At 63.2% G+C, this 47,313-nt stretch carries 41 protein-coding genes, 1 tRNA gene and 1 pseudogene; 21 read left to right on the plus strand and 22 right to left on the minus strand.

Annotated features, from left to right (window positions below; all coding sequences use genetic code 11):
• A pseudogene (locus FVD38_RS23555) lies at positions 1-207 on the plus strand (IS110 family RNA-guided transposase); the annotation flags it as partial.
• Positions 208-299: 92 nt separating this feature from the next.
• On the plus strand, positions 300-866 hold the full coding sequence (locus FVD38_RS23560; protein ID WP_147937041.1) for a DUF3617 domain-containing protein: 567 nt from the start codon (positions 300-302) through the stop codon (positions 864-866).
• Here the strand turns inward: FVD38_RS23560 and FVD38_RS23565 are convergent.
• The 3 genes from FVD38_RS23565 to FVD38_RS23575 all read right to left on the minus strand — a co-directional run bounded on the left by FVD38_RS23565 (position 863) and on the right by FVD38_RS23575 (position 3,636).
• Positions 863-1,252 (minus strand): hypothetical protein, encoded by a 390-nt coding sequence (locus FVD38_RS23565; RefSeq protein WP_147937042.1) that lies wholly within the window; start codon positions 1,250-1,252, stop codon positions 863-865. The genes FVD38_RS23560 and FVD38_RS23565 overlap by 4 nt on opposite strands.
• Before the next feature lie 34 nt (positions 1,253-1,286).
• Positions 1,287-2,423, minus strand: coding sequence for a branched-chain amino acid ABC transporter substrate-binding protein (locus FVD38_RS23570; RefSeq protein WP_147937043.1), 1,137 nt, complete (start codon positions 2,421-2,423; stop codon positions 1,287-1,289).
• 181 nt (positions 2,424-2,604) lie between these two features.
• Positions 2,605-3,636 carry a CHAD domain-containing protein gene (locus FVD38_RS23575; RefSeq protein ID WP_147937044.1) on the minus strand — a complete coding sequence of 344 codons (1,032 nt, stop codon included), beginning with the start codon at positions 3,634-3,636 and terminating at the stop codon, positions 2,605-2,607.
• 210 nt (positions 3,637-3,846) lie between these two features.
• Between FVD38_RS23575 and FVD38_RS23580 the strand changes: the two genes are divergently transcribed.
• Positions 3,847-5,028, plus strand: coding sequence for an L-dopachrome tautomerase-related protein (locus FVD38_RS23580; protein ID WP_222706963.1), 1,182 nt, complete (start codon positions 3,847-3,849; stop codon positions 5,026-5,028).
• Between the two features lie 2 nt (positions 5,029-5,030).
• Here the strand turns inward: FVD38_RS23580 and FVD38_RS23585 are convergent, their stop codons facing one another.
• The 9 genes from FVD38_RS23585 to folD all read right to left on the minus strand — a co-directional run bounded on the left by FVD38_RS23585 (position 5,031) and on the right by folD (position 13,443).
• Complete coding sequence (locus tag FVD38_RS23585) at positions 5,031-5,732, minus strand: SIMPL domain-containing protein (protein WP_147937045.1); 702 nt, start codon at positions 5,730-5,732, stop codon at positions 5,031-5,033.
• A gap of 108 nt (positions 5,733-5,840) precedes the next feature.
• Positions 5,841-6,290, minus strand: coding sequence for an FAD-dependent monooxygenase (locus FVD38_RS26985; protein ID WP_229493953.1), 450 nt, complete (start codon positions 6,288-6,290; stop codon positions 5,841-5,843).
• Positions 6,224-6,664: an FAD-dependent oxidoreductase gene (locus FVD38_RS26990; RefSeq protein WP_229493961.1), complete on the minus strand. Its 441-nt coding sequence runs from the start codon at positions 6,662-6,664 to the stop codon at positions 6,224-6,226. Before FVD38_RS26990 ends, FVD38_RS26985 begins: the two co-directional genes overlap by 67 nt.
• A 124-nt stretch (positions 6,665-6,788) precedes the next feature.
• A complete protein-coding gene (locus FVD38_RS23595) occupies positions 6,789-8,948 on the minus strand; it encodes an NHL repeat-containing protein (RefSeq protein WP_147937046.1) in 2,160 nt (719 codons plus the stop codon).
• Positions 8,949-9,042: 94 nt separating this feature from the next.
• Positions 9,043-9,375, minus strand: a complete 333-nt coding sequence (locus FVD38_RS23600; RefSeq protein ID WP_109346568.1) for an H-NS histone family protein — start codon at positions 9,373-9,375, stop codon at positions 9,043-9,045.
• Positions 9,376-9,519: 144 nt separating this feature from the next.
• Complete coding sequence (locus FVD38_RS23605; RefSeq protein WP_147937047.1) at positions 9,520-9,957, minus strand: DUF2486 family protein; 438 nt, start codon at positions 9,955-9,957, stop codon at positions 9,520-9,522.
• On the minus strand, positions 9,954-10,379 hold the full coding sequence (locus FVD38_RS23610; RefSeq protein WP_123071830.1) for a DNA polymerase III subunit chi: 426 nt from the start codon (positions 10,377-10,379) through the stop codon (positions 9,954-9,956). Before FVD38_RS23610 ends, FVD38_RS23605 begins: the two co-directional genes overlap by 4 nt.
• Before the next feature lie 65 nt (positions 10,380-10,444).
• On the minus strand, positions 10,445-12,517 hold the full coding sequence (locus FVD38_RS23615; RefSeq protein ID WP_147937048.1) for a M3 family metallopeptidase: 2,073 nt from the start codon (positions 12,515-12,517) through the stop codon (positions 10,445-10,447).
• Between the two features lie 65 nt (positions 12,518-12,582).
• Complete coding sequence (folD, locus tag FVD38_RS23620; RefSeq protein WP_147937049.1) at positions 12,583-13,443, minus strand: bifunctional methylenetetrahydrofolate dehydrogenase/methenyltetrahydrofolate cyclohydrolase FolD; 861 nt, start codon at positions 13,441-13,443, stop codon at positions 12,583-12,585.
• A 329-nt stretch (positions 13,444-13,772) separates the two neighbouring features.
• On the opposite strand from folD, the gene aceE reads away from it, so the two are divergent.
• The 3 genes from aceE to lpdA all read left to right on the plus strand — a co-directional run bounded on the left by aceE (position 13,773) and on the right by lpdA (position 20,110).
• Positions 13,773-16,481, plus strand: coding sequence for a pyruvate dehydrogenase (acetyl-transferring), homodimeric type (gene aceE, locus FVD38_RS23625; RefSeq protein WP_147937050.1), 2,709 nt, complete (start codon positions 13,773-13,775; stop codon positions 16,479-16,481).
• A 145-nt stretch (positions 16,482-16,626) separates the two neighbouring features.
• Positions 16,627-18,273, plus strand: a complete 1,647-nt coding sequence (gene aceF, locus FVD38_RS23630; protein WP_147937051.1) for a dihydrolipoyllysine-residue acetyltransferase — start codon at positions 16,627-16,629, stop codon at positions 18,271-18,273.
• 13 nt (positions 18,274-18,286) lie between these two features.
• Positions 18,287-20,110, plus strand: a complete 1,824-nt coding sequence (gene lpdA, locus FVD38_RS23635; RefSeq protein ID WP_147937052.1) for a dihydrolipoyl dehydrogenase — start codon at positions 18,287-18,289, stop codon at positions 20,108-20,110.
• Positions 20,111-20,158: 48 nt separating this feature from the next.
• Here lpdA and FVD38_RS23640 read toward each other — a convergent pair whose 3' ends face one another.
• From FVD38_RS23640 to FVD38_RS23655, 4 genes are read right to left on the minus strand one after another with little or no spacing between them, the layout of a single operon-like run.
• Positions 20,159-20,899 (minus strand): LytR/AlgR family response regulator transcription factor, encoded by a 741-nt coding sequence (locus FVD38_RS23640; protein ID WP_229493963.1) that lies wholly within the window; start codon positions 20,897-20,899, stop codon positions 20,159-20,161.
• 20 nt (positions 20,900-20,919) lie between these two features.
• On the minus strand, positions 20,920-22,077 hold the full coding sequence (locus FVD38_RS23645) for a sensor histidine kinase (RefSeq protein WP_147937054.1): 1,158 nt from the start codon (positions 22,075-22,077) through the stop codon (positions 20,920-20,922).
• On the minus strand, positions 22,074-23,558 hold the full coding sequence (locus FVD38_RS23650; protein ID WP_147937055.1) for a carotenoid oxygenase family protein: 1,485 nt from the start codon (positions 23,556-23,558) through the stop codon (positions 22,074-22,076). Before FVD38_RS23650 ends, FVD38_RS23645 begins: the two co-directional genes overlap by 4 nt.
• A gap of 8 nt (positions 23,559-23,566) precedes the next feature.
• Positions 23,567-23,968: a DUF2141 domain-containing protein gene (locus FVD38_RS23655; protein ID WP_147937056.1), complete on the minus strand. Its 402-nt coding sequence runs from the start codon at positions 23,966-23,968 to the stop codon at positions 23,567-23,569.
• 220 nt (positions 23,969-24,188) lie between these two features.
• On the opposite strand from FVD38_RS23655, the gene FVD38_RS23660 reads away from it, so the two are divergent.
• Complete coding sequence (locus tag FVD38_RS23660) at positions 24,189-24,512, plus strand: hypothetical protein (RefSeq protein WP_123070372.1); 324 nt, start codon at positions 24,189-24,191, stop codon at positions 24,510-24,512.
• 67 nt (positions 24,513-24,579) lie between these two features.
• Here FVD38_RS23660 and FVD38_RS23665 read toward each other — a convergent pair whose 3' ends face one another.
• A complete protein-coding gene (locus FVD38_RS23665) occupies positions 24,580-24,765 on the minus strand; it encodes a hypothetical protein (RefSeq protein ID WP_109346579.1) in 186 nt (61 codons plus the stop codon).
• A gap of 129 nt (positions 24,766-24,894) precedes the next feature.
• On the minus strand, positions 24,895-25,599 hold the full coding sequence (locus FVD38_RS23670; RefSeq protein WP_229493955.1) for a TetR/AcrR family transcriptional regulator: 705 nt from the start codon (positions 25,597-25,599) through the stop codon (positions 24,895-24,897).
• 71 nt (positions 25,600-25,670) lie between these two features.
• Between FVD38_RS23670 and FVD38_RS23675 the strand changes: the two genes are divergently transcribed.
• The 10 genes from FVD38_RS23675 to FVD38_RS23720 all read left to right on the plus strand — a co-directional run bounded on the left by FVD38_RS23675 (position 25,671) and on the right by FVD38_RS23720 (position 37,985).
• Positions 25,671-26,810: an HlyD family secretion protein gene (locus FVD38_RS23675; RefSeq protein WP_147937057.1), complete on the plus strand. Its 1,140-nt coding sequence runs from the start codon at positions 25,671-25,673 to the stop codon at positions 26,808-26,810.
• A 9-nt stretch (positions 26,811-26,819) separates the two neighbouring features.
• Positions 26,820-28,436, plus strand: a complete 1,617-nt coding sequence (locus FVD38_RS23680; protein ID WP_147937058.1) for a DHA2 family efflux MFS transporter permease subunit — start codon at positions 26,820-26,822, stop codon at positions 28,434-28,436.
• A gap of 26 nt (positions 28,437-28,462) precedes the next feature.
• Complete coding sequence (locus tag FVD38_RS23685; protein ID WP_147937059.1) at positions 28,463-29,896, plus strand: efflux transporter outer membrane subunit; 1,434 nt, start codon at positions 28,463-28,465, stop codon at positions 29,894-29,896.
• A 34-nt stretch (positions 29,897-29,930) separates the two neighbouring features.
• Positions 29,931-31,655 carry a DUF8614 domain-containing protein gene (locus FVD38_RS23690; protein ID WP_147937060.1) on the plus strand — a complete coding sequence of 575 codons (1,725 nt, stop codon included), beginning with the start codon at positions 29,931-29,933 and terminating at the stop codon, positions 31,653-31,655.
• A gap of 105 nt (positions 31,656-31,760) precedes the next feature.
• On the plus strand, positions 31,761-33,374 hold the full coding sequence (locus FVD38_RS23695; RefSeq protein ID WP_147937061.1) for a methyl-accepting chemotaxis protein: 1,614 nt from the start codon (positions 31,761-31,763) through the stop codon (positions 33,372-33,374).
• A 102-nt stretch (positions 33,375-33,476) separates the two neighbouring features.
• A complete protein-coding gene (locus FVD38_RS23700) occupies positions 33,477-34,169 on the plus strand; it encodes a hypothetical protein (protein WP_147937062.1) in 693 nt (230 codons plus the stop codon).
• Positions 34,170-34,307: 138 nt separating this feature from the next.
• On the plus strand, positions 34,308-34,712 hold the full coding sequence (locus tag FVD38_RS23705; protein WP_147937063.1) for a cell envelope biogenesis protein TolA: 405 nt from the start codon (positions 34,308-34,310) through the stop codon (positions 34,710-34,712).
• Between the two features lie 298 nt (positions 34,713-35,010).
• Positions 35,011-35,958, plus strand: a complete 948-nt coding sequence (locus tag FVD38_RS23710; protein WP_187271690.1) for a BON domain-containing protein — start codon at positions 35,011-35,013, stop codon at positions 35,956-35,958.
• A gap of 170 nt (positions 35,959-36,128) precedes the next feature.
• A complete protein-coding gene (locus FVD38_RS23715; protein WP_147937065.1) occupies positions 36,129-36,968 on the plus strand; it encodes an HDOD domain-containing protein in 840 nt (279 codons plus the stop codon).
• 90 nt (positions 36,969-37,058) lie between these two features.
• Positions 37,059-37,985 (plus strand): choice-of-anchor A family protein, encoded by a 927-nt coding sequence (locus tag FVD38_RS23720; RefSeq protein ID WP_147937066.1) that lies wholly within the window; start codon positions 37,059-37,061, stop codon positions 37,983-37,985.
• A gap of 56 nt (positions 37,986-38,041) precedes the next feature.
• Here the strand turns inward: FVD38_RS23720 and FVD38_RS23725 are convergent, their stop codons facing one another.
• From FVD38_RS23725 to FVD38_RS23740, 4 genes are all read right to left on the minus strand, one after another.
• Complete coding sequence (locus tag FVD38_RS23725; RefSeq protein WP_147937067.1) at positions 38,042-39,220, minus strand: MFS transporter; 1,179 nt, start codon at positions 39,218-39,220, stop codon at positions 38,042-38,044.
• Positions 39,221-39,353: 133 nt separating this feature from the next.
• Positions 39,354-39,968: an IMPACT family protein gene (locus tag FVD38_RS23730; RefSeq protein ID WP_147937068.1), complete on the minus strand. Its 615-nt coding sequence runs from the start codon at positions 39,966-39,968 to the stop codon at positions 39,354-39,356.
• Positions 39,969-40,029: 61 nt separating this feature from the next.
• Positions 40,030-40,105 (minus strand) — tRNA-Lys (locus FVD38_RS23735).
• 51 nt (positions 40,106-40,156) lie between these two features.
• The gene (locus FVD38_RS23740; RefSeq protein ID WP_229493957.1) at positions 40,157-40,831 is read right to left on the minus strand and encodes a hypothetical protein; all 675 of its coding nucleotides are present in this window, start codon (positions 40,829-40,831) and stop codon (positions 40,157-40,159) included.
• A gap of 155 nt (positions 40,832-40,986) precedes the next feature.
• On the opposite strand from FVD38_RS23740, the gene FVD38_RS23745 reads away from it, so the two are divergent.
• The 4 genes from FVD38_RS23745 to FVD38_RS23760 all read left to right on the plus strand — a co-directional run bounded on the left by FVD38_RS23745 (position 40,987) and on the right by FVD38_RS23760 (position 47,313).
• Positions 40,987-43,944, plus strand: a complete 2,958-nt coding sequence (locus FVD38_RS23745) for a type VI secretion system Vgr family protein (RefSeq protein WP_229493959.1) — start codon at positions 40,987-40,989, stop codon at positions 43,942-43,944.
• 176 nt (positions 43,945-44,120) lie between these two features.
• Positions 44,121-45,674, plus strand: a complete 1,554-nt coding sequence (locus tag FVD38_RS23750; protein WP_222706964.1) for an esterase/lipase family protein — start codon at positions 44,121-44,123, stop codon at positions 45,672-45,674.
• Positions 45,671-46,687, plus strand: coding sequence for a T6SS immunity protein Tli4 family protein (locus FVD38_RS23755; protein ID WP_147937070.1), 1,017 nt, complete (start codon positions 45,671-45,673; stop codon positions 46,685-46,687). Before FVD38_RS23750 ends, FVD38_RS23755 begins: the two co-directional genes overlap by 4 nt.
• A gap of 143 nt (positions 46,688-46,830) precedes the next feature.
• A complete protein-coding gene (locus FVD38_RS23760; RefSeq protein ID WP_147937071.1) occupies positions 46,831-47,313 on the plus strand; it encodes a hypothetical protein in 483 nt (160 codons plus the stop codon).

Raw genomic sequence — 47,313 nt, forward strand, 5'->3', positions numbered from 1 at the left:
TTCATGCCGAGCATGGTCGCACGCCGCCACAACCCTATCCTTCGTCAATTTGCCGAACGCCTTCTAGCGAACGGCATGGCCAAGCGAGCGGTGATCAGCGCCGTTACACACAAGCTGGCGCACCTGATCTATGGCGTCATTCGAACCGGCAAGCCATTTGACGCCAATTATCTTCACAAAAATCTTGCAATCCAAGACGGTATCTGACCCTAATGGGATTGGGCGCGAAAGGGGCGCGTCTGCGTGCGCGGCTGTAGAGTCAGGTCGGCTACACTGGGGGCCAACCACCAGGAGCGACTATGAGCATGATTCGAACCGCACGCATCGCAGTTAGTATCGCCACCTTGTGCGCAACGAATGCGTTTGCGCAGCAAGTCAATATCAAGCCTGGGCTGTGGCAGATCGACATGACCCTGCCTGGCCAGGGAGGGGGCAATCAGATGGCGGGCATCGCCGCGCTGATGAAGAATCAGATGGCCTCGATGTCGCCGGCTCAGCGCGCGGAGATACAGAAAAGGCTGGGCGCTAGTGGCACGGAATTCACGGACGATGGACTGCGCACCAAGCAGTGCATCACGAAAGAGGACATCGCGAAGTTCGACGTATTTGGTAAAAAAGGTCCTGATGGCTGCACCAGGAATGCGACCCCCGCCGCGGGCGGCATGAATGTCAGCATGCAGTGCACCCAGCCGCAAATGAAAATCGATGCCATCGTGAAGACCCCGAGCGAGACGGCCTATACCTTCGACTCGACTGCCACCGTGGCCGGTCCGAACGGTATGATGGTGACCCAGAAAACCAGCGGCACGGGTAAATGGCTGGGTAGCGACTGCGGCAGTGTGGCGCGGGTGTCTGGCGAGGGCTAAGTGTCTATCGCGGGCAAGGCCGTCGGCGGCACCTCGTCGGGCGAGAAGAACAGCCAGTCGTGGTTGCCCAGGCTGATGCCGATCCCGGCCACCTGGAAATGGCTGGCCAGGTCGGGCGTGAAGAAAATCTGCGGCGCGTCGTCGTAGGCGGCGCCGGCCAGCATCACCAGCAGGGTCGAGCCGCCCGCGTCGATCGTCAGCGCCATCTCGTTGAGCATGGCGATGCGTCCGCGGCCCGACTGCACCAGGCCGCCGAGCGACCTGGCATAGACGAAGCACAGCGACGTGGCCTCGTCATGCCAGGCGCGCAGGCGCGCCGCGATGTCGCCGCCGCCATGCGTGGAAGATTGTCGGACCAGTTGCTGCGGTGCGGCCAGGATGCCCATCGGTCTTCTCCACGAAAGTGTGGCGGCGTGACGATCAGCGGATCACGTCCATCCGCGTGCGCTTGCCGCCCTTGTAGGTGTACAGCGTCAGCGCCCCATCGAGGATGTCGCCCGACGGATCGAACTGGATGGTGCCGGTCACGCCCTCGTACTTGATCTTCTTGAGCTCGGGCAGGTACTTCGCCGGCTCGGCCGATTTCGCCTTCTGCATTGCCGCCGCCATCACCATCACCGAGTCATACACATACGGCGCATACAGCTGCACCTCGAGCCCTGTCTTTTGCTTGAAGCGATTGCGGAAGTCGGTCATCACCTGCTCTTGCGCGCCTTTCACGCCGCCCGCTTCGGCGCACACGACCTTGTCTTCGCCGACCGCGTCGCCGGCCAGGCGGCCCAGCGCCGTGGTGCACATGCCGTCGCCGCCCATGAAGCGGGCATTGATGCCGAGCGCCTTCATCTGCTTGAGCATCGGGCCGGCTACCGCGTCCATGCCGCCGAAGAAGACCAGGTCGGGCTTCTTGGCGCGGATGGCGGTGAGGATGGCGGTGAAGTCGGTGGCAGTGGCGCTGGTGAACTGCTTGTCGACGATGCGCACGCCCGGCCCCTTGGCGGCCTTCGCGAATTCGGCGGCCACGCCCTGGCCGTAGGTGGTGCGGTCGTCGATGACGGCGATGTTCTTGACCTTGAGCGTCTCGACCGCATACTTGCCGAGGGTGCCGCCCAGCTTGGCGTCGTTGGCGACCACGCGGAACACGCCCGGGAATTTCTGTTTGGTGAACTGGGTCGCGGTGGTGGCCGGCGACACCTGCACCAGGCCGGCGTTGTGATAGATGCGCGAGGCCGGCACGCTGGTGCCGGAGTTCAGGTGGCCGACCACGCCGTTGACCTTGGCGTCGACCAGTTTCTGCGCCACCGCCGTGCCTTGCTTCGGATCGCTGGCGTCGTCCTCGGCCAGCAGCTGCAGGGTGACCTTCTGGCCGTTGATCGTGAAGCCCTTGGCGTTGAGTTCATCGATCGCCATGCGCGCCGCATTTTCGTTGTCCTTGCCGAGGTGGGAATTGGGGCCGGAGACCGGTCCCACATGGCCGATCTTGACGATCTGCTGGGCGCCGGCGCCGGAGGCGGCGGTCAGGGCAATGGCGAACGCGATGGGCTTGCTGATGAACCGCATGGACGGGCTCCGAAGTAGGGTGGTGGACGTGGCAGATCTGAAATTGCAGAGCAACGTTACCGCAAATACCAGGCTTCGGAAAGCGATAAATACAGGGCCGCCGCGGGCCGCACCCGGGCGGTGCGGCGGCGCCGGAAGGTGGTGCGGCGGCGGCCGCCTGGCGCGCCGCCGCGGGGCAGGATCAGCGCGTGATGCGGCGCTTGGCGACGTCCGCCAGCGTCTTCGCCAGGCCCTGGGCGTCGGCCTCGCTGCTGGCGGCCATGTAGCCGCGCACGTAGGCGGCCTGCTTGGCGACCTGGCTGCTGCCGCCCTTGAGTTCCTCGAGCAGGTGGTCGGCCACCGCCATGTCGTTCAGGAGGCCAAGGCGGTCCTGCAGCTTTTCCAGGTGGCCGACATAGCGCTTGACGCGGCGCGCCGGCAGCAGGTCGCGGAAGAATTCGGCCGCGTAGCGCGCCTTCTTGGCGGCGATGCGCACCCGGTGGCGGCCCGGCGCGTCGCCGTCGTCCAGGCCATCGATGCGTTTGGCCAGGCGCTTCTCGGCCTTGCGCAGCAAGGGCAGGGCGGCCCTTGCGGCGCGCTCGGCCAGGGGCGAATCCTTGTCCAGCGTGGCCTCGGGACGCCAGCGGCGTTCGCCGAGCCATTCGTTCAGCTGCGTCATCAGCTCGACGTAGCGCGGCTCGCGCAGCACATTCAGGATGTGCGCGTGGTGCGCGTTCGCCCGTTCGTGCGCGGCCTGGCGCAGCGCCGTCGAGTCGAAGCCCTGGACCCGGTCGAGGGTGGAGTCGGCCAGCACGTCCCAGTCGCGCGCCGGTCCCAGTTCGCCGGATAGCCATTCGATGTCGGCGTGCAGGGCGACCGGCGGCGCGGCCAGGTCCTCGAACATGGCAAGCAGCGCGCGCAGGCGGCGCAGGCCGACCCGCATCTGGTGCAGGCTTTCGACGTTTTGCTTGCCCACGCCCGGCAGGTTCGCTTCGATCTGCTGGACGCAATTGAGGCCGATGGACTGGAAGGCGTCTTCCAGCGTCATGCGCCCGCGCAGGCGCACCGGTTCGGCCTTGACCGGGCGGATCGGTTCTTCCTTCGGCAAAGGTTGATCCTGCTGGGGTTCGGGTGGCGCCACCGCTGCGGCCTGCTGCGGGACTTGCTGTTCGGTCGGCGCGATGGCCACGTCTTTGCCTTGCGGCGCCAGTTTTTCTTTCTGTTGCTTACTCATGCTGGTTCCTTTCACGGTAGACAAGCGCAGCGGCAAGGTGGATCGCAAAGAGGCCTGTGTCGATTTTCACTGCAGGCGTGAAAGTGCTACCCACTCCGCTGGCTGTTTCGCTGCCACGAGAAATCCTATGCTTCTCCCGACAACGAGCTGGACAAATCGATCATACGCCGATGAACCGTCCAGCCCACCCATACATGACAGGATAATGACATGATGCATCCAAAGACCCTCGCGCGCTTGTACGCCGTTGTTGCTACCGCTACCGCGATCGCCATCGCCGTCCCGGGCGCGGCCCACGCGGCGACGGCCGCCGCACCCATCCCGACTGTCGGCCAGCTCGAACACGTGGCCGCCTTCGACGGCCCGATGCCCACCGGCGTCACGGTGGCTGAAGGCAACCGTATCTTCGTGAACTTCCCGCGCTGGGGCGATGACGTGCCCTATACGGTGGCGGAAATCCGCGACGGCAGGCCGGTTCCGTATCCCGACGCCGCCATCAACCGCGCCGACCCGGACGATCCGGCCCGCAGCCTAATCAGCGTGCAAAGCGTGGTCGCCGATGGCCAGGGACGCCTGTGGATCCTGGACACCGCCGCACCGGGCTTCGCCGCGCCGAGGCCGGGCGGCGCCAAGCTGGTGGCGGTCGACCTCAAGACCGACAAGGTGGTCAGGACGGTGGTGTTTCCGCCCGAGGTGATCCTGCCTAGCACCTACGTCAACGACGTGCGTTTCGATTTTCGCGTAGGCGCCGAGGGCGTGGCCTATGTGACCGATTCGTCGCTGAGCGGGCCGGGCGCCATCATCGTGCTCGACCTGGCCACCGACAAGGCGCAGCGCCGCCTGCAAGGGGATCGCTCCACCTCGGCCGATCCGCGCTTCGTGCCGCGCGTGGAAGGCCGTGTCTTGCAGAGCCGTGCGGCCGATGGCAAGACGGCGCCGTTCCGGGTGGCGTCGGATGGCATCGCGCTCTCGCCCGACGGTGAAACCCTGTATTTCAGCCCGCTCTCTAGCCGTCATGGCTATGCGGTGGCCACGCGCCTGTTGCGCGATCCGGCAGTCAGCGAGGAGAAGCTGGCGCGGGCCGTGCGCGACCTGGGCGAGAAGGGTGCGTCCGACGGGCTGGAGACCGATGCCGCCGGCAACCTGTACGCGACCGACTACGAGAACAATGCGATCCGCCGCCTGGAAGCCGATGGCAGCTGGCGCACCATTGCGCAAAGCCCCGAGCTGCTGTGGCCCGATACGCTGTCCGCCGGTCCGGATGGCTACCTGTACGTCACCGCCAACCAGCTGCACCGCCAGGCCGGCTTCAACGGCGGCAAGGACTTGCGCGCCAAGCCATACCGGCTGCTGCGCATGAAGATCGGGCATGGGCCGGCGCCGACGCGTTGAGGTTACTTACCTATGCGATAGATCACGTCCACGACCTGCACCAGCTTCTGCACCGTCACCAGCAGCGGATCCCCCGGCGTGGACACCGGGCTGTAACGTGGCCCGTCAGTGGCCAGTCCCATCGCGTTCGACAGGTTCTTGAGCGGCGCCAGCGCCACGCCGTTCGCCGCTCCCAGCCTGGCGCCGATGCCGCGCGCGATGTTCTGCGCCTTCAGGCGCGCCGCGCCCAGGGCCTGGCTCACCAGTTCGGCCTCGATCTTGTCGGCGTCGCTGCGGCTGAAGGCGACCGCCAGCGACTCGACGTTCGGCGTCGTCATCAGGGCCTGGATCAGCGCCGTCCACCCTTCCAGATTGCGCACCGTGGCGTGGACCGCGGCGCGGGTCTCGATCGCCTGTACCGTATCGCCTTGCTTGAGCGGACGGCGCAGCAGATCCTGCACCGAGATGTCCTCGACCGCGACGCCATGCTGCGCGAGCAGCGCGCGGCTGGCCTCGAGCCGTTCGCTGACCAGCTTCCAGGCCGCTTCCAGGTCGGGGTCCAGGCTGACGATCTCGAAATCGATCTCGCCCACGTCCGGCATCACGTGCAGGTTGGCGGCGGCGTTCACGTGGATGAAGGGATAGTTCGGCAGGTCGGCCGCTTGGGCGGGGGCGAATGCAGTGCAGGAAGCGATGGCGAATGTGGCGGCGAGTTTCTTCAGCATGACGGTCCTTGTGATGGCGGGACGGCTCCCGGTGACGGTCAGCTTAGGTTATCTAGACATTGATGTCTAGAAGTGATGATATTTCATGCCGGACGGGTAGATCGACCGTCAGTCGCAGAAGCGCCGGTAGGCGCGGTCGCGGAAGTAGTGTGCGAGGGCGTCCGGCCCGCGGCCCGGATCGCACAGCGCGATGTGGCCGTCCGGCCGCACGAGATACTGGGCGTTGCGTGCGAAGCCGGCTGCTTCATGGCGCAGGGTCCAGGCGAATTCGCGCATGGGCATGCCGTGCAGCAGGCACCAGGCGCGCAGGCCGTCGCCGGCCTCGCCATAAACCTGCACCTGCCAGTCGATCTTCTCCAGCGGCGCGTGGTTGTCCACGCCATCTGCCTCGACCCAGGGCAACCGGTCGCCGGCCTTGATGCTCCCAGCGCTGCCGGTGCTGAGCGGGCTGTCGTGGTAGCTGATCGTGATCTGCGAGACGATCTTGAAGATCAGTTCGCGCACCGCGTCGACGCCATAGGCGACCGTGGCGAACAGGGGAGCGATGCGGGTGCGCACGAAGTCGGCGGCGCCACCACATAGTCTTTACGGTCCTCGAAGGCGACCAGCTCGACCGGCCGCTGGACCTGGACCCCGGCCTGCCCGAGATGGCGCAGCAGCAGCCGCTCGTGCAGGTCTTGCGGATACACCAGCACGAAGGGGTAGGGCGTGAGCTTTTCGCCGGCGTCCTGGAGCGACAGGCGCGCGCGGCGCTTGCCGCGCACCCACATATTGAGGGCGATATTGCGCTTGCCGGCGGCGACCGTTTCGTCGGCCAGGCCGAGCTGGCGGTACAGCTCAAGGGTGCGCGCCTGGATCGCCATCGCGCGCGAGGTCGTGCCCGGCTGCGCCGCCTTATCGACGACCGCGACCTTGACGCCCTGGCGCGCCAGTCACAGGGCCAGCACCAGGCCGGTCGGCCCCGCGCCGGCGATGAGCACGTCGTACCTGTCCACGGCCCCCTCCTTCATCCGTCCTACTCAGATGCCGGCGTGGCGCAATGGTTCCATGGGCGCTCTACTCCACTTCGAAGGCCAGGTCGCGCCCCTCCTGCGCCAGATTGCCGGCGAAGTCGGCGGCGTGGATGCGCAGGGTGTAGCGGCCGGGGGCGAGCTCGCCGATGCGCCAGCTGCCGGTCTCGATCTCGCCGTCCTGCAGGCGGTTGTTGAGCGCGTAGTCGAACTGGGTCGACTTGCTGCCGTAGACCGTGATGCCGCTGGTCGGCGCATAGACGGCCTTGACGGCGTCCTGGTTGCGCGGCAGGCGGTCGAAGACCTGGGTGATGAGCGGCTGCTCGAAGCCGGCGAGCGGCGTGCCGTCGGCGCCCAGCAGCTGGTAGCCCAGCTTGTACAGGCCGAGCTTGCGGCGCGCCAGGTTGCCGTTCACCTGGTCGTAGGCGTTGACCACCACCTGGATGTCGCCCAGGCTGCGGGTCAACAGGATCGGCTGGCCCTTCTTCGCCGTGATGCGCTTGCCGGCGCCGTCGTACAGCGCGATGCGCTGGATGTAGGGCGGGACGGTGTCGGTAAAGCCCGTGAAGGGAAGTGTGAGCGGATTGACCACCGTGCCGCCCTGGTAGTAATCCAGGTGGACGTGGGCCATGGCATTGATGGTGCCGAGCGCATCGCCCACCGCGAAACGGGTACCGCGCGGCACGCGCACGCGTTCAGCTTTACCTTTGGCGTCGCGCAGGATCTGGAAGCGCGGATCGAGCGGCCGGCCCTGCGGGTCGCGGCCGACGCGCATGTGGATGTACGAGAGCGGGCCCAGGCTCAGGCCTTCGCTGAGCGTGTTGAAACCCCAGTTGGCATGCGGGTCGGTCACTTTCGACGGGAATACCGCCAGCACCTTCGCGCCGACGTCGGCGCGCACGTCCAGGCCGGCGTGGAAATGGTGGCGGCTGTCGCCGTTGTAGGCGCCGCGCACCTCGCCCATCACGCCGACGACTTCATGCACCATGTCTTGTGGGCCGACCGGCCAGGGCATCGGTTCGGTGCGCGTGACGAGCGCCGGCCGCGCCAGTACCGGCGCCGCTTCGCCCTCGCGCGGCGCCGCTTCGCCCTCGCGCGGCGGCGCCAGCCGGTGCACGCGGTGGGCACTGGCGTCGGCCACCACCAGGGTGCCGTCGCGGCCGACCGCGATGCCGCGCGGGCCGTACAGTTGCACCGTGCCGTCGCTGCCGAAGCCGTTCGGATCGAGTGGGCGGTCGACGTCCTGCAGCGGGCGCATTTCGCCTTGCGGCGTCAGTTGCAGGATGCGGCCGCCAGAACTGGCGGCGATGTACAGGTAGCCGTCGCGCGTGAGCGCCAGGCCCGCCGGGCGCCGCAGCGGTGGGCGGATCTCGCCCTCGAGCGGAATCGCCAGCGTGTCGACCGTGCCGTCGGGCTTGATGCGGCGCACCGCGTGGTTGCCGGTGTCGGCCACGTACAGCGTGCCGTCGCGGCCCGCCGCCAGCGCGCTCGGGGTGTCGAAGCCGGCGTCGAGCAGCGCGCCGTCCAGCAGGCCGGGTTTCCCATTCCCGGCCAGCGTGGTCACCGTGCCATCGGGCGCGATGCGGCGGATGCGGTCGTTGTAGGTGTCGGCCACGTAGACGATGCCGGCGTCGTCCACCGCGACGCCGACCGGGCCGTTGAACTGGGCCGCACGGCCCACGCCATCCAGGTAGCCGGGGCTGCCGCTGCCGGCCACCGTGGTCACCGTGCCGTCGGGCGCCACCTTGCGGATCGCATGATTGCCGGTGTCGGCCACGTACAGATTGCCTTCATGGTCGAGCGCCAGGGCGGACGGGGTGTGGAAGGCAGCCGCCGCGCCGATGCCGTCGGCAAAACCTTCCTTGCCGCCGGCCAGGGTCGAGACCGCGCCGTCGGGCTGGACCAGGCGGATGCGGTTGGCTTCGCCCCCGTCGGCGACGTAGACCGCGCCGCGCGGGCCGATGGCCACGCCGTACGGGTCGCTGAAGCGGCTGGCGCTGGCCGGCCCGTCGATCACGCCGTCGCGGCCGTCGCCCGCCAGCAGGCTCACGCGCGCCGGCCAGAATGGCGTGGTCTTCGCGATGGGCGGCGTCAGGATGGCCAGGGCGCCGGGGCGTTGTTCGATGGTATCGGTAAAGTAGACGGCCGTGCCGATGGCCAGGATGGCGGCGCCCACGAGCGCGGCAATGAGGGGAGTTCGTTTCACGAGACGCAGGAGAGGATGCTTAAATGCATGTGGGGTGGACGGCAGCGCCGACTACGCGCCCCGGTCCACCCCACGCGGAATGATCTGAAAAGGCTCAGATACGCAGATCGTCGAGCGACTTGCCCTTGCCCAGCGCTTCGACTACCCATTTCGGCTGGCGGCCGCGGCCGGTCCAGGTCTGGGAGTTGTCAGCCGGGTTGTGGTATTGGGGATTCACCTTGGCGCCGCTGCCCGCTTTCTTGCTTTTGCCAGTGCCCTTGGCCAGCAATTCTTCCACCGAGATTCCCATATTCTGGGCGATCTCGAGAATCTGCTCACGCGCTTTCTTGACGTCTTGCTGCTGGCGGTTTTTGATCTCCTTTTCGATATCGAATTGAAGTCCCTTCAGCTCGGCGAGGTTATAACCCGACAGATCGATGTTTGCCATTTTGTTTCATCCTTGATTAGGTGATTCGATTCGTTTCGAAGTGCCGCGCAGGGATTTTACTATTTAATCGTCAAATATGAATGACAATCGTGCGCGGGGTGATGTCGAATCAAATCCCATGGCAAATTATTAATGCATATGGGGTTATTTTCCCAGGGTCTGGAGATGGGCAATTTCTTGTGAAACGGCGCGGGTCACGACCTGGTCCAGCGATTGATGCAGGCTTGTACGAATTTCGGCCGAAAACCCCGCCATCGCTTTATCCACCGCTTCGGCGATGCCATCGCGCAGCCGCTGTTCGAGCACGAAATCAATCCGGCCCTGCAATTGCTGCAGCACGCGTTCGGTGAGTCGGCGTTCCATGACGCTCCACTGCTCGCCGCTCCAGCGGTCGGCGGCCCGCCGTTCCAGGGCTTCCGGGGTATCCGCGTCGTCGTCGCTGGCGCTCGTTTCCGTCGTGATGGCGACTGCCGCAACAGCAGCGGGAGCAGCCGACGCCACTGGCGCGGCCGGCGCCGGCGAGTCGGCGACGACCTCGGTCAATACGGGAATGCTGGTATCGAAAGCGGGATCCTGGTTCATGTCTGTCCTGCGACGAAGTGGGTCAATGGATAGGATTGCTTTTTATAAGCGACATAGCGTTTGCGTCCTTCGGCGGCATCGTCTTCATCGGTCGAAATGATTTCGAACACGCGCGCGAATTGCGCGAAATTGTTCGGCGTGCGGCGCGTGAGGTTTACCAGCATATCGTGGTGCGGCAGCGTCGCGTCTTCATTATCGGTAATCACGATCGGCGTTTGCGGCGCCAGCGGATCGTCGGCCAGCACGTGCGGAATGAAATCGGTATCCCCCACATTCCACAGCGCCGCATTCAATGCCTCGGCTTGCTCAGTGCTTTCTGCCAGCACCACGACTTTGGCGCGTGAGCCATATGCCTTGCGCGCCAGCCGGCAGGCATAGGACAGCTTATCTGGGATATTCGTGTGGAAGTCGATCCGGGTCATGGCATCACTAAAAAGAGGAGGGCTTTCGCCCTCCGGTGCAGTTTCCTGCTCAGTTTTCCAAATGATCAGGCATTCATGCCGCTATGGCGCAAGAGAGCGTCGATCGAAGGTTCGCGGCCGCGGAAGGCCTTGAACGATTCAAGCGCGGGACGCGAGCCGCCCACGGCGAGGATCTCGCGATGGAAGCGGCGGCCGGTCTCGAACAGGTCGGCCCCGCCTTCGACGGCTTCTTCGAATGCGGCATAAGCGTCGGCGGACAGCACCTCGGCCCACTTATAGCTGTAATAGCCGGCCGCATAGCCGCCCGCGAAGATATGGCTGAACGAATGCTGGAAGCGGTTGAACGACGGCGGCGTGATGACGGCGTAGTTGCGGCGGATATCGTCGACCAGGCTTTGCACTTCCTGGTTGTGCGGATCGAAATCGTAATGCAGGTGCATGTCGATCAGCGAGAACTCGACCTGGCGCAGGGTCTGCATCCCGGACTGGAAGTTCTTCGCCGCCAGCATCTTGTCGTACAGCGCGCGCGGCAGCGGCTCGCCGGTCTTGTAGTGCGCCGTCATCTGCTGCAGCTTGTCCCACTCCCAGCAGAAGTTCTCCATGAACTGCGACGGCAGCTCCACCGCATCCCATTCGACGCCCGAGATGCCGGCCACCGAAAGCTCTTCGACTTCGGTCAGCATATGGTGCAGGCCGTGGCCGAATTCGTGGAACAGCGTGGTCACTTCGTCGTGCGTGAACAGCGACGGCTGCAGCACGCCGTCCACCATCGCCGGCGGCGTGAAATTGCAGACCAGGTAGGCGACCGGCGTCTGCACCGTGCCGCCAGAGAGCAGGCGGCGGCCGCGCGCATCGTTCATCCAGGCGCCCTGCGCCTTGCCGGCGCGCGCATACGGATCGAGGTAGAACTGGCCGACCAGCCGGCCATTGCGCTCGATGCGGTAGAAGCGCACGTCCGGGTGCCACACGGGCGCGTCCTCGGGGATGACGTCGGCCTCGAACAGCTGGCGGATCACGCCGAACAGGCCTTGCACCACCTTATGTTCAGGGAAGTATTCCTTTACTTCCTGGGCCGAGAAGGCATAGCGCTTCTCGCGCAGCTTTTCGGAAGCGTAGGTGACGTCCCAGGATTGCAGTTCATCGATGCCAAGCTCGGTGCGCGCGAATTCGCGCAGCTCGGCCAGGTCTTTCTCGGCATACGGACGCGCGCGGCGCGCCAGGTCTTCGAGGAATTCGATCACGTGCTGCGGGCTCTGCGCCATCTTGGCCACCAGCGAGACGTCGGCGAAGCTGCCGTAGTCGAGCAGGCGCGCCTCTTCGTTGCGCAGCTTGAGCAGGTTGACGATGTTGGACGAGTTGTCCCACTTCTCGACTTCGGTGAACATGATGCCGGCATCCGACGCCTTGGTGGCGCTGGCGCGGTAGATCTTTTCGCGCAGCGCGCGGTTATCGGCGAATTGCAGCACCGGGAAGTAGGACGGGAAGTGCAGGGTGAACTGCCAGCCGCCCTTGCCATCGCGCTCGGCGGCGGCCTTCGCCGCTGCTTTTACATCGTCGGGCAGTCCGGCCAGTTCTTCTTCGTTCTCGACCACCAGCTTGTAGTCGTTGGTCGCGTCCAGCACGTTTTCCGAATAGCGCGTCGACAGCTGCGACTGCTGTTCCTGGATCTCGGCGAAGCGCGGCTTTTTATCTTCCGGCAGTTCGGCGCCGCCCAGGCGGAAGTCGCGCAGGGCGTTTTCGACGATGCGCTGGCGCACAGGATTGAGATTGCCCCAGTGCGGGCCGTTGCGCAGCTGCTTGTATTTGGTGAACAGCGCCTCGTTCTGGCCGATGGCGGTGGAGAACTCCACGACTTTCGGCTGGTTCTCGTTATAGGTGGCGCGCAGTTCGGGCGTGTCCACCACGTGGTTCAGGTGGCCGACCACGCCCCAGGCGCGGCCCAGGCGTTCGCTGGCGTCGTCGAGCGGGGCCAGGGTGTCCCAGGTGACGTCGTCGACCGGGGCTTCGAGTTGCGCCACCACGGCATTCGCATCCGCGATCAGCTGTTCGATGGCGGGCGTGACGTGTTCGGGCTTGATCGCGTCGAAACGCGGCAGGCCGGAAAAGTCGAGGAGGGGATTGCTGGCATCTAGCGTCATCGTATTCCTTCCAGAGATTCGTAAGTCGGTGGTGCCGCCGATCGCCCGCCTCGACGGGCCTGGGTTCAAGCCTGTTTGGCCAGTTCGCGTTCGGCCGACTCCACCGTGTTCTGCAACAGCATGGTAATCGTCATCGGGCCCACGCCACCCGGCACCGGGGTGATGTGAGCGGCTACTTCCTTCACGCCGTCGAAGTCGACGTCGCCGCACAGCTTGCCGGCGTCGTCGCGGTTCATGCCGACGTCGATCACGATCGCGCCCGGCTTGACCATGTCGGCGGTCAGGGTATTGCGGCGGCCCACGGCGGCCACGATCACGTCGGCCTGGCGGGTGTGGTAGCCCAGGTCCGCGGTCGCGCTATGGCATATGGTCACGGTGGCGTTGGCTTGCAAGAGCAACATGCCCATTGGTTTGCCAACGGTGTTGCTGCGGCCGATCACGACGGCATGTTTGCCGCGCAGGTCGATGCCGGTGGTTTCGATCAGCTTCATGCAGCCGTACGGGGTGCAGGGGCGGAAACCTTCCAGGCCGGTCATCAGCTCGCCGGCCGACAGCACCGAATAGCCGTCGACGTCCTTGGCGGTCGAGATGGCCTCGATGACTTTCGATGGGTCGATATGCTTCGGCAGCGGCATCTGCACCAGGATGCCGTGGATCGCAGGGTCCACGTTCAATGCTGCAATGCGGTCGAGCAGGGCCGCTTCGGACAAGTCGGCCTCGTATTTCTCGAGCACCGAATGGAAGCCGACGTCGCCGCAGGCCTTCACCTTGTTGCGCACATAGACCTGGCTGGCCGGGTCTTCGCCGACCAGGATCACGGCCAAGCCGGGCTGTTTGCCGGCGGCGGTGAGTTTGGCGGCGCGCGCGGCGATATCTTCGCGCAGTTGTTTGGAAAGGAGAACTCCGTCGATCAGTTGTGCAGGCATGGTGAAGGCTCGTCGCTGGGCAAAAACAGAATTATACGACTCGGGCATGCAATCTCCTCCGTTCAGCCTATAAATGGCCCGTTTTTCGCCGGACCAAAGGCGCTTCGGTATACGATGTCCGTTGATAGAAAGTTCAATGTTTCCCTATGAAAAATGTGCACTTGCAGCATACGATTTCATATAGTGAAATCGCATACCGTAATTTGAAAATGCCAAAATCCACTGGTAGAATCCATTGGTTTATCAAAAAGTTAGTTTGAAAATTCACTACTCGCCGCCAGCCTGCGCAGGGATCGGGTCGGGGCGCACCACTCTAGGAGACGCATGACATGTCAGCTCAACTCGACCAGTTGACCGCGCAAGCCGCCAATGATCCGGACGCGATCGAGACCAAGGAATGGCTCGATGCGCTGGAAGCGGTGATCGAACATGAAGGGACCGAACGCGCCCATTACCTGATGGAGCGCCTGGTGGACCTGGCGCGCCGTCGCGGCGCCCATGTTCCGTTCTCGGCCAATACCGCCTACGTGAACACCATCCCGGCCCACCTGAACCAGAATTCGCCGGGCAATCTCGAATACGAAGAGCGCCTGCGCTCGTGGATGCGCTGGAACGCGATGGCGATGGTCGTCAAGGCCAACCGCGCCGACGGCGACCTGGGCGGCCACATCTCGTCCTTCGCCTCGCTGGCGAACATGCTGGGCACCGGCTTCAACCACTTCTGGCACGCCCCGACCGAAGACCACGGCGGCGACCTGCTGTACATCCAGGGCCACTCCTCGCCCGGCATCTACGCGCGCGCCTTCCTCGAAGGCCGCCTGACCGAAGAACAGCTGCTCAACTTCCGCCGCGAAGTCGACGGCAAGGGCCTGTCCTCGTACCCGCACCCGAAACTGATGCCGGACTTCTGGCAGTTCCCGACCGTGTCGATGGGCCTGGGCCCGCTGATGGCGATCTACCAGGCGCGCTTCCTGAAGTACCTGCACGCACGCGGCATCGCCAAGACCGACAACCGCAAGGTCTGGGTCTTCTGCGGCGACGGCGAGATGGACGAGCCGGAATCGATGGGCGCGATCGGCATGGCCGCGCGCGAGCAGCTGGACAACCTGGTCATGGTCGTCAACTGCAACCTGCAGCGCCTGGACGGTCCGGTGCGCGGCAACGGCAAGATCATCCAGGAACTCGAAGCCGACTTCCGCGGCGCCGGCTGGAACGTCGTCAAGGTCATCTGGGGCTCGCAGTGGGATCCGCTGCTGGCCCAGGACAAGGACGGCATCCTGCAGCGCGTGATGATGGAATCGGTCGACGGCGAATACCAGAACTACAAGGCCAAGGACGGCGCCTACGTGCGCAAGCACTTCTTCGGCAAGCATCCAAAGCTGCTCGAGATGGTGTCGAAGATGAGCGACGACGACATCTGGCGCCTGACCCGCGGCGGCCACGACCCGCACAAGATCTACGCCGCGTTCAAGAACGCGCAAGAGAACAAGGGCACCCCGACCGTCCTGCTGGTGAAGACCGTCAAGGGCTTCGGCATGGGCAAGTCGGGCGAGGCGCGCAACACCGCCCACCAGACCAAGAAGCTCGACGACCAGGCGATCCGCGACATGCGCGACCGCTTCAATATCGCCATCCCGGACGACCAGCTGGCCGACATCCCGTTCTTCAAGCCGGCCGACGACGCGCCCGAGATGGTGTACCTGCACGAGCGCCGCAAGGCCCTGGGCGGCTACCTGCCGCAGCGCCGCGAGAAATCGGACGAAAACCTGGTGGTGCCGAAGCTCGAGAGCTTCAAGGGCGTGCTCGAGCCAACCCCGGAAGGCCGCGAGATCTCGTCGACCCAGGCCTATGTGCGCGTGATCACCAGCCTCTTGAAGGACGAAAGCATCGGCCAGCGCATCGTGCCGATCCTGGTCGACGAATCGCGTACCTTCGGCATGGAAGGCCTGTTCCGCCAGATCGGCATCTTCAACCAGCAGGGCCAGTTGTACGAGCCGGTCGACCGCGACCAGGTGATGTACTACCGTGAAGACAAGGCAGGCCAGATCCTGCAAGAGGGCATCAACGAAGCGGGCGGCATGAGCTCGTGGATCGCGGCGGCGACTTCGTACTCGTCGAACAATCGCACGATGATCCCGTTCTACACCTTCTACTCGATGTTCGGCATGCAGCGCGTGGGCGACCTGGTCTGGCTGGCCGGCGATATCCGTGCGCGCGGCTTCCTGATGGGCGGCACCGCCGGTCGCACGACGCTGAACGGTGAAGGCCTGCAGCACGAAGATGGCCACAGCCACGTGATCGCCGCGACCGTGCCGAACTGCCTGCCATATGACCCGACCTTCGGCCACGAAGTCGCCGTCATCATCCAGGACGGCCTGCGCCGCATGGTGGAAGAACAGGAAGACGTGTTCTACTACATCACCATCATGAACGAGAACTACCCGCATCCAGGCCTGAAGCCGGGCCAGGAAGAGGGCATCCTGAAGGGCATGTACCTGCTCCAGGAAGGCGCTGCGATCGCCGGCGACAAGCCAGCGCCGCGCGTGCAGCTGATCGGCTGCGGCACCATCCTGCGCGAGTCGATCGCAGCAAGCCAGCTGCTCAAGAACGACTGGGGTGTCGATGCCGACGTCTGGTCGGCGCCTTCGCTGACCCTGCTGGCCCGCGATGGCCAGGACGCCGAGCGCTGGAACATGGTCAACCCGGAACAGCCGCAGCGCGTGCCGTACGTGACCTCGCTGCTGCAGAACACCAGCGGCCCGATCGTCGCGACTACCGACTACATGCGCATGTTCGCCGAGCAGATCCGCGCCTTCATGCCGAAGGACCGCACCTATAAAGTGCTGGGCACCGACGGCTTCGGCCGCTCGGATTCGCGCGTCAAGCTGCGCGAGTTCTTCGAGGTGAATCGCTACTACGTCACGGTTGCTGCCCTGCGCTCGCTGGCCGACGAAGGCAAGATCGACCGCGCCATCGTGTCGCAGGCGATCGCCAAGTACGGCATCGACCAGAACAAGCCGAATCCGGTGACCCAGTAAATGCTCCGTCGTCCCCGCGAAGGCGGGGACCCAAGTTTGTGTGCACTGCGATGGAAATGACAGTATCAGCTGCGCTTGGTAACTTGGGTCCCCGCCTGCGCGGGGACGACGTGTAGCCACTCAAATAAAAATTGGAGCTAACACTATGAGCATTGTGGAAGTCAAAGTCCCCGATATCGGCGACTTCAAGGAAGTCGAAGTCATCGAACTGATGGTCAAGCCGGGCGACACGATCAAGGTCGACCAGTCGCTGCTGACCGTCGAATCGGACAAGGCGAGCATGGAGATTCCATCGAGCCATGCCGGCGTCGTCAAAGAGATCAAGGTAAATGTCGGCGACAAGGTCGCCATGGGTTCGCTGGTGCTGCTGCTCGAGGAAGCCGGCGGCGCCGCCGAAGCGCCTGCTGCTGCTCCCGCAGCCGCGCCTGCAGCCGCTGAACAACCGGCTGAAAAGCCTGCCGAAGCGCCAGCCGCTGCCGCTCCTGCCGCATCCGGCGGCCTGGTCGACGTCAATGTGCCGGACATCGGCGACTTCAAGGAAGTCGAAGTCATCGAGCTGATGGTCAAGGTCGGCGACACGATCAAGGTCGACCAGTCCCTGATCACGGTCGAATCGGACAAGGCCAGCATGGAAATCCCGTCGAGCCATGCCGGTGTCGTGAAAGAACTGAAAGTGAAGGTCGGCGACAAGGTTGCCAAGGGTTCGCTGGTGCTGGTCGTGGAAGCGACTGGCGGCGCGCCTGCCGCTGCGGCTCCTGCCGCAGCGCCTGCACCTGCCGCAGCGCCCGCAGCCGCGCCAGCGCAAGCAGCGGCGCCAGCACCTGCCGCCGCTGCTGCTCCAGCTGCAGCGCCAGGCGTGACCGGCTCGAAAGCCCACGCCTCGCCATCGATCCGCAAGTTCGCGCGCGAACTGGGCGTCGACCTGGGCCGCGTGCCTGGTTCGGGTCCGAAAGGCCGCATCACCCAGCAAGACGTGCAGAACTTCGTCAAGGGTGTGATGGCCGCGCCAGCAGCCGCACCGGCAAAATCGGGTGGCAGTGGCGTTGGACTGGACCTGCTGGCCTGGCCGTCGCTCGACTTCTCGAAATTCGGCCCGACCGAAACCGTGCCGCTGTCGCGCATCAAGAAGATCTCGGGCCCGAACCTGCATCGCAACTGGGTCATGATCCCGCACGTGACGCACTTCGACGAAGCCGACGTGACCGACCTGGAACAGTTCCGCGTCGATTCGAACGCCGCGCTGGCCAAGCAAAAGTCGGCCGTCAAGCTGACCATGCTGGCCTTCGTCATCAAGGCAAGCGTCGCCGCGCTCAAGAAATTCCCGCAATTTAACGCGTCGCTGTCGGAAGACGGCGCGGCCCTGATCACCAAGCAGTACTACAACATCGGCTTCGCGGCCGACACCCCGAACGGCCTGGTGGTCCCGGTCGTCAAGGATGCGGACAAGAAGACCATCTCGCAGATCGCCACCGAAATGGGTGAACTCTCTGGCCTGGCGCGCGACGGCAAGCTGCCGCCGACCGCGATGCAGGGCGCGACCTTCACCATCTCGTCGCTGGGTGGTATCGGTGGCACTAACTTCACGCCGATCATCAACGCGCCTGAGCTGGCGATCCTGGGCCTGTCCAAGTCGGCGATGAAGCCGGTGTGGGACGGTTCGGCCTTCCAGCCGCGCCTGATGCTGCCGATGTCGCTGTCGTACGATCACCGCGTGATCGACGGCGCCGGCGCCGCGCGCTTTGCCGCCTACCTGGGCGAAGTGCTGGCCGACCTGCGCAAGACCCTTCTGTGATTGGAGCGCCTAGATGAGCACTGTTGAAGTGAAAGTCCCCAACATCGGCGACTTCAAGGACGTCGAAGTGATCGAGCTGATGGTCAAGGCCGGCGACACGATCAAGGTCGACCAGTCCCTGATCACCGTCGAATCGGACAAGGCCAGCATGGAGATCCCATCGACCCACGCGGGCGTGGTGAAGGACATCTCGGTCAAGGTCGGCGACAAGATCAACGAAGGCACGCTGTTGCTGACGGTGGAAGAGTCGGGCGCCGGCGCTGCAGCTCCGGCTCCGGCAGCTGAAAAGCCTGCCGACAAGCCAGCCGCGGCGCCAGCCGCACCGACCGAATCGCAGGCGCCAGCCAAGCCGGCGCCTGCGCCGGCCGCGCCGGCTGCCGCCGCGCCGAACGCTTCGAGCTACTCGGGCCAGGTCGACATCGAATGCGAGATGATGGTGCTGGGCGCCGGTCCTGGCGGCTACTCGGCCGCCTTCCGCGCCGCCGACCTCGGAATGAACACCGTGCTGGTCGAGAAGTACGCGACCCTGGGCGGCGTGTGCCTGAACGTCGGTTGCATTCCATCGAAGGCGCTGCTGCACGTGGCGCACATCATGGATGAAACCGCGCACATGGCCGACCTGGGCGTGGCCTTCGACAAGCCGCAAGTCGACATCGACAAGCTGCGCGCGCACAAGGACGGCGTGATCAAGAAGATGACTGGCGGCCTGGCCTTCATGGCCAAGGCGCGCAAGGTCAATGTGGTGCAGGGCGTGGGCCAGTTCCTCTCCCCGAACCACATCGAAGTCACCGGTCCTGACGGCGCCAAGAAGGTCGTGGCCTTCAAGAAGGCGATCATCGCCGCCGGTTCGTCGGTCGTCAAATTGCCGTTCGTGCCGGAAGATCCGCGCATCGTCGATTCGACCGGCGCACTGGAGCTGCGCCAGGTGCCGAAGAAGATGCTGGTCATCGGCGGCGGCATCATCGGCCTGGAAATGGCGACCGTCTATTCGTCGCTCGGTTCGCGCATCGACGTGGTCGAGATGATGGACGGCCTGATGCAGGGCGCCGACCGCGAGGCCGTCAAGGTCTGGCAGAAGTTCAACGCCCACCGCTTCGACAACATCATGACCAAGACCAAGACCGTCGGCGTGGAAGCGCTGCCGGAAGGGATCAAGGTTACCTTCGAAGCGGCCGAAGCCGGCGCGACGTCGCCAGAACCGCAGCTGTACGACCTGGTGCTGGTGGCCGTGGGCCGCAGCCCGAACGGCAAGAAGATCTCGGCCGACAAGGCCGGCGTGACGGTGAGCGATCGCGGCTTCATTTCGGTCGATAGCCAGATGCGCACCAATGTGCCGCACATTTTCGCCATCGGCGACCTGGTGGGCCAGCCGATGCTGGCGCACAAGGCGGTGCACGAGGCGCACGTGGCGGCCGAAGCGGCCCTGGACAAGAAGACCCACTTCGACGCCAAGGTCATTCCGTCGGTCGCGTACACCGATCCCGAAGTGGCATGGGTCGGTCTTACCGAGGATGAAGCCAAGCAGAAGGGCATCAAGGTCGAGAAGGGCCACTTCCCATGGAACGCCAGCGGCCGCGCTGTGGCCAACGGCCGCGACGAAGGCTTCACCAAGCTGCTGTTCGACGCCGAGACCCACCGCATCGTCGGCGGCACCATCGTCGGCACCAATGCCGGCGACATGATCGGCGAGATCGCGCTGGCGATCGAGATGGGCGCGGACGGCGTGGACATCGGCAAGACCATCCACCCGCACCCGACCCTGGGCGAGTCGATCGGCATGGCGGCGGAAGCCTACGAAGGCGTCTGCACCGATTTGCCGCCGCCGAAGAAGCGTTGATCGCGGCAAGCGCATGACAGGAACGGGACCAGCGATGGTCCCGTTTTTTTACATCTGCCGGAACACGTCCATGTAGTTGCGGCTCACCACCAGCTGCTCATCGCGTCCCTTGAGCTTCACATGCAGCCGCCCGCGAAAATCGGTGCGCGTGCCCGCCACGTGGCGCGCCGCCACGATCACGCCACGGTGGATCTGCCAGAACTGTTGCGGATCGAGCTGTTCCTTCAACTGCCGCAGCGGCGTGCGGATCAGGCTTTCGCCGTCCGGCAGGAACACGCTGGTGTACTTGTCATTGCTCTGGAAGTAGATCACTTCTTCTACCGCGATCAGGCGCGTTTCCTGGCCCGAGGCGGCGCGGATCCATTGCAGCGGCGCCGGCGTGGCGGCGGCCGCGGGAACACCGGCCCCGAGCTGGCGCAGCAGCGCTTGCAGCGCATCCGCCGGCAGCGCGGGCATCGGTGCCGAAAGGGTAGCGCGCAGCCGCTCCACGGTACGCGCCAGCCGCTCCTGGCGTATCGGTTTCAGCAAATAATCGAAGGCCTCGTGCTCGAAGGCCTGGGCCGCGTAATGTTCGTGCGCGGTGGTGAACACCACGCGCGGAGGATTGCCGCCGGCGCACAGGCGCGCGGCCAGGTCGATCCCGGTCAGGCCCGGCATCTGGATGTCGAGGAAGACCACCTGCGGCGCCAGCTCGTCGATCAGGCGCAGCGCTTCGATGCCGTTCGGCGCGCGTACGATGTCGAGCCCGGGCCAGGCCTCGAGCAGCTGGGTGGCGAGATAGTCGAGCAGATGCGGCTCGTCGTCGGCGATCAGGGCAAGGCAGCGGTCGATGATGTCACCTCGGTCTGTGAAAGGGGAAGCAGCAGGCGCGCGACCACGCCGCCGCCGGGATTGTCGAGCAGTTCCAGGCGGGCGCCAGGCCCGTGCAGCTGACGCACACGCTCGCGCAGGTTCGAGAGGCCGACGCCGCCGCCGGGCCGTGGCGGCGCGGCCACCAGCCCGCGGCCGCTGTCACGCACCTCGACCCTCAGCACGCCTTCATCGACGGCGGCGCGCAGCACGATCTCGCCGCCGTCCACCTTCGGCTCCAGCCCGTGCATGACGGCGTTCTCCACCAGCGGCTGGACCAGCATCGGTGCGATCGGCAGGGCGCGGCAGGCATCGTCGGCCTCGATGCGCCAGCGCAGGCGCGCGCCCATGCGCACGCCCAGCACGTCGAGGTAGCTTGCCGCGAGATCCAGCTCCGCGCCGAGCGTGGCGCTGCCGGCGCGGCTGGCGGCCAGGCTGGCGCGCAGGTAGTCGATGAAGCGTTCCAGCATGCGTTTCGCATCGACCGGCTGGCTGTCGATCAGGCTGACCACGTTGGCCAGCGTGTTGTACAGGAAGTGCGGCTCGATCTGGGCCTGCAGCGCGCGCAGCTGGGCCTCGGCCAGCAGGCGCGCCGTGGTCGCCATCTGTTCTTGCCGGCGCGCTTCCAGGGTCTGGCGTTCGATGCGGCGCTCGCCGGCTACCAGCACCGCCAGCATGGCCGCGCCGATGACCAGGCCGAGCGCCAGCAAGCCCGTAAACGCATCGGAATGCATGGCCGGCAGCGCGCCCCGAAGGATGGCGCCCGACAGGACGAGGCCGAAGGCGGCGCACAGGGCGATGGCGGCCAGTTCGAGCAGGCGCGCGACGAGCCGGCTGGCGGTCGGCGGCACGACTATTTCCAGCAGCCGCAGTGCGCCGTGGATGGGGAAGCCGATACTCTGCGAAGCCAGCAGGCTGTAGCCGAACATGGTGTGAAACGACGAGGGCCAGTTGCCGAAGGTCTGCAATACCACCGTGATCGCGAATGCGATCAGGGTATTCCACAGCGCGGTGTAGAGCAGGTCGCGCATGGCCGAGCGCGGCCAGCGCCGGAATACCGGGAACAGTTCAAGCGGATGGCCGCGCCTGCGCGCCAGGGTCGGGGTGGCTGTATTCATGCTGCTAGGAAATTACCATGAAAGCAGTGCGGCGCGCGATAGGGGAGTCGCGCCATTGCCACGGGACCATCCTTGACGCCGGCGGCATCGAACACCGTCATCACGGTCTGCCTGGTGCGCAAGTCCTGGGCCACGCCGACCAGGTAGCCGTCGGTTTCCGAGCGCGCGTTGCGGCGCGGGACCAGCACGTGCTCTTCTACCTGCCAGCCGGCGCCGAAGGCGTAGCCATCGACCTTGCCGCTATCCGTATCGACCAGATTGACGCTGTCGAGCCTGAGGTCGGGCGAGGCGCCGCTGGCGCCCAGCAGGGCCAGGCGGCGGTGGCGCGCCATCGCCACCTGCGGCATCACGCGCGGGAATTCGCTGGTGCCGAACAGGCGATCGGTGCGCGCCTGGCCGCTAGCATAGTCCAGCGTGATCTGCACCGCGCGGCTGCGCGGCGGCGTGTGCTCCCCGCGCATCACGCTGCCCACTTCGGCCAGCGCATCGCCCTCGTGCAGCACCACGTCGAAGCGGGTGCAGTCGCCGTCTTCCCACGCATTCCCGAAGTGGAACACCATCTGCGGCGGCAGCTCGAATACCTGGCGCAGCGCCAGCGTGTCCTTGGCCACCACGATCACCCGCGCCGGACGTGCGGCGTTCCCGCTTCCGGCCCATCTATGGCGGTCGGCGAAACTCCGGCCGGCATCGTTCTGCAGATCGTAGGGCGGCACAACGAAGATCAGGTGCTTTGCGCTGACGACGAAATCATGCACCAGCGCCAGTTGCGGTACCGGGAGCACGGCGGTGCGCAGCACCTCGCCCTTGGCGCTGATCTGGTAAAGCGCCAGGCGGTTGGCGCCGGGCAGGGTGCCAAAATTCCACATGCCGCCCTGCGGATCGAGCTTGGGGTGGGCCGAGAACGGCATCGCACGCAACTCATCGCTCCAGGTTTTTATCCCGCGTGTAGCCAGCGTGTCCGGATCGAGCTCGGTCGCCGAGCCGCCTTCCCACAGCGCATACAGGCGGCCGTCATAGGGCAGCAGGCTGGTGTTGGCGGCGTTCATGGTGTCGTTGTCGCGCACGCCCCGGCGCGTCACGAGCGTGCCGAAGGCCGGATACAGGAACTGGCCGGCCGCGCTTTCGTCGATGTAGCGCTGGGTCTCGACGAAGCGGCCGCGGTGGTGCACCTTGCCGTCGCCCACAATCCAGGCCTGGACGAAGCCGTCGCCGTCGAACCAGTGGTGATAGCGTTCGCCACCCAGCTCGAAGCGGCCCGGCCCGTTGCGATAGAAGGTGCCGCGAAGGTCGCGCGGCAGGCGGCCCTTGACGACGGCGTCGCCTCCCTGGCTGCCGGCCTGGTTGGCGTAGACCGCCAGCGACGGGTCGCGTGCCAGGGCGGCGTGGAAGCGTTGGTAGGTGGCCTCGTCGGCGCGAACCGCCGGTGCGAGGGCGAGGGCGCCGAGGGCGGCGCCGGCATGCAAAAAGGAGCGGCGGTCCATGGCCGGCCTCAGCGCAGGGTGACGCGGATGGCGCTGCCTTCGGCCGGCAGGTCGATGCGGGCGGCCTCGAAGGTCGGTGGGCCCATATTGCCCAGCGCATCGTTACTGAAGCCGGTTGCCTCGACCGGGATCCCCATCATGTTTTGATCCAGCTTGCCGTTGTCGTTGGCGTCGTGGTACACGGAGACGGCGTACTGGCCGGCTGCCAGGCCCTTGAACTCGAGGGTGGCGCCGACCGCGGCGCTGGCGACCTGCAAGGGGCGCTTGAGGAAGCGGTCGGCGCTGTCGAACAGCGCCACGCGGACGGCGCCGCCGTCGCCGCGCGCGCCGTCGACCTGGATCGACAGGTCGGCGGCGTGGCTGGCGGTAGCGCTGGACAGCAGGGCAAGCAGGAGGGCAAGGCGGTTCATGGAAGGCTCCGTTGAGTGGTCGGTAGGGCCATTCTGGAAGAGCGAACCGGGCCCCGCCGCGGTTTGCGACGAAGCGGCGCCTGTCGGCGCGAGTTGCAGGCATGCGGCGCCAGTTGCCTTGCCCGCGTGCGCCGCTTGCCAGCGCCTGCCAAAAGCCTATGATGAGAAGATGCGGCGGCAAGCCGACTTGCCGCGTCCGTGTTCAGCTCAGGAGGGCAAGATGGACGAGCACTGCAACGAGTACGTCGGGACCGTCTACGTGTTACCGGAAACCCGCTGTTTCGAACTCCATACCACGGTCCATGGCGCGCCGGCGACCATCACCGGCACGGTATCCCAGCTGCTGGCCTCGCAATTCAGCCAGTACGTGCCGGGCGCCATCGGCACCGTCGATCCGCAGCAGGTGGCGGTGCGGCCGCGGCGGGTCGAGGTACTCACGCGCGAACTGCACGAGCGCCACCGCGCGCCGCGCAAGGTGCATCTGCTCACGCGCGTGCATGACGTGGAAGAGCAGGCCAGACCAGTACCCGTGTCGGCCATTTGAAGGCGCTACAAATGAAAAATGCCGCCCGGCTTGCACCGGACGGCATTGTCATGAAGGCGACTTTGCTTCAGCCGAAGCTGACGAAGCGCTCCGGGATATCGATCGTGCCGGCCTTGGCCGCGGCGGCATAGGTGCGCATTTCAGCGATGACCGCTTCCATCTGGTCAGCGCCAGGATTTTCGATGAAGTTCTTCATGCGTTCTTGCAGCGATGCTTGTTGATCACGCCATTCGTATCTGGACGACTTGCTCATGCTTTCTCCTCGCGGTCTCACCGCTGTTATTGATATTCACGACATCCTCTGTGAAGGCTTACAGATTGCCACAAAATCATCCCTTGTGTCCGTGCGATGCCGCACTTAGTTTCGTGACTTAACATTTATTTAACAATTCTTTAGCACGCTGATATAGAACAGATCGAGCCGTGCCGTCAGCTGGCGCCGCGCTTCTTCACGGCTCGGTTCAGCGTCCGGGAACAAAAAGCGCCCGATCGGATCGCCGCAGATACAGCCGATCAGGTGGATCGGCAGCAAATCCAGCGGCACGTCGTCGCGCAGCTGGCAGCGGATATCCGGGCGTGCAAAGAAGCGGTGCAGCGTCTCGCGCGTCAGGCGCGGCCCGCCTTCGTAAAACGCTTCCGCCAGTTCCGGATTGCTGCCGGCCTCGGCGATCACCACGCGCTGCATGGCCATCGTATCGGGGTCGACCAGCAAATCGTAAAAGCTGCGCGCGAAGTCGTCGACGATCTCGCGCAGCGGCCGGGTGTCGATGTCCATATTGTGCCCGGCAAACAGGCGTTCTCGCCGTGAGGCGAGCACGGCCTTGAGCAGGCCGGCCTTGCCGCCGAACTTCACATAGATCGTGCGCACCGCCACCCGCGCCTCGCGGGCGATGGCTTCCAGGCTGACCTTGGTATAGCCATGGCGCAGGATGAGGCAGCCCGCGGCGTGGATCAATTCCTGGGTGCGGGCCTCGACTTCCGACGCCTTCGGACGTCCGGCGGATTTGACGGTGGCGGGTATTTCACTCTGTGCTTTGCTCATGGCAAAGACTCTAGTGCAAACTAAAATGAAACGCAACCGTTTCATTTCTTGACTTCCGTGTATTGCTGGCAAATAATGCGATGAATCCATTTCATTTCATTTTCCGGAGCTTTTCCATGGCAGAGATGCACAGCACGGCAGGGCAGGCGCCCGCGGCACAAACCCCAGCGGGCGGGGCGCCCGGCAAGAGCGGGCCCAACAAGCGCGTGCTGGCCGTGGTCGGCCTGATCGCGCTGGTGGCGATCGGCGCAGGCGGACGCATGTGGTACCGCAGCCATCACTTTGTCGAGACCGAAAATGCCTACGTCACCGGGCGCGTGCACCAGGTGTCGTCGCGCGTGGCCGGTGTGGTCACCAAGGTGCTGGTGGACGACAACCAGCTGGTGAAGGCGGGCGACACGATCGCCGAGCTCGATCCGGTCGACCATGCCGTGCGCGTCGAGCAGATCGAAGCGCAGATCGCCAGCGTGCAGCAGCAGGTCGGCCAGGCCGAGGCCCAGATCCAGCAGGTACGCGCGCAGGCCGCGGCTGCCGGCGCCCAGGTCAAGCAGTCCCAGGCCCAACTGCTTCGGGCGCGCCAGGATGCCGAGCGCTTCGGCCAGCTGTACAACGAGACCATGAAGGCGGTCTCGAAGGCCGAGGTGGATGCGTCGAGCGCCGCGCGCGACGCCGCCGTGGCCGACCTGGCCGCGCGCCGCGACAATGCGTCCGCCGCGCAAGCCCAGATCGGCGCCGCCGAGGCGGGGCGCGACGTGCTCAAGGCGCAGGTGAAGGTCTTGCAGGCGCAGTGGAAGGAAGCGCGGCAGCAGCTGGCCTACAACCGCATCGTGGCGCCGGTGGACGGCCGCGTCGGCCGCCGCAGCATCGAAGTCGGCGCCCGCGTGCAGCCGGGCCAGGCGATGCTGGCGGTGGTCGAGGATAATGTGTGGGTGGTCGCCAACTTCAAGGAAACCCAGCTCGCCGGCCTGGCGCCGGGACAGAAGGTCAGCCTCGACGTCGATGCGCTGCCGGAACACCACCTGGTGGGCCGCGTGGACAGCTTCGCCCCGGCCTCGGGCAACCAGTTCGCGCTGCTGCCGGCCGATAACGCGACCGGCAACTTCACCAAGATCGTGCAGCGCGTGCCGGTCAAGATCACGCTCGACCCGCAGGACGTGAAAAAATACGCCGGCCGCCTGGTGCCCGGCATGTCGGTGGTGGCCGAGGTCGAACTGGGCCAGGACGTCAAACCGACCCAGACCGCCGCCGTCCACTAAGCGCTGGCCATGACTACCCTGAGCAAACCCGCCGCAGTCGGCCCGACCCTGGGTGCTGTGCCGGGCGCACCTGTGAATGGTGCGGCCGTGGACATGCGCACCTGGATCGCGATCGCCGCCGGCATGCTGGGCGCCTTCATGGCGGTGCTCGACATCCAGATCACCAACTCTTCGCTGCGCGACATCCTCGGCACCTTGTCGGCCACGCAGGAAGAAGGCTCGTGGATCTCGACCGCCTACCTGTGCGCCGAAATCGTCGTGATCCCGCTGACGGCGCTGTTTACGCGCGCTTTCGGCGTGCGCAACTACATGATCGGTACCACCGCGCTGTTCCTGGTGTTCTCGACCCTGTGCGGCGCGGCCTGGAGCCTGGAGAGCATGATCGTGTTCCGCATGCTGCAGGGCTTCACCGGCGGCGCGCTGATCCCGATGGCGATGACACTGGTGATGACGCTGCTGCCGCCATCCAAGCGCGCCACCGGCATGGCCATCTTCGGCCTGACCGCGACGCTGGCGCCGGCCATGGGCCCCACCCTGGGCGGCTATCTGTCGGAGCTGTATGGCTGGCCCTCGATCTTCTACATCAACTGGGTGCCGGGCGTGCTGCTGATCGCCGGCATGGCCTGGGGCCTGAATCCCGAGAAGGCCAATATCAGGACGCTGGTGAAGGCCGACTGGCTGGGCATCGCGCTGATGGCGATGGGCCTGGCCTGCCTGACGATCTTCCTGGAAGAAGGCAATTCGAAGGACTGGTTCGATTCGAGCTTCATCGTGGCCTTCGCCGCGCTGTCGCTCACGGGCCTCCTGGGTTGGGTGGCGCTGAGCTTCTCGAAGCCGGAACCGTTCGTCAACCTGCGCCTCTACGGCCAGCGTAATTTTTTGGTGGCGACCACGCTGTCGGCCGTGATCGGCATGGGCCTGTATGGTTCGTCTTACCTGTTGCCGCTGTACCTGGGCCAGATCGCCGGCTATACGCCGATGCAGATCGGCGAAGTGATCGCCTGGGTCGGCCTGCCGCAATTGCTGGTGATGCCGTTCGCGGCCAAGCTGTCCTCGAAAGTCGACAACCGCATCCTGTGCAGCTTCGGCCTGTTCATGTTCGGCATCTCGTGCATCATGAATTCCTTCATGGACGCCACCACCGGCTACGACCAGCTGATGTGGGCGCAGGTCGTGCGCGCCATCGGCCAGCCCTTCGTGATGCTGACCCTGTCGAACTTCGCGATGTCGGGCCTGCAGCCGCGCGACATGGGCTCGGCCTCGAGCCTGTTCAATATGACCCGCAACCTGGGCGGCTCGATCGGCATCGCGCTGCTGGCGACTTCGCTCACCAACCGCGAACACTTCCACTCGGCGCGCCTGGGCGAAGCGGTGTCGGTCTATGCACCCGCGACCCAGGAACGCCTGGACGTGCTGACTCAGGGCTTCATCGCCAAGGGCATCGATCCCGCCAGCGCCTCAACCCAAGCGCTGGCCGTGGTCGACCGCCTGGTGCGGCGCGAGGCCTACGTGATGGCCTATAACGACGGCTTCTGGATCATCGGCATGATCCTGCTCGGCTGCATCGCGGCGATCTGGATGGCCGACAAGGTCAAGTCGCCAGGTGGCGGCTCAGGCGCCCATTGATACTGAATCGAATGAAGAGATCAACCATGTTCAAACCTCTTGCCTGTGTCCTCGCGATTGCCACCCTGGTCTCCGGCTGCACCACGCTCGGACCGGATTTCAAGGCGCCGGACGCGCCGGCGCAAACGGCATTCCTTCATGCCGACGGCGGCAGCGACAGCGCGCGCCTGCCGGCCGCCTGGTGGACCGTGTTCCATGACGCCACCCTCGACAGCCTCGAGACGCGCGCACTGCGCGACAATCCGGGCGTGCAAGCCGCCGCCCAGCGCCTGCTGCAGGCGCAGGCGCAACTCGGCGTCGTGCGCGCCGGCCAGCTGCCGAGCGTCTCGGTCGGCGCCGGTGTGTCGAATGCCCGTACCTCGGCCGAAACCTCGCAGGGCCTGGCCCTGGGCGGCCGCTCGATCGAGGGCAATAACTACAGCGTCGGCGCCTCGCTGTCGTATGAGCTCGACCTGTGGGGCCGCGTGCGCCGCGTGGTCGAGGCCAGCGATGCGCAGGCGCTGGCGGCGCAGGACGACCGCGACGGCGTGATCCTGCTGCTGTCGAGCCAGGTCGCATCGTCGTACTGGCAGCTGCGCGGCCTGGACGCCGAGCGGGCGATCCTGGAGGGCGCCCTGGCCACGCGGCGTGAGTCGGAGCAGCTGGTCGAGGCCCGCTTCAATGCCGGCCTGTCGAACGAGCTGGACGTGTCGCGCGCACGCATCGAGCGCGCCAACGCCGAAGCCGACCTGCACGAGGTGCAGCGCCAGCGCAATCTGGTGGAACACGCGCTGGCCACGCTGGTGGGCAGCACGCCCAGCGCGCCGCTGATAACCGCGGCGCCGACGGTGCAACTGCCGCAGCCGCCCGCGATTCCGGTCGGCCTGCCGGCCAGCCTGATGGGCCAGCGGCCCGACCTGGCGGCCAGCGTGGCGCAGCTGAAGGCGGCCAATGCGCAGATCGGCGTGGCCGAAGGCGCTTTCTATCCGGCGCTGTCGCTGACCGGGAATTTCGGCTATGCCTCGCAAAGCCTGAACGACCTGACGAATGGCGGCGCACGCCAGTTCTCGGCCGGCCCGCTGGCGCTGTCGCTGCCGATCTTCGATGGCGGACGCAATCGCGCCAACCTGGCGCTGGCCAGGGCGCGCTATGACGAGGCGCTGGCCAATCACCAGACGAAGCTGCTGACGGCACTGCGCGAGGTGGAAGACGCGCTGTCCGACCTGCAGCAGCGCCAGCAGCAGGGTGACGTACAGGCGCAGTCGCAACAGGCGGCGGCGCGCGCGCTGCTGGTGGCGCAGGCGCGCTACGAGCGCGGCGTATCGACCTATCTCGACGTGACCGATGCCCAGCGCAGCACGCTGGCGGCTGACCGCGCCGCGGCCCAGATCCGCACCCAGCGTCTGCTGGCGACGGTGGCGGTGGCGCGTGCGCTCGGCGGTGGTTGGGAGCAGGGAGAGGCGCTGGCGACGGTGCGATAATGGTCCGATTGCCATCCAGGATACGGGAGAGACCATGAAAAAAATCTTCGCACCGCTCGCTTTGTGCTTTGCCATCAGCGCCGCATTCGCTCCAGCCGTGTACGCGCAGACCGCGCCGACGGTCGCCAGCGCCGACCAGCTGCAAGCCATGTCGAAACGCTTCGCGCCGGTCGAGCTGCGCGCCGACGTGTCGCACCTGTCGAAGGGCGACCGCGCCGCCATCGTCAAGCTGATCGAGGCGGCCAAGATCATCGACACGCTGCAGCTGCGCCAGCGCTGGGCCCACAACGAGGCGCTGTGGAGCGCGCTCAGGAAAGACACCACGCCGCTCGGCCGCGCGCGCCTGAATGCCTTCTGGCTCAACAAGGGCCCGTGGTCGAACCTCGACAACAATGCCTCGTTCATGCCGGCCGAGTATGCGGGCATCAAGATTCCGGCGAAGAAGCCCGAGGGCGCCAACTTCTATCCGGAAGGCGCCACCAAGGCGTCGCTGGAAGGGTGGATGGACGGCCTGGCGCCGGAGCAGAAGAAAGAGGCGCAGTGGTTCTTCACCGTGATCCGCACGGGCCCGGACGGCAAGCTGCGCACCGTGAAATACGCAAGCGAGTACCGCCCCGAACTGGACAAGCTGGCGAAGCTGCTGCGCGAGGCGGCGGCAGCCACCGATAACGCCTCGCTCAAGAAATTCCTGAGCCTGCGCGCGGACGCCTTTCTTTCCAATGACTACCTGGCCTCGGACTTCGCCTGGATGGACCTCGACTCGCCGGTCGACGTGACCATCGGGCCATATGAAACCTATAACGACGAGCTGTTCGGCTACAAGGCCGCCTTCGAGGCCTATGTGAGCATTCGCGATCCGAAGGAAACGGCCAAGCTGGACTTCTTCGGCAAGCACCTGCAGGAACTCGAAGACAACCTGCCGCTCGACAAGCAGTACCGCAACCCGAAGGTCGGCGCCATCGCGCCGATGGTCGTGGTCAACGAGGTGTACGGCGCCGGCGACGGCAATATGGGCGTGCAGACCGCGGCCTACAACCTGCCGAACGACGAGCGCGTGATCCGCGAGCGCGGCTCCAAGCGCGTGATGCTCAAGAACGTGCAGCAGGCCAAGTTCGCCTCGACGCTCACCCCGATCAGCAAGCAGGTGCTCAAGCCCGCTGACCAGAAGGACCTGGACTTCGATTCCTTCTTCACTCACATCCTGGCGCACGAGATCATGCATGGCCTGGGACCGCATCACACCAAGAAGGACGGCAAGGACTCGACCCCGCGCCAGGATCTGAAGGAAACCTATTCGACCATCGAGGAAGCGAAGGCCGACATCACCGGCCTGTGGGCGCTGCAGTACATGATGGACAAGGGCCTGCTGAAGGACACGCTGGGGCAGGGCGCGGCGGCTGAGCGCAAGCTGTACAACACCTTCCTGGCCTCGAGCTTCCGCACCTTGCACTTCGGCCTGAGTTCGTCGCACGCGCGCGGCATGGCGATCCAGGTTAACTACCTGCTCGACAAGGGCGGCTTTGTCGCCCACGACGACGGCACCTTCTCGGTCGACTTCAAGAAAATCAAACAAGCCGTGATCGACCTGGACCGCGAATTCCTGACCATCGAAGCCACCGGCGACTATGCGCGCGCCAAGGCGATGATGGACAAGTACGTGGTCATCCGTCCCGAGGTGCGCAAGGCGCTCGACAAGCTGAAGGCGGTGCCGAACGACATCCGTCCGGCCTTCGTCACGGCGGACAACTTGCTCAAATAAGCTTGCCGTAAGCAAACCTCGCAGCACCGTGCTATAGTCAAATCGTTTCCAATAGGAAATACCTATGGTATTTACTTCAACTAAAACGATATGCACGGTGCTACCATGAAAACCAAGAACCTGACCATCGGCGCCCGACTGGCATTCGGCTACGGCGCCGTTTTCTTATTGATGATCGCCCTGGTCGCGCTGGCGGTGAACCGCGTGGGCCGGATCGAGAGCGTCCTCAACCACATCAACGAAGTCAACAGCGTCAAGCAGCGCCACGCCATCAATTTCCGCGGCAGTGTGCACGACCGCGCGATCGCCCTGCGTGATGTGGTGCTGGCGTCCGACGCGGCCGGCGCCAGCGCGCCGATCGCCTTGATCCGTACGCTGGACGACAACTATGCGCGCTCGGCCGGCCCGCTCGATGCGCTGTTCAATGAACGTAAGGACATCCTGCCGGAAGAGAAGGAAGCGCTGGCCGCGATCAAGGCCCAGGAAAGCCTGACCAAGCCGCTGATCGCGCGCGTGATCGCGCTGCACGCGGCCGGCCAGGCCCTCGAAGCGAACACGCTGCTGTCGCAAGAGGCGGCGCCGGCCTTTACCACCTGGCTGGCGAGCATCAACCGCCTGATCGACCTTGAGGAAAAGCTGAGCAACGAGGCGGCCGCCGAGGCGCGCCGCATGGCCAACGGTTTCTTTGCCTGGATGGCGCTGCTGTGCGCGGGCGCGATTGCGGCCGGATCGGCGGCCGCCTGGTACATCAGCCGCGGCCTGCTGCGCCAACTGGGCGGCCAGCCGGACTATGCGGCCTCGATCGCCAGCGCCATCGCCAGCGGCGACCTGGGCGTGGAGATCGTCACCCGTCCCGGCGACCGCGGCAGCCTGTTGTTTGCGATGCAGGGCATGCGCGACAGCCTGGTGCGCATCGTGGCCCAGGTGCGCACCGGCACCCGGGCGATCGGCACCGTGTCGACCGAGATCGCGGACGGCAACCGCGACCTGGCCAGCCGCACCGAACGCCAGAACGGCACCCTGCAGGCGACCGCCGCCTCGGTCGAGCAACTGACCGGCACCGTGCGTCAGAATGCCGACAATGCACGGCAGGCGAATATGCTGGCCGAATCGGCCTCTGAGGTGGCGCAGCGCGGCGGCAAGGTCGTGGCCGAGGTGGTAGGCACGATGGCGGCGATCAATGAATCGTCGAAGAAGATCGTGGACATCATCGGTGTGATCGATGGCATCGCGTTCCAGACCAATATCCTGGCGTTGAATGCGGCCGTGGAGGCGGCGCGCGCCGGCGAGCAGGGTCGCGGCTTCGCCGTGGTGGCGACCGAGGTGCGCAACCTGGCGCAACGTTCGGCGGCGGCGGCCAAGGAGATCAAGGTCCTGATCGGCAGCTCGGTCGAGCGGGTCGACGCCGGCGCCCGTCTGGTGGACCAGGCCGGCGCGACGATGGACGAGATCGTCACCGGGGTCAAGCGCGTGACCGACATCATGGCCGAGATCAGCCATGCGTCCGCGGAACAGAATGCCGGCATCGAGCAGGTCAATGGTGCGATCGGCCAGATCGACGACGCCACGCGCCAGAACGCGGAACTGGTGCAGCAGGCCAGCCAGGCCGCGGCCTCGCTGGAAGAGGAGGCGGAACGCTTGGCCCAGCTAGTCAGCATCTTCCGTCTCGACCAGACGGCGCACATCGGTGGCAAGACACGGCTGGCACTGCCAACCTGACATCTTTGCTCTTTTAAACAGACAGGAATATTTTCCTGAAAGCTGTGCTGTATTCGGGGATAGAATTTCCGATAGGAATTTCGTTTATCCCCGGAGTAGCACATGTCCAGGTATCTCCTGACCGCGGCAGTCTTGATCGCCGCATCCGCTTCACTTCCTTCTTATGCGTCCCCCCTGACATCCCAGGAGACGCGCTGGCTGCGCGCCGCCGCACCCGTACTGGAATATTCGAAATCGATCGACCTGCCTGTCGACATTATCGTCCAGCCGCGGGCGCCGGCCGGCGCGGTACCGCTGGCGATGGGCTTCGACAAGGGGCGCTGCAAGCTGGTGCTGTCGATGCGCGGCAATCCCGAGGCCGAGCAGGTGCTGGCGAACGTCCCCGCCGACAAGCAGGCGTTGCTGATCGAAGCCATGGCCGCGCACGAGCTGGCCCATTGCTGGCGCTATGCCCAGGGCGAGTGGCATCTGCTGCCGGCGGGTTTCGTCGAAAACGGCGATCAGACCTCGCACGATCCCGAACTGCTGGCGGCGGCGAAGGCGATGCGCGATACCCGGCGCGAGGAAGGCTTCGCCGACCTGGTGGCGCTGGCCTGGATCCAGCGCACCCAGCCGGGAGAGTACGCGCGGGTGCACGACTGGCTGCGCGGCGTGCGCGCCACTGTTGCCGTGCCGGGCAGCGGCCACGACACGCGCGCCTGGGTCAAGCTGGCCGGCAAGGGCAGCCAGTTCGAAAGTCGCCTGTCGCCATTCGAGGCCGCCGATGCGCTGTGGCGTGAAGGCCTGTTGCACTGACGATTAAGATAGATCGACGTTCTTCGCTATCGTCCTTATAAGCTTAATTGGTTTTTTAATAAGCGTTCGGTGCCGCACAGAGTGCTCTGCGGCGTCGGCGTTTAATGGACTCACCAATAACCAATAGAGGGACTCAACATGAAATCGTTCATCGCTACCTTGATCGCAACCGCCGCCGTCGCCGCTATCGGCATCGCTCCTGCCGCCGCCCAGACCAATAAGGACGCCCATAAAACGGCGATGGACAAGGTCAAGGCCGACTACCGTGTCGCCAAGGACAAATGCGACGCCATGAGCGGCCACGCAGAAGACATCTGCGAAGACGAAGCCAAGCTGATGCGCGCTAAAGCCGAACTGGATGCCACCACCAAGTTCGACAACACCGGCAACAATGTGCGCAAGGCACGCGACAACGTGATCGACGCCGAGTACGAACTGGCCGACGAAAAATGCGACTCGCTGAAGGGCGATGCCGAGGACAAGTGCGAAGCGCAGGCCAAGTCGACCCGCGATGCCGCACGTGATGCCAACAAGGCCAAGTAATCGTTGATCAGTTTGCCGCCGCACCTCACTGCGGTGGCATCTGAACGTCGTTCCCGCGCAGGCGGGAACCTAAGTTTTTAGCGTTGTCGTAACGCTCGCAGACTTAGGTTCCCGCCTGCGCGGGAAGTCGTTTCTGCCAGTGGCAGAAACGACGTTTTGGGGCTAACGAGAGAAGTGGATTTGCTGCTATATCCCGAGGTCCAGTTTGTCTAATCAAGGTACGTTGTCGCACAGATGTTGACGGGCGTAGGGCGTTTAATGGATGCCATCCTAACAACGCATGCAAGGGAATCCAACCATGAAAACCCTCATCGCTACCCTGATCGCAACCGCCGTATCCGCCGTCGCCATTGCTCCCGCCAGCGCCGCCCCCGTCGACAAGGACGCCCACCGCGCCGCGATGGACAAGGCCGCCGCCGACTACCGCACTGCCAAGACCAAATGCGACGCCATGAAGGGCAATGCCGAAGAAGTGTGCGAAGACGAGGCCAAGCTGGCCCAGGCGCGCGCCGAGCTCGATGCCTATACCAGATACGACACCACCGGCGGCAACCTGCGCGATGCGCGCGCCAAGGTGGTCCGCGCCGAGCACGAGCTGGCCGATACCCAGTGCGACGCCACCGCAGCCGGCGACAAGGACCGCTGCAAGGCCACGGCCGGCTCGATCCGCGATGCCGCGCTGGCCCGCCTGGACGACCGCAATATCGACCGCGCCGTCGGCCACAGCAGCAGTGGCGAGCTGGTGAGCAGCATCGACTCGAAAGATCCGGCGACGGCCGCCGCCGTCCAGAAGTGCGAACAGATGACCGGCGATGCGCGCACCGCCTGCGTGGTCGATAAGCGCGGCAACGTCACCACCGCCACTAACGTGGCGGCCACCACCGGCGCGGCCGTGGCCGCCAACACCCGTGAAGCGGTCGCCACCGTGAAGGAAAAGACCGCGGCCGCCATCGACCGCACCAAGGAAATGGCGTCGAACGCCGCCCACAAGGCGGAAAACGCCACCGAGCGCGCTGGCGAGAAGACTGCCCGCGTGGCCTCGGACGGCAACATCACCGCCAAGGTCAAGGCCGGCCTCGTGTCCGATCCTGTCCTGAAGGGCATGGAAATCAACGTCGACACCGAAGGCGGCGTGGTGATGCTGAGCGGCTTTGTCGAATCGAAGGCCGAGGCGGATAAAGCCATGCAAGTGGCCAAGGGCGTCGATGGCGTGACCAACGTCAAGAGCGCAATCAAGGTCAAGTAATCCTGCCTGATCGCGTTGAAACAGCCCGCGTGCCGCCCGGCGCGCGGGCTGTTTTGCATCCGGCGCATGCTTATGCGGTGTGGATGATGCGCCACATTTTTGGCAGCCGGTGAAGATGGGGGCGGCCATGGCGTCCGGTCCGGCATCCGGCGGGGGCTATAATTACCGACGTGAATAAACTTGAAGCATTCGGATACATCGCGGCGCAGGCCGTTCGCGGTGAGATCACTTTCCCCACCAGCGTCAATGCCGTGCTGCGCCTGCAGCTCGCCCTGGACGACCCGGATTGTCATATCGACGAGGCAATCCGCCTGGTGCTGGCTGAACCGCAATTGGCTGCGCGCACGGTCGCCATCGCCAATACGCCCGCTTTCGGCGGCAGCAGCGCGATGCCGGTGACCAATGTCCGCGCTGCCGTGGCGCGCATCGGGTACCGGCGCCTGCAGGCCCTGGTGGCCAGTCTGGTGGTACGGCAATTTGGCAACCGCATCAACGACCCGGGCCTGCGCGCCAAGGCCGAGCAATTGTGGGCGCACACGACCCACGTCGCATCGATCGCCCATTCGCTGGCGCGCCGCGTCACCGGCGTTAATCCCGATACCGCCCTGTTCGCGGGCATCGTGCACGAGGTCGGCGCCTTTTACCTGCTGGCGCGGGCCGACGAGTTTCCCGGCCTGCTGGACGACGATCCGGAGAACTGGGGCGCCTTGTGCGAAGACGTGGTCAGCGCCGAGGTGATGAAGAAGCTGTCGATTCCGCCGGCGGTATCGGAAGCGATCGCCGACATGCGCGGCGGCTGGCTGAATATGCCGCCGGGCACCTTGCTCGACACTTTGTTACTCGCGAACCAGTATGCGCCGGTGGCGTCGCCCCTCGACAGCCGCCGCGCCAACCTGCCGGAGCACGGCGAGAGCGCACTTGATTTCGTCTTCGACGAATTCACGCTGCAAGACATCCTGGATGAAGCGGCCGAGACCGCGAAGGCAATGGGCGACGTCGCCCTGGTGTGATCACTTGGCAAAAGACGTATCTATTTTGCAACCAAACAGTGGTTTCGAAGTGATACTATTGATCATTATTAATTTCTCCTCGGAATTTTTATGATCAAGCTTGGCGTATTTCTAGGTGTTGCACTGGCCAGCATGGGTGCCCAGGCAGGAGTTATCGATCTGGGAGCCATCATGGGCGGCGCGAACGTTTATACCGCGCGCGATTTCAACGCTTATTCCAGCGATGTGGAGGGGGCAATCGTTTCTGGAGGTAACGTCACGATCCAGAGCTACGAGGTCAACAAGAAGGCACAGGCGGCCTATGCCGGTTATTCCATCGTGTCCGGCGGCGATATCTCGCTGACCAGCGGCACCATCCATGGCCAAGTCTATGCTGGTGGCAAGATCACTCTGGAAAGCGCCGGCGCGCCGCCACGCTCGACAGTCAAGCCGGTCGATTTCGCCGCGGCGACGGAGCAATTTATCGATATTGCCAATGGCTTAAGCTTGATCGGTGCGACAGGGCGTGTGGAGCGCCAGGATAGCGCCAACAAGATTATCGGAAGCGGCAAGGGAGGCGTGGACGTATTCAATGTGTCGGCCGGCTTTTTGAGCGGGGGAAACAACTGGGTGCTCAGTGGCCTGACCAAGGGACAGACGCTGATCTTCAATATCAGCGGCGAGCATGGCGTGTTCAACGGCGGCATGGAGACGCTGTGGGGCTATAACGTCCTGTTTAATTTCTTCGAGGCAGAAACGGTCGACGTAAAAGGTGTCCTTGGCACTGTGCTTGCACCACACGCCACCGTTGTCCATAACTGGGGCGTGATCAAGGGCCAGGTGATCGCCGATACCTGGAATTCGAGCGTGCAGGTGGATGCCGAGAATTATTTCAAGCCGATCGACGTCCCTGGTTTCGAACTGCTCGACAATGAGCCGCCGGTCGGGCCGCCGGCAGAGGTGCCCGAGCCGGGCACCCTGATGCTGATGATTGCGGGGCTGCTTGGCGGAATCGCACTGCGCCGCCGTCGCGCCTGAAGACGTTTTAGTGAAGGACGAGCCGGCGGCCAGTGGCCGCCGTTTTAGTTTCCCGGTCAGGTGCAGCCGGCCGCCAGCATGCGCGTCTGCATGCGGTGACGCGCCAGCATGAGCGCCGTCAATCCCACGCCGCACAGCGCCAGGGCTGCCGCCACCCACTGCGGCGCCGTATAGGCATAGCCCAGCGTCAGCGGCACGCCGCCCAGGAAGGCGCCCAGCGCATTGCCGATATTGAAACCGGACTGGCCCAGCGATGAGCCGAGCATTTCAGCCTCACGCGAGTGGTCCATCAGCAACAGCTGGATCGGCGGCCCGATCGCCAGCGCGTTGGCGCCGGTCAGGAAGGCCAGCACGACCATCGCCGGCTTCGATTCCGCGAGGAAGCCATTGCACAGGAGCAGGACGGTCATCGACATCATGAGGATCAGCAGGGCGGGCAGCGGGTGCACGCGGTCCGCCAGGCGGCCGCCGAACTGCACGCCGACCGTCATGCCGACGCCGACCGCGGTCATGATCAGGGGAATGGTGGTCGAATCGAAGCGCGTGACGTCGGTGAGCAGCGGCGCGATATAGCTGAACCAGGCAAAGAAGCCGCCGGTGCCGATCGAGACGATGCCCAGCGCCAGCCACAGGTCGAGGTGGCGGAAGATGCGCAGGTCTTGCATGATGCCGGTGCGCTTGCCCGGTTCGATATGCGGCACCCACTGGCGCAAGCTCCACATGGTGAGCAGGCCGATCACGGCCACGATCAGGAACACCAGGCGCCAGTCGATGACGTGGCCGATCCAGGTGCCGAGCGGCACGCCCAGCACATTGGCCAGGGTCAGGCCGGTAAACATCGTGGCGACGGCGGCGGCAGTACGGCCCTCGTCGGCCAGGCGGCTGGCGACGACCGCGCCAACGCCGAAGAAGGCGCCATGCGGCAGGCCTGCCAGGAAGCGCGACACCATCATGATCTCGAAGTTCGGCGCGAAGGCCGACATCGCATTGAAAATGGCGAACATCAGCATGAACCAGACCAGCACGCTGCGCGGCGGGCGGCCGGCCACCAGGCTGACCAGGGTTGGCGCGCCGACCACGACGCCCAATGCATAGGCGGTGATCAGGTAGCCGGCTTGCGGGATGGTGATGTGCAGGCCGCTGGCGATGTCGGGCAGGATGCCCATCATGACGAATTCGGTCATGCCGATGCCGAAGCCGCCAAGGGCGAGTGGAAGTAGGCTTTTCTTGATCACGGGGATTGTTGTTCGGGTGGAAAGAGGAAAGCCGGCCGAAGCGTATGCGCGGCCGGGTCTGGCACTATACCGGGAGCAGGCGGACGCGTCCGCTTTCGTGTCGTGATGACGGGTATAGGGCGCCGGAATGGCTTCAGGCCTGGTCGCCGTCTTCGTCGTCGACGTCGGACGGCCAGCCGATGCGGCCGTGGCCGGCTTCGTCGAGGCGGGCGCGCAGCGCGTTGGCGGCGCTGGCCGGCAGGCTGAAGGTAAAGCGCACGTCGTCGCCGTGCTCGACCGCATCGAGGCTGGCGCCGGCGGCATCGAGTTCGCGCCGCAGCATGCCTTCCATGGCATAGGGGGCGGTGCAGCGCAGCTGGCGCAGCTTGATGATCGGGATCTTGGTCGCCGTCAGCAGGGCCTGGGCCACGCTGTCGGTATAGGCGCGCACCAGTCCGCCTGCGCCGAGCTTGACGCCGCCGAAGTAGCGCACCACGGTGGCCAGCACGCCTTCCAGGTCCTGGTGGCGCAAGACGTCGAGCATGGGGCGGCCCGCGGTGCCGCTGGGTTCGCCGTCATCGACCGCCGCCGACTGGCCGCCGGCCAGCAGGGCCCAGCACACATGGGCCGCGCCCGGATGCTGGGCACGCAGTTCGGCCACGATCTTGACGGCCCCGGCGCGGTCCGGCATCGGCTGCACGCAGGCGATGAAGCGGCTTTTCTTGATGACCAGTTCGTGCTGAACGGCGCTGGCGATCGTCTGGGGCATGGCGTTCGGAAAGTGAAAACAACAACGCCAACCCGAAGGCTGGCGTTGTTGTCTGAATCTTTGGTAGGCCGTGCGTGGCTCGAACACGCGACCAACGGATTAAAAGTCCGCTGCTCTACCAACTGAGCTAACGACCCGAAGAAGACGAGATTATAGCGGCACTTGACCGATTTACCAAGTGCTTCGAATCACTTTTTATGCGCGTCGCTTGTGTTGGTCTCGTCATCCTGCGCTTTTTCCCGCGTTTCGTCGTGCGTTTCGCCCTGCGAATCCGGTGCATGATCGTGTCCCGGCGGCAACTCGCTCTTCGCGACGGGCGCGTATTTGGTCTTGGGGTCGCCTTCCATATCGCGTTCGATTTCGTCGTCCTCGGCTTTCACTTCGCGCATGGCTTCCGGCTCGAGTTTCTCGGCCTCCGTGTTCATGCGGATAAACAGGCCCCAGGTGGCAAGAATGGCCGCCGCGGCCAAGCCGACCGATGCGGCGTGTGGCAGGAATTGCGGTTGGCCGTTCACGAACTTGAAGACGCCGATCAAGGCCTCGACCGACAGGGCGACCACCACGACGATCAGGAAACGCGACAGGAAGCGGCGAACGCGGGTCGGGGCGCTGATATTGGCAGAGCGCTGGATTTCTTCTTCCAGCACGGTCTGTCCAAGTTCCAGCGATGCCACCGCAATGGTCAGCAAGCCAACGCATTCGAGCAACACGTCGAACCGGTCGTCCGTGGGCATCGTGTTCATGGGATTGAGGGCGTGCCAGGTTTCTATCCCGGCCAGGACGATCAACCCCATTCCACAAGTAAAGAAGAGGGCCACGATCATCAGGTAGCCAAACAGGAAAATTTTTTCGATCAGGTACATATCGAGACACTCCGGAAGTTGTAATTACTTTAACACCGAACGTCGACGGGCTGTGTCCGGATGAAAGCGTGCCTCAAGGATGATCGCGCGCAAGAGCTGCATTCCAGACACCTTATATCGTGTGCCTGATCAGTTGATGAGGAGCACGTATTGCCATGGCGAATGCGTTGATCGAGGAAGTCACCGCCGCGCTGGCGGAATTTTCCGGCACTACCAGGCTGATCGACCTCAGCATCGGCGAGCGCGGTGAGTACGGCCTGCTGGTCGAGGCGTTCGCGGCCGAAGAGGCGGTGCAGGAGGTCGGTCTGCGGGATGTGATCGCCTTGTCGACCAGCGCCTATATTCCCGTGACGGCATTGCTGGGACAGCCGGCCGCGCTCGAGCTCAGTCTGGCCAATGGCACTCGGGCGCGGTTCTCGGGGGAGGTTTGCGAAGCCGCCATGCTGGGCAGCGATGGCGGGCTGGCCCGTTACCGGATTCGCATCGCTCCCTGGATCTGGCGCCTGGCCCATGTTCGCAATTGCCGGGTGTGGCAAGACAAGCGCGTGATCGACATCATCGACGCGGTCTTTGCGGATTACCGGCCGGCGGCGCGCTGGCGCTGGAGCGACGAAATCAATTCCTTCATGGCTGATGCGCTGCCCCGCAGCTATTGCTGCCAGTACCGCGAGTCCGATCTCGATTTCGTGCTGCGGCTGCTGGCGGAGGAAGGCTTGTCCTTTCGCGTGGAGGAGACCGATGACGGACACGGTCTGGTGTTGTTCGCCGACAGTAGCCAGCCGAGCGGCGTGCCGGAGGATGCGAGCAGCGCGTCGGACGGCGGCATTCGCTACCACGGTGTCAGCTCGGTCGAGCAACGCGATTCCGTGCAATCCCTGCACGCCCAGCAGCGGCTGCACGCCTCGCTCATGACGGTGCTCAGCAGCGATTACAAGGGCAGGCGCAGCGTGAGCGCGAACTCCCCGTCACATGTGCGCTTTAACAAGCTGCCGGAACTCGAGTCGTATGACGTGCCTGGGCAGTACGCCTACGCCAATAGCGCGCAGGCGCGGCGTTATGTGGATCTGCAGATGCAGGGAAAGGAAGCGCGCGGACAGATCTGGTCGGGACGTTCGACGGTGCGCACCTTGCGTGCCGGCACGCGAATGGACGTGACCGGTGCGCCGCTGCAACGACTGGGCGCGGCCGGCGCCTTCACCGTCCTGCGGGTGAGCAGTGTCGGCATCAACAATCTGCCGCCGCCAGCCCGGGATGCGCTGGCGGAGTTGTTTGGCCCTCTTCCCGAACTGCTGGAGCAGGCGCTGCGCGTGGTGCCGGCGGATTTTGGGCTGGCGATCGCGCAGGCGCGTCGCACTGGCTATGCCAATTGCTTCGAGGCGATCCCTTCCGCGGTGCCATGGCGTCCGGAACTGGCGGGCAGCGACGGGCGCACGCATGCCAAACCGACCGCGCGTGGCGCGCAGAGCGCGATCGTGGTCGGGATGAGCGGCAATGACGGCGCGCAGGGCGCCGACGAACTGTGCTGCGATCGGCTGGGGCGGGTGCGGATCCGGTTTCACTGGCAGGACAGCGGCAGTGCCACTTGCTGGGTGCGCGTGGCGCAGCGGTCGGTCGGGTTCCAGTTCTTGCCGCGCATTGGGCAAGAGGTATTGGTCCAGTTCCTGGAGAACGATATCGATCGGCCGGTGATCGTTGGCGCTTTGTATAACGGGCAGGGTGAGGGTGGTGTTGTGCCGACCCCGGGCGGAGAGCGGGTTGCGCAAAGCAAGGTGTCGCCCTTCGAGAAGGCGAACGATCATGCGCGGTCGGCGCAGGGCAATCTGGCGGGCGGCAATAGTCCGGTATGGCATGGGGCGTCGCCCGAGGGCGAAGGACATCGGAATGGTGCGGCGCAGTGGGGGATTCGCAGCAAAGAGTTTGGTGGTTCGGGGTATAGCCAATTGCTGTTCGACGATACCGATGGGCAGGGGAGGGTGCAGCTACGGTGCAGCCATGCGGCGACTGAATTGAATCTGGGGCATTTGGTTCATTCGGCGGAAAACTATCGGGGGAGTTTTCGCGGGCTGGGGGTGGAGTTGCGTACTGATGCGTATGGGGCTGTGCGAGCGGTTGGAGCGCTGTTGGTTTCCAGTTACAAGATCAATCATGGGGCGTTGGTGCGCGATCCAGCTGGGGAAAATGCAAGCGGGATCAGCCTAGTGCAGCACGCGGTGAAGATGGCTGAGACGTTCCATAAGGCTGCGACAACTCATGAGACCGTTGGGTTGGCGGTGCATGCGGGCGCGGGAAAGGCTGGCTCCAGCATGTTGGATGAGAAAGCTCCCCCTCTCGAAGCGATGTTCGCAGCGGTGTCTGGAAGTGTTGACGACAAGCACTTTAACGATACCCCACGAAGGGCTAGTGCGAGTGAACACAGCTTGCCATATACCACTGGGCCACTGATCGAAGTGACAGCGAAGGACGGCTTTGGCATCAGTGCTAGTCAGGATCTTCAATTATCAAATGGCGAGACTATCACATTGATGAGCCGACAGAATATCCAGAATGTCGTTGGCGGACTTCTACGTCTTCACGCTATCCAAGCGGTAGGTGTAGTCAGCGGTACTGTGAACGACAGCGAAAATGGCACTGGACTTGAACTCATTGCAGCTGAAGACTTAATTGATATTCAAGCTCAGCGAGACCAGCTAAAGCTCCAAGCTCATGACGAAGTTAATTTCTCAAGTAATAAATCATTTATTGATTTCGCAGCAACGAAAAATATTGTTTTATCTACATCGGGTGGTGCAAGCATTGAAATTTCTGAGGGTAATATTGAAGTAAAGTGTCCGGGGGTAATAAAAATACGGGCAGGTAAAAAAAGCTATTCTGGTCCGTCAAGAACTGATCCAAATTTCCCTACTTTGCCTCAAGGGGCTATGAAGTTTGATGAGAAATTCCAAATTCTAGATGCAGCTGGCGATCCACTGCGGAATGTTCGATATGCAATCATTAAGCAAAATGGTGGAGAAATTAGTGGAGTAACCGACGGCGCAGGCTTTATCTCGTTCCAGCAAAGTTTCTCTGCAGAGAAAATAGTAATAAAAATAATGAGCAAGGTAGAGGGAAAATGACACACGACGCCGTCAAATATACTCAAAGCTTAAGGCCGAGGTTTGCAGAACTCACGCCTGATAAGAGTGGACGATGGGAGGCCGCGTGGCAACTAACTGATACCACACTGACCGACGTCGTATCTTTAACCCTGCCTCCTAGTAACGTCATACCGATAATATTTGTTCCAGGAATAATGGGGACAAACCTTTCTGACCTCTATAACCAGCCAGTTTGGCTACTGAATGTTTTTTCCGGGGTTCCAGTCGGATTAGCAGCTGGTTGGGCTAAAAAGCCTGCGGGCGAGCGTCAAGCAATCCTACATCCAGAGCGGACTAGGGTTTTTAATGGAGGAGCTCTTCCTCCAAACAATAGATCATTAGGTATAGATCAAATCCAGTATCGCCAGCGCGGCTGGGGAGAGGTGTCGGAAGCCAGTTACCATAAATTCTTGCTATGGCTTGAAAACAAGATGAATGGCCAACGAAATCCTGCTGCTTGGGAGGATTTCTCTCATGCGTCATTGAAGGAAGTACGAACGATGGGGGAAAAGATTGGCAGCAGGTTGCCGAGCGGCCTGATGATGAAGACAAATGGCCTGCCAGAGTCCTCTGATAACGGTGGTGCGGTCGACCAAATAAGTTCTGATGAGCTGCTAAAAAGGTCAAAGTCAACCTTTCCAGTATATGCGTTCGGATATAATTGGCTCGCTTCAAATATGGACGCCGCAAAGTCGTTGGCAAGCAGGGTCCAAAAAGTTATAGCTGAAAATAATGTAGGTAGTCGAAGATGTCGCCAGGTAATTATTGTAACCCACTCAATGGGCGGACTTGTCGCACGTGCGTGTGCGCAGATGTCGGGCATGTCTCAGAAAATTATAGGTATCGTGCACGGTGTTATGCCTGCAACTGGCGCTGCGGTCGCATATAGAAGATGCAAGGTAGGTATGAGAGATGAAGATTATGCGGCTGGACTGGTAATCGGCTCTGATGGAAGGGAAGTAACGGCAGTATTTGCGCAGGCCCCGGGTGCGCTTCAACTTCTTCCTTCGGAAAGTTATGGAACGAATTGGCTTCAAGTGCATGATCCTAAGGGAAAGGCACTACTGTCGTTGCCAGATGTAGATCCTTATGAAGAGATATATCTTAAGAAGGATCAATGGTGGGGATTGGTTGATGAAGATTGGTTAAAGCCTATCGAAGGGAAGCCGATAAGTTGGGATTATTACGTTAGAAACATAAAAATTGCTCGGGATTTTCATCGAAAGATCGATGGTAAATATCATCACAATACGTATGTCTTTTTCGGCGGCGGTGAAGAAAAGCAGAGCTTTTCAAAAATCGTATGGAATCTGAAAAAAGGAAGTATGTCAGAGCGTGAAAGTGACTTTTCGGTGAATAAGATCAAAATGTTAAACCGGAATGAAGGCGTGAGAACTGATGGGTCCAATAATGTCTATTTCGGAGGTCGTACCGTCGTCAGGACGACAACTCGAGGGGATGCATTAACAATGTTAAAAACAGAAGAGAGTCAATGGGAAGCTAGATGTTCACTTCAGGATGGTAGTGGCGATGGAACCGTCCCTGTTCGTTCAGGACGGGCACCTAGGGAAACCGCCCCAACAGCGATTCTAGAGCAGTTTGAACTACCTGGAATTCAGCATGAGCCAGCTTATAGGGATTATCCAATTGCACAAATGGTAACTTATTACGCGATCACCAAGCTTGCGGCAAAAGCGGACTTATCATGAGAATTGCTTTTCTTTTAATTTCGTTAATGATTTCTGGTTGCGTCAAGGAAAAATCCGAGAAGATCGATATGAATGGATTTGAAAAAGACCCGATTCCCTACTGTGCTGGGAGGCTGTTTCTGGCCGTTCCAAGCATACTCGTGCCTGAATCCTTGACTATTGGTAGCTTTAAATTTTCGGGGCTCCGTGCTGAAGACCCATCAATAGATGTGTTTGTCGAGGAAATTGGGATGAATGAGTGCCAGTTTAATAAAAAAATTCAACAACGAAGTGTTGAATTGAAAAGTGCTGGTGATGAAACAACTAATATTCTCAAGCATGAGAAACGCCTGGCTGATGATCTCTATCTTTTTCGCGTTCAGGAAATAGATGATGCGTATATTAGTGAGGTGCTTGCTGTAAAAGGTTCTAATTTGGTGACGGTGAAAATGCACTCGTTTCGGAATCAATTTGACGCTGCAGAAAATCAACTCATAAGGCTGGTTAAAGGTGTCATCGTTGGAGGTGCCGCTGTGAAGGAAGGGGGGCAAGGTTTTTGTCTTGGTTCTGTAGTAGTTACTGGCGATTTTCAAGAGGAGTCAGGTCGTTTTTTATACCGTTCGCCCAACGGAATAAATGTTAATCTTATTGTAGATACGTATAGCCCAGATGAGCGAATTTCCTTGCATGGCAGGGTTTCTGGATCGGAGTCGCTGCTTGCCAGATTCAGCGTAAAGCATAAGGTATTAAGGGAGAGGGAGCGCATTGTTGCAGGAATGAAAGCTCAGGAATGGCTGAGTTGGGCCGAAATCGGGCCAAGTGAAGGGCAGGGAGCTTATGGATTCGCAGTCGAAACGATGCGCATGAAACCGCAGAAATTATCGCCAAGCTTGTACCTTTCAATGGACACCTCTCAGCCTTTGGCAGATGGAACACCCACGACGACGTCGATGTCAGATGGCGAAGTGATCGGCCTGTGGGATTCTATCGTGAACTCCATTCGTGTCGCTGCTCATTCTACTTCTGAAAAATAGCTTGCCCAGTTCTGGACCGGCGGAAATCACTTTTGCAATCGAATCCGGATGTTCAACGCTGCTCTCGTCAAATATGAGTTGAAAAAACTGAGAAGACGGATTGCCGCAGACATCATGGATGAATCAATTCCATCAGCAGTAGCATGAGAACAATTGACTTGTGTCTCACGTTAAATCTTGTCATTATGGCAGAATGTTTCTTCATGGAGAAATTTGCCGCTGAAATTGGCTATGCAGGGGTCTACAAAGCCGAAGATCAATATCGAATTAAATTCAATTCGAATATTGATTTGGATCTATTGTATAGTGAGCAAAATGGCGGGAAGGTGGTTTCACGTCGCCTGGTTTGTTCGCTAGTGGATGATGTTAACTTCGCCGTGGATCATGAATTGGAGAAGTTTTTCCGCGGGAATTTCAATGTCGTCTTAATGAGATCAAATGTGGAAGAAAGTCCATTCGAGTATGAGGCTATTGGGAATTTTTATTTGAGTCAAGATCGCGGTGCGAGTAAGCGAGTTATTTGTTCAGTATCGTGCGATCATGTTCCTCGCCGTAGCTGGCCTTTGTTCCGTGCAAAAGCTATGCTGGGCGAATTGATTGTTGGGTTCAGCAGTCCCAGTATTTAA

Source organism: Massilia arenae (assembly GCF_008014745.1).
Lineage (GTDB): Bacteria > Pseudomonadota > Gammaproteobacteria > Burkholderiales > Burkholderiaceae_D > Telluria > Telluria arenae.

Bases quoted from the DNA above. Each gene is read 5' to 3' on its own strand.
- FVD38_RS23560 (WP_147937041.1), top strand. From the start codon at position 300: ATGAGCATGATTCGAACCGCACGCATCGCAGTTAGTATCGCCACCTTG.
- FVD38_RS23565 (WP_147937042.1), bottom strand. From the start codon at position 1,252: ATGGGCATCCTGGCCGCACCGCAGCAACTGGTCCGACAATCTTCCACG.
- FVD38_RS23570 (WP_147937043.1), bottom strand. From the start codon at position 2,423: ATGCGGTTCATCAGCAAGCCCATCGCGTTCGCCATTGCCCTGACCGCC.
- FVD38_RS23575 (WP_147937044.1), bottom strand. From the start codon at position 3,636: ATGAGTAAGCAACAGAAAGAAAAACTGGCGCCGCAAGGCAAAGACGTG.
- FVD38_RS23580 (WP_222706963.1), top strand. From the start codon at position 3,847: ATGATGCATCCAAAGACCCTCGCGCGCTTGTACGCCGTTGTTGCTACC.
- FVD38_RS23585 (WP_147937045.1), bottom strand. From the start codon at position 5,732: ATGCTGAAGAAACTCGCCGCCACATTCGCCATCGCTTCCTGCACTGCA.
- FVD38_RS23600 (WP_109346568.1), bottom strand. From the start codon at position 9,375: ATGGCAAACATCGATCTGTCGGGTTATAACCTCGCCGAGCTGAAGGGA.
- FVD38_RS23605 (WP_147937047.1), bottom strand. From the start codon at position 9,957: ATGAACCAGGATCCCGCTTTCGATACCAGCATTCCCGTATTGACCGAG.
- FVD38_RS23610 (WP_123071830.1), bottom strand. From the start codon at position 10,379: ATGACCCGGATCGACTTCCACACGAATATCCCAGATAAGCTGTCCTAT.
- FVD38_RS23615 (WP_147937048.1), bottom strand. From the start codon at position 12,517: ATGACGCTAGATGCCAGCAATCCCCTCCTCGACTTTTCCGGCCTGCCG.
- folD (WP_147937049.1), bottom strand. From the start codon at position 13,443: ATGCCTGCACAACTGATCGACGGAGTTCTCCTTTCCAAACAACTGCGC.
- aceE (WP_147937050.1), top strand. From the start codon at position 13,773: ATGTCAGCTCAACTCGACCAGTTGACCGCGCAAGCCGCCAATGATCCG.
- aceF (WP_147937051.1), top strand. From the start codon at position 16,627: ATGAGCATTGTGGAAGTCAAAGTCCCCGATATCGGCGACTTCAAGGAA.
- lpdA (WP_147937052.1), top strand. From the start codon at position 18,287: ATGAGCACTGTTGAAGTGAAAGTCCCCAACATCGGCGACTTCAAGGAC.
- FVD38_RS23645 (WP_147937054.1), bottom strand. From the start codon at position 22,077: ATGAATACAGCCACCCCGACCCTGGCGCGCAGGCGCGGCCATCCGCTT.
- FVD38_RS23650 (WP_147937055.1), bottom strand. From the start codon at position 23,558: ATGGACCGCCGCTCCTTTTTGCATGCCGGCGCCGCCCTCGGCGCCCTC.
- FVD38_RS23655 (WP_147937056.1), bottom strand. From the start codon at position 23,968: ATGAACCGCCTTGCCCTCCTGCTTGCCCTGCTGTCCAGCGCTACCGCC.
- FVD38_RS23660 (WP_123070372.1), top strand. From the start codon at position 24,189: ATGGACGAGCACTGCAACGAGTACGTCGGGACCGTCTACGTGTTACCG.
- FVD38_RS23665 (WP_109346579.1), bottom strand. From the start codon at position 24,765: ATGAGCAAGTCGTCCAGATACGAATGGCGTGATCAACAAGCATCGCTG.
- FVD38_RS23670 (WP_229493955.1), bottom strand. From the start codon at position 25,599: ATGAAACGGTTGCGTTTCATTTTAGTTTGCACTAGAGTCTTTGCCATG.
- FVD38_RS23675 (WP_147937057.1), top strand. From the start codon at position 25,671: ATGGCAGAGATGCACAGCACGGCAGGGCAGGCGCCCGCGGCACAAACC.
- FVD38_RS23680 (WP_147937058.1), top strand. From the start codon at position 26,820: ATGACTACCCTGAGCAAACCCGCCGCAGTCGGCCCGACCCTGGGTGCT.
- FVD38_RS23685 (WP_147937059.1), top strand. From the start codon at position 28,463: ATGTTCAAACCTCTTGCCTGTGTCCTCGCGATTGCCACCCTGGTCTCC.
- FVD38_RS23690 (WP_147937060.1), top strand. From the start codon at position 29,931: ATGAAAAAAATCTTCGCACCGCTCGCTTTGTGCTTTGCCATCAGCGCC.
- FVD38_RS23695 (WP_147937061.1), top strand. From the start codon at position 31,761: ATGAAAACCAAGAACCTGACCATCGGCGCCCGACTGGCATTCGGCTAC.
- FVD38_RS23700 (WP_147937062.1), top strand. From the start codon at position 33,477: ATGTCCAGGTATCTCCTGACCGCGGCAGTCTTGATCGCCGCATCCGCT.
- FVD38_RS23705 (WP_147937063.1), top strand. From the start codon at position 34,308: ATGAAATCGTTCATCGCTACCTTGATCGCAACCGCCGCCGTCGCCGCT.
- FVD38_RS23710 (WP_187271690.1), top strand. From the start codon at position 35,011: ATGAAAACCCTCATCGCTACCCTGATCGCAACCGCCGTATCCGCCGTC.
- FVD38_RS23720 (WP_147937066.1), top strand. From the start codon at position 37,059: ATGATCAAGCTTGGCGTATTTCTAGGTGTTGCACTGGCCAGCATGGGT.
- FVD38_RS23730 (WP_147937068.1), bottom strand. From the start codon at position 39,968: ATGCCCCAGACGATCGCCAGCGCCGTTCAGCACGAACTGGTCATCAAG.
- FVD38_RS23740 (WP_229493957.1), bottom strand. From the start codon at position 40,831: ATGTACCTGATCGAAAAAATTTTCCTGTTTGGCTACCTGATGATCGTG.
- FVD38_RS23745 (WP_229493959.1), top strand. From the start codon at position 40,987: ATGGCGAATGCGTTGATCGAGGAAGTCACCGCCGCGCTGGCGGAATTT.
- FVD38_RS23750 (WP_222706964.1), top strand. From the start codon at position 44,121: ATGGGGACAAACCTTTCTGACCTCTATAACCAGCCAGTTTGGCTACTG.
- FVD38_RS23755 (WP_147937070.1), top strand. From the start codon at position 45,671: ATGAGAATTGCTTTTCTTTTAATTTCGTTAATGATTTCTGGTTGCGTC.
- FVD38_RS23760 (WP_147937071.1), top strand. From the start codon at position 46,831: ATGAGAACAATTGACTTGTGTCTCACGTTAAATCTTGTCATTATGGCA.